This window comes from Acidisoma sp. L85 (assembly GCF_009765865.1).
Classification (GTDB): domain Bacteria; phylum Pseudomonadota; class Alphaproteobacteria; order Acetobacterales; family Acetobacteraceae; genus Acidisoma.
In genome coordinates this window covers 1-51897 of the sequence record NZ_LMUQ01000005.1, presented here as the reverse complement: position 1 = coordinate 51897, position 51897 = coordinate 1, and the positions used below count along the sequence as shown (strand labels likewise).

The 51897-nt window shown below is 66.0% G+C and carries 45 protein-coding genes; 20 read left to right on the top strand and 25 right to left on the bottom strand.

Going from position 1 to position 51897, the window contains the following annotated elements; all coding sequences use genetic code 11:
* Positions 1 to 83: 83 nt before the first annotated feature.
* The gene (gene rpmB, locus GSQ83_RS00545) at positions 84 to 383 is read left to right on the top strand and encodes a 50S ribosomal protein L28 (protein WP_158800778.1); all 300 of its coding nucleotides are present in this window, start codon (positions 84 to 86) and stop codon (positions 381 to 383) included.
* A gap of 352 nt (positions 384 to 735) precedes the next feature.
* On the opposite strand, the gene GSQ83_RS00540 is transcribed toward rpmB, so the two are convergent.
* Together GSQ83_RS00540 and GSQ83_RS00535 are read right to left on the bottom strand one after the other, a co-directional pair.
* Entirely contained in the window at positions 736 to 2214 is a 1479-nt protein-coding gene (locus GSQ83_RS00540) for an NAD-dependent succinate-semialdehyde dehydrogenase (RefSeq protein WP_158800777.1), read from the bottom strand.
* A gap of 114 nt (positions 2215 to 2328) precedes the next feature.
* Positions 2329 to 3363: a LacI family DNA-binding transcriptional regulator gene (locus GSQ83_RS00535; protein WP_158800776.1), complete on the bottom strand. Its 1035-nt coding sequence runs from the start codon at positions 3361 to 3363 to the stop codon at positions 2329 to 2331.
* A 147-nt stretch (positions 3364 to 3510) separates the two neighbouring features.
* Here GSQ83_RS00535 and GSQ83_RS00530 point away from each other — a divergent pair, with 147 nt between their 5' ends.
* Together GSQ83_RS00530 and GSQ83_RS00525 are read left to right on the top strand one after the other, a co-directional pair.
* Entirely contained in the window at positions 3511 to 4584 is a 1074-nt protein-coding gene (locus tag GSQ83_RS00530) for a fatty acid desaturase family protein (protein WP_158800775.1), read from the top strand.
* Positions 4585 to 4620: 36 nt separating this feature from the next.
* Complete coding sequence (locus GSQ83_RS00525; RefSeq protein WP_158800774.1) at positions 4621 to 4941, top strand: MocE family 2Fe-2S type ferredoxin; 321 nt, start codon at positions 4621 to 4623, stop codon at positions 4939 to 4941.
* Between the two features lie 105 nt (positions 4942 to 5046).
* Here GSQ83_RS00525 and GSQ83_RS00520 read toward each other — a convergent pair whose 3' ends face one another.
* The gene (locus GSQ83_RS00520; protein WP_158800773.1) at positions 5047 to 5712 is read right to left on the bottom strand and encodes a hypothetical protein; all 666 of its coding nucleotides are present in this window, start codon (positions 5710 to 5712) and stop codon (positions 5047 to 5049) included.
* Entirely contained in the window at positions 5693 to 7003 is a 1311-nt protein-coding gene (locus GSQ83_RS00515; protein ID WP_158800772.1) for a mannosyltransferase family protein, read from the bottom strand. The genes GSQ83_RS00520 and GSQ83_RS00515 overlap by 20 nt, the downstream gene beginning before the upstream one ends.
* Positions 7004 to 7154: 151 nt before the next feature.
* Here GSQ83_RS00515 and GSQ83_RS00510 point away from each other — a divergent pair, with 151 nt between their 5' ends.
* Positions 7155 to 10256, top strand: coding sequence for a glycosyltransferase (locus GSQ83_RS00510; protein ID WP_158800771.1), 3102 nt, complete (start codon positions 7155 to 7157; stop codon positions 10254 to 10256).
* A 7-nt stretch (positions 10257 to 10263) separates the two neighbouring features.
* Here the strand turns inward: GSQ83_RS00510 and GSQ83_RS00505 are convergent, their stop codons facing one another.
* Entirely contained in the window at positions 10264 to 11688 is a 1425-nt protein-coding gene (locus GSQ83_RS00505) for a DHA2 family efflux MFS transporter permease subunit (RefSeq protein WP_158800770.1), read from the bottom strand.
* A gap of 40 nt (positions 11689 to 11728) precedes the next feature.
* On the opposite strand from GSQ83_RS00505, the gene GSQ83_RS00500 reads away from it, so the two are divergent.
* The 7 genes from GSQ83_RS00500 (at position 11729) to hpf (ending at position 17745) form a co-directional block, all read left to right on the top strand.
* Positions 11729 to 11959, top strand: coding sequence for a hypothetical protein (locus GSQ83_RS00500; protein ID WP_158800769.1), 231 nt, complete (start codon positions 11729 to 11731; stop codon positions 11957 to 11959).
* A gap of 33 nt (positions 11960 to 11992) precedes the next feature.
* Positions 11993 to 12979 (top strand): SIS domain-containing protein, encoded by a 987-nt coding sequence (locus GSQ83_RS00495; protein ID WP_158800768.1) that lies wholly within the window; start codon positions 11993 to 11995, stop codon positions 12977 to 12979.
* Positions 12976 to 13668, top strand: a complete 693-nt coding sequence (lptC, locus tag GSQ83_RS00490; RefSeq protein WP_158800767.1) for an LPS export ABC transporter periplasmic protein LptC — start codon at positions 12976 to 12978, stop codon at positions 13666 to 13668. Before GSQ83_RS00495 ends, lptC begins: the two co-directional genes overlap by 4 nt.
* 53 nt (positions 13669 to 13721) lie before the next feature.
* Positions 13722 to 14726, top strand: a complete 1005-nt coding sequence (locus GSQ83_RS00485) for an LptA/OstA family protein (protein ID WP_158800766.1) — start codon at positions 13722 to 13724, stop codon at positions 14724 to 14726.
* Positions 14727 to 14757: 31 nt separating this feature from the next.
* A complete protein-coding gene (lptB, locus tag GSQ83_RS00480; protein ID WP_158800765.1) occupies positions 14758 to 15522 on the top strand; it encodes an LPS export ABC transporter ATP-binding protein in 765 nt (254 codons plus the stop codon).
* A gap of 44 nt (positions 15523 to 15566) precedes the next feature.
* On the top strand, positions 15567 to 17036 hold the full coding sequence (gene rpoN / locus GSQ83_RS00475; protein WP_158800764.1) for an RNA polymerase factor sigma-54: 1470 nt from the start codon (positions 15567 to 15569) through the stop codon (positions 17034 to 17036).
* A 109-nt stretch (positions 17037 to 17145) separates the two neighbouring features.
* Positions 17146 to 17745, top strand: coding sequence for a ribosome hibernation-promoting factor, HPF/YfiA family (gene hpf, locus GSQ83_RS00470; RefSeq protein WP_158800763.1), 600 nt, complete (start codon positions 17146 to 17148; stop codon positions 17743 to 17745).
* Positions 17746 to 17890: 145 nt separating this feature from the next.
* On the opposite strand, the gene GSQ83_RS00465 is transcribed toward hpf, so the two are convergent.
* From GSQ83_RS00465 to GSQ83_RS00450, 4 genes are read right to left on the bottom strand one after another with little or no spacing between them, the layout of a single operon-like run.
* Positions 17891 to 18985, bottom strand: coding sequence for a sulfate/molybdate ABC transporter ATP-binding protein (locus tag GSQ83_RS00465; protein WP_158800762.1), 1095 nt, complete (start codon positions 18983 to 18985; stop codon positions 17891 to 17893).
* The gene (cysW, locus tag GSQ83_RS00460; protein ID WP_158800761.1) at positions 18985 to 19830 is read right to left on the bottom strand and encodes a sulfate ABC transporter permease subunit CysW; all 846 of its coding nucleotides are present in this window, start codon (positions 19828 to 19830) and stop codon (positions 18985 to 18987) included. Before cysW ends, GSQ83_RS00465 begins: the two co-directional genes overlap by 1 nt.
* A complete protein-coding gene (gene cysT / locus GSQ83_RS00455) occupies positions 19823 to 20740 on the bottom strand; it encodes a sulfate ABC transporter permease subunit CysT (RefSeq protein ID WP_158800760.1) in 918 nt (305 codons plus the stop codon). Before cysT ends, cysW begins: the two co-directional genes overlap by 8 nt.
* The gene (locus GSQ83_RS00450) at positions 20737 to 21774 is read right to left on the bottom strand and encodes a sulfate ABC transporter substrate-binding protein (RefSeq protein ID WP_305782226.1); all 1038 of its coding nucleotides are present in this window, start codon (positions 21772 to 21774) and stop codon (positions 20737 to 20739) included. The genes cysT and GSQ83_RS00450 overlap by 4 nt, the downstream gene beginning before the upstream one ends.
* Positions 21775 to 22062: 288 nt before the next feature.
* Between GSQ83_RS00450 and GSQ83_RS00445 the strand changes: the two genes are divergently transcribed.
* Together GSQ83_RS00445 and GSQ83_RS00440 are read left to right on the top strand one after the other, a co-directional pair.
* Complete coding sequence (locus GSQ83_RS00445; RefSeq protein ID WP_158800759.1) at positions 22063 to 22803, top strand: phosphoadenylyl-sulfate reductase; 741 nt, start codon at positions 22063 to 22065, stop codon at positions 22801 to 22803.
* A 142-nt stretch (positions 22804 to 22945) separates the two neighbouring features.
* Positions 22946 to 23563 carry a hypothetical protein gene (locus tag GSQ83_RS00440; RefSeq protein WP_158800758.1) on the top strand — a complete coding sequence of 206 codons (618 nt, stop codon included), beginning with the start codon at positions 22946 to 22948 and terminating at the stop codon, positions 23561 to 23563.
* A gap of 120 nt (positions 23564 to 23683) precedes the next feature.
* Here the strand turns inward: GSQ83_RS00440 and GSQ83_RS00435 are convergent, their stop codons facing one another.
* From GSQ83_RS00435 to GSQ83_RS00420, 4 genes are all read right to left on the bottom strand, one after another.
* The gene (locus GSQ83_RS00435; RefSeq protein ID WP_158800757.1) at positions 23684 to 24292 is read right to left on the bottom strand and encodes a hypothetical protein; all 609 of its coding nucleotides are present in this window, start codon (positions 24290 to 24292) and stop codon (positions 23684 to 23686) included.
* Positions 24293 to 24556: 264 nt separating this feature from the next.
* Entirely contained in the window at positions 24557 to 25486 is a 930-nt protein-coding gene (locus GSQ83_RS00430; protein ID WP_158800756.1) for an alpha/beta hydrolase fold domain-containing protein, read from the bottom strand.
* Positions 25483 to 26940 (bottom strand): carnitine 3-dehydrogenase, encoded by a 1458-nt coding sequence (locus GSQ83_RS00425; protein ID WP_158800755.1) that lies wholly within the window; start codon positions 26938 to 26940, stop codon positions 25483 to 25485. The genes GSQ83_RS00430 and GSQ83_RS00425 overlap by 4 nt, the downstream gene beginning before the upstream one ends.
* The gene (locus tag GSQ83_RS00420) at positions 26937 to 27848 is read right to left on the bottom strand and encodes a 3-keto-5-aminohexanoate cleavage protein (protein ID WP_158800754.1); all 912 of its coding nucleotides are present in this window, start codon (positions 27846 to 27848) and stop codon (positions 26937 to 26939) included. The genes GSQ83_RS00425 and GSQ83_RS00420 overlap by 4 nt, the downstream gene beginning before the upstream one ends.
* 111 nt (positions 27849 to 27959) lie before the next feature.
* On the opposite strand from GSQ83_RS00420, the gene GSQ83_RS00415 reads away from it, so the two are divergent.
* Positions 27960 to 29009, top strand: a complete 1050-nt coding sequence (locus tag GSQ83_RS00415; protein ID WP_158800753.1) for a GlxA family transcriptional regulator — start codon at positions 27960 to 27962, stop codon at positions 29007 to 29009.
* A gap of 6 nt (positions 29010 to 29015) precedes the next feature.
* A complete protein-coding gene (locus GSQ83_RS00410; protein ID WP_158800752.1) occupies positions 29016 to 30020 on the top strand; it encodes a Gfo/Idh/MocA family protein in 1005 nt (334 codons plus the stop codon).
* A 157-nt stretch (positions 30021 to 30177) separates the two neighbouring features.
* Here GSQ83_RS00410 and GSQ83_RS00405 read toward each other — a convergent pair whose 3' ends face one another.
* The 7 genes from GSQ83_RS00405 to GSQ83_RS00375 all read right to left on the bottom strand — a co-directional run bounded on the left by GSQ83_RS00405 (position 30178) and on the right by GSQ83_RS00375 (position 38264).
* On the bottom strand, positions 30178 to 31947 hold the full coding sequence (locus GSQ83_RS00405; protein WP_158800750.1) for an ABC transporter ATP-binding protein: 1770 nt from the start codon (positions 31945 to 31947) through the stop codon (positions 30178 to 30180).
* Positions 31944 to 32822, bottom strand: a complete 879-nt coding sequence (locus GSQ83_RS00400) for an ABC transporter permease (RefSeq protein ID WP_158800748.1) — start codon at positions 32820 to 32822, stop codon at positions 31944 to 31946. Before GSQ83_RS00400 ends, GSQ83_RS00405 begins: the two co-directional genes overlap by 4 nt.
* The gene (locus GSQ83_RS00395; protein ID WP_158800747.1) at positions 32819 to 33772 is read right to left on the bottom strand and encodes an ABC transporter permease; all 954 of its coding nucleotides are present in this window, start codon (positions 33770 to 33772) and stop codon (positions 32819 to 32821) included. The genes GSQ83_RS00400 and GSQ83_RS00395 overlap by 4 nt, the downstream gene beginning before the upstream one ends.
* Before the next feature lie 36 nt (positions 33773 to 33808).
* Positions 33809 to 35383 (bottom strand): ABC transporter substrate-binding protein, encoded by a 1575-nt coding sequence (locus GSQ83_RS00390; protein WP_158800745.1) that lies wholly within the window; start codon positions 35381 to 35383, stop codon positions 33809 to 33811.
* Between the two features lie 242 nt (positions 35384 to 35625).
* Positions 35626 to 36231 (bottom strand): RdgB/HAM1 family non-canonical purine NTP pyrophosphatase, encoded by a 606-nt coding sequence (gene rdgB, locus GSQ83_RS00385; protein WP_158800743.1) that lies wholly within the window; start codon positions 36229 to 36231, stop codon positions 35626 to 35628.
* The gene (gene rph, locus GSQ83_RS00380) at positions 36231 to 36962 is read right to left on the bottom strand and encodes a ribonuclease PH (protein WP_158800742.1); all 732 of its coding nucleotides are present in this window, start codon (positions 36960 to 36962) and stop codon (positions 36231 to 36233) included. Before rph ends, rdgB begins: the two co-directional genes overlap by 1 nt.
* A 33-nt stretch (positions 36963 to 36995) precedes the next feature.
* A complete protein-coding gene (locus tag GSQ83_RS00375) occupies positions 36996 to 38264 on the bottom strand; it encodes a glycerate kinase (RefSeq protein ID WP_158800741.1) in 1269 nt (422 codons plus the stop codon).
* Positions 38265 to 38369: 105 nt separating this feature from the next.
* Here GSQ83_RS00375 and GSQ83_RS00370 point away from each other — a divergent pair, with 105 nt between their 5' ends.
* A complete protein-coding gene (locus tag GSQ83_RS00370) occupies positions 38370 to 39299 on the top strand; it encodes a 3-hydroxyacyl-CoA dehydrogenase (RefSeq protein WP_158800740.1) in 930 nt (309 codons plus the stop codon).
* A 1392-nt stretch (positions 39300 to 40691) separates the two neighbouring features.
* Here GSQ83_RS00370 and GSQ83_RS00365 read toward each other — a convergent pair.
* Positions 40692 to 40961 (bottom strand): hypothetical protein, encoded by a 270-nt coding sequence (locus GSQ83_RS00365; RefSeq protein WP_158800738.1) that lies wholly within the window; start codon positions 40959 to 40961, stop codon positions 40692 to 40694.
* On the opposite strand from GSQ83_RS00365, the gene GSQ83_RS00360 reads away from it, so the two are divergent.
* A complete protein-coding gene (locus GSQ83_RS00360) occupies positions 40942 to 42099 on the top strand; it encodes a Hint domain-containing protein (protein ID WP_158800737.1) in 1158 nt (385 codons plus the stop codon). The two genes, GSQ83_RS00365 and GSQ83_RS00360, sit on opposite strands and share 20 nt — an antisense overlap.
* 91 nt (positions 42100 to 42190) lie before the next feature.
* On the opposite strand, the gene GSQ83_RS00355 is transcribed toward GSQ83_RS00360, so the two are convergent.
* A complete protein-coding gene (locus tag GSQ83_RS00355) occupies positions 42191 to 42802 on the bottom strand; it encodes a TetR family transcriptional regulator C-terminal domain-containing protein (protein ID WP_216849844.1) in 612 nt (203 codons plus the stop codon).
* Positions 42803 to 42929: 127 nt separating this feature from the next.
* Here GSQ83_RS00355 and GSQ83_RS00345 point away from each other — a divergent pair, with 127 nt between their 5' ends.
* Positions 42930 to 44150: a pyridoxal phosphate-dependent aminotransferase gene (locus GSQ83_RS00345; protein ID WP_158800735.1), complete on the top strand. Its 1221-nt coding sequence runs from the start codon at positions 42930 to 42932 to the stop codon at positions 44148 to 44150.
* A complete protein-coding gene (locus tag GSQ83_RS00340; protein ID WP_158800734.1) occupies positions 44147 to 45766 on the top strand; it encodes a 5-guanidino-2-oxopentanoate decarboxylase in 1620 nt (539 codons plus the stop codon). Before GSQ83_RS00345 ends, GSQ83_RS00340 begins: the two co-directional genes overlap by 4 nt.
* Positions 45767 to 45790: 24 nt before the next feature.
* Here the strand turns inward: GSQ83_RS00340 and GSQ83_RS00335 are convergent, their stop codons facing one another.
* Complete coding sequence (locus tag GSQ83_RS00335) at positions 45791 to 46339, bottom strand: TIGR00645 family protein (protein ID WP_158800733.1); 549 nt, start codon at positions 46337 to 46339, stop codon at positions 45791 to 45793.
* A gap of 217 nt (positions 46340 to 46556) precedes the next feature.
* On the opposite strand from GSQ83_RS00335, the gene GSQ83_RS00330 reads away from it, so the two are divergent.
* Positions 46557 to 48125: a DUF563 domain-containing protein gene (locus GSQ83_RS00330; protein WP_158800732.1), complete on the top strand. Its 1569-nt coding sequence runs from the start codon at positions 46557 to 46559 to the stop codon at positions 48123 to 48125.
* Positions 48126 to 48280: 155 nt separating this feature from the next.
* On the opposite strand, the gene GSQ83_RS00325 is transcribed toward GSQ83_RS00330, so the two are convergent.
* Both GSQ83_RS00325 and GSQ83_RS00320 read right to left on the bottom strand, forming a co-directional pair.
* A complete protein-coding gene (locus GSQ83_RS00325) occupies positions 48281 to 51124 on the bottom strand; it encodes an ATP-dependent DNA helicase (RefSeq protein ID WP_158800730.1) in 2844 nt (947 codons plus the stop codon).
* Between the two features lie 311 nt (positions 51125 to 51435).
* The gene (locus tag GSQ83_RS00320; RefSeq protein WP_158800729.1) at positions 51436 to 51720 is read right to left on the bottom strand and encodes a hypothetical protein; all 285 of its coding nucleotides are present in this window, start codon (positions 51718 to 51720) and stop codon (positions 51436 to 51438) included.
* Positions 51721 to 51897: the final 177 nt, after the last annotated feature.

Genomic DNA, 51897 nt, shown 5'->3' with positions numbered 1-51897 from the left:
TTTGGCGATAAGCCCGCCTCTCCCGGGTGGCGGGCGTGAGATTTAAGCACGCACGCGCCCCGATTGTTGTTTTGAGGTTTCTGATGTCCCGTCGCTGCGAGATCACTGGCAAGACTGTGCAATCTGGCAACAATGTCAGCCATGCGAATAACAAGACGCGTCGCCGGTTCCTGCCAAATCTGCAAGACACCTCGATGATGTCCGATATTCTCGGCGCGCCGATCAGCCTGCGGGTGACCACGAACGGTATCCGCACGATTGAGCACAATGGCGGCATCGACAACTTCCTGCTGACCACGGCCTCGCGCCAGCTGACGCCTGAGGCGAAAATCCTCAAGCGCCGTCTTGAGCGCGCCCAGGCCCGCAAGGCCGCCGCGGCCTAAGGTTTCGCTGCGGGGCGCGGCTCCGCGGATTGGTGGATATGGAAAGGCCCCCGGGAAACCGGTGGGCCTTTTTGGTTTGTGGGTAAGCCGATCCCTCCTCGGAGGAAGGATCAGATTGTGCTGATCTGATACAGAACCGCGACCCAAACATCCGTCATGGCACGCGAAGGCGTGCCATCCACGCCTTGCCTTCGTCCCGCAAGGAAAGGCGTGGATGCCCGGCCTTCGCCGAGCATGACGTGGTGGGATGAGCACGGCTAAACCAAGAAACTCCGCTCCAGAGCCACGCCGGTGGGTGCCTTCCCCACCCCCATCCCCTCCCTTGCGGGGAGGGGAGTCGCCACTGGAGCCCTTAGCCGCCGAGGCCGCCGAGGGTGATGTATTTGATTTCGAGGTAGTCTTCGATGCCGTATTTGCTGCCCTCACGGCCGAGGCCCGAGGACTTCATGCCGCCGAAAGGCGCGACCTCGGTGCTGATGACGCCCTCATTGATGCCGACGATGCCGTATTCCAGTGCCGAGGAGACGCGGAAGATGCGGCCGACGTCCCGCGCGTAGAAATATGCCGCGAGACCGAACTCCGTGTCGTTGGCGAGCCTGATCGCCTCCTCTTCGGTCTTGAAGCGGAACAGCGGCGCCACTGGCCCAAAGGTTTCCTCCGAGAAGATTTTTGCTTCACGTGGAACATTCGCCAGCACCGTGGGCTGGAAGAAAGTGTGGCCCAAGGAATGCGGCTTGCCGCCGGTCACGATGGTCGCGCCATGGCTCACCGCGTCGGCGATATGCTCCTGGACCTTCTCGACGGCGGCCTTGTTGATGAGCGGGCCCTGGGTTGCACCGGCCACCATGCCGTCGGAGACCTGCAGCGCCTCGACCGCCACTTTGAACTTGGCAGCGAAGGCGTCATAGACGCTGTCCTGCACCATGATGCGGTTCGCGCAGACGCAGGTCTGTCCGGTGTTGCGGAACTTGCAGATGATCGCGCCCTTTACCGCCTCATCGAGATCGGCATCGTCGAACACGATGAACGGCGCATTGCCGCCGAGTTCCATGCTGGTCTTCTTGATGGTGGGCGCGCATTGGGCGAGGAGCTGAGCGCCGACTTCCGTGCTGCCGGTGAAGGTGAGCTTGCGCACCAGCGGGTTGGAGGTGAGTTCCGCGCCCATGATGCGGCTCGCACCCGTCAGCACGTTGCAGACGCCGGCGGGCATGCCGGCGCGCTCGGCCAGGACGCCGAGGGCGAGGGCGGAGAAGGGCGTCTCGCTCGCCGGGCGGATGACGCCGGTGCAACCAGCGGCCCAGCCGGGACCGGCCTTGCGGGTGATCATCGCGGCCGGGAAGTTCCAGGGCGTGATGGCGGCGAAAACGCCGATCGGCTCCTTGGTCACCAGGATGCGGCGGCCTGGGCCGGTCTCGGGGATCACGTCGCCATAGATGCGCTTGCCCTCTTCAGCGAACCACTCGATGAAGCTCGCCGCATAGGCGATTTCGCCACGGCTTTCGGTGAGGGGCTTGCCCTGCTCGGCGGTCATGATGGTCGCCAGGTCTTCCTGGTTCTCCATCATAAGGTTGAAGAGCCTGCGCAGGATCGCCGCGCGCTCCTTGGCGAGAAGCTTGCGCCAGGCGGGCTGCACCCGGTTCGCGGCCTCGATCGCGCGGCGCGTCTCATCGGCGCCGCAGACGGGAACGTGACCGATGACGGCGCCCGTCGCCGGATTGGTGACCGCCATGGTCTTGCCGCTGTCGGCCTGGATCCATTTGCCGTCGAGCAGGTTGGCCTGCCGTAGCAGCGTGCTGTCCTTCAGCGGCAGCGTCGTGACCGTATCGAGCATGTGCTCACTCCCGTGCGGTTGTTTTGGGTTAGTGCCAGATTAGCAGACAGGCGTGGGGCTGCCCATTCCGCAGCCGGGGATCCGCATCCTGTTAAGGGGCGGCCGAGGGGTTGTTCAGGGGATATTCTCGGACACGAATATCTCGAAGGGCAAGAGGATCTGGCTCGGCGAGGCAGGCAGTGGCGCGCCAATCGCCGCTACCATGGCCTCGACGCATCGCGCGGCCAAAGGCCCTACGGGCGTGTTGAGCACCAGCGTCGCGATATCGTCGATGAGGGCGGCGCGGGTTTCCGGGGTCATCTCGTTGCAGACGAGGGTCGGGCGCTGTTCCGGCGGGGCGTCGCGCAGCGCCTGGATCACTCCCTCCACCCCGCCGCCACCGACATAGAGGCCGACGAGATCCGGGTGGCGCCGCAGCAGGGTGATGGTCGCTTCCTGGGCAATATGCGGGTCCTCCAGGTTGATCATCGTTTCCAGCAGCGTGAAGGCCGGGGCATGCTCGCGGAAATAGGAGCGGAAGCTGATCTCGGCGAGTTCCTGGCCGAGGTAGCGATGGCTGCCGAGCACGACGCCCACCGAGCCCGGGCGGCGCGCGGTTCGCGCGACGGTCCAGGCGGCGGTTCGCCCCACTTTGCGGCCGTCGAGGCCGATATAGCCGGCGCGGCCCTCAGCGGAGACATCGGAGAGCAGGGTGAAGCAGGGGACGCCGCGTTCGCGCAGCAAGGCCACCGCCTCAGAGACATGTGGATGGTCCAGGGCGACAATGCAGAGTGCATCAACCCCTGGCCCGAGTTCCTTCATCGTGGCGGCAACCGCGCTGGGGGTAAGTTCCTCCATGAAAGCAACGATCGGCCGGCCCCGGATGGCGGAGGCCGCTTCGGTGGCCGAAGTCAGAGCCTGCGCGAGCTGCTGGTAGAAGCTGGTGGCGCGTCGCTGGAGAAGGAAGCCGAGACGGCGCACGGGCAGCTCGCCCTCGACCCGGCGGCGCATGAGGGCGGCGGCGTGGAAGCCGAGGGACTCGGCGGCGCGCAGCACGCGGTTGGCAGTGTCCTCCCGCACCGGATGGCGCTGGTTCAGCACCCGATCCACGGTCGCGACGCTGACACCCGCGGCGCGTGCCAGATCGCTGATCGTCGCTCGCTGCGTCATGCTATCGCCATGCTCATTCTCTCATTCGGCTTGCAGGCGGTCATGATAGAATTTGCTAGGAATTATCGCAAGGCGTTGAGATCCTCGGCCGGGTTAGGCTAAAGCTGCGGCAACGGGTTCATAGAGCCTGATCAGAGGGAGCAGCCGATGTCTGCAGTCGTTCGCGACTATAGTCTTTCCGGGCCTCAGGGACGTGCCGCCGTGGAGGCAGGGCTTGCCTCCGCCGTCTGGTATTCCTCGCCGGTGGCGCGGAAGCAGATGAAGGAACTGATGAAGCGCAAGGATGGCCCGGCCATCCGGGACACGCTGATCTGGTTCGCTTCGCTGGCCGTGTTTGGCGGCCTCGGCATCGCCCTTTGGGGCAGCTGGTGGGCGGTGCCGTTCTTCGCGGTCTATGGCGTCCTGTATTGCTCGGCCTCCGACAGCCGCTGGCACGAATGCGGGCACGGCACGGCGTTCAAGACGCGCTGGATGAATGATGTCATCTATCAGATGGCCTCTTTCATGGTGCTGCGCGAGCCGACCTGCTGGCGCTGGAGCCACGCGCGCCACCACACCGATACGATCATCGTCGGGCGCGACCCGGAGATCGGTGTGCCGAGGCCGCCGAAAATGCTCAGCCTGCTCTCGAATTTTCTTGCCATCAACAGCGGCCTCAACGAGCTGCGCGAGGTGGCGATCCACACCTTTGGCTACCTGACGCCTGAGGAGCGCGGCTATATTCCCGAGATGGAGCAGCCGAAGGTGTTCCGCACGGCGCGGATCTGGGCCGTCATCATTCTCGGCGTGATCGCGCTGTCCTTCGTCCTGCATAGCTGGATGCCGCTGGTGCTGGTGGGTCTGCCGTCCTTCTACGGCGCCTGGCTCTACCTGGTCTTCGGCCTGACGCAGCATGCGGGGCTGGCGGAGGATGTGCTCGACCACCGGCTGAACTGCCGCACGGTCTATATGAATCCGATCTTCCGCTTCATTTATTGGAACATGAACTACCATGTGGAGCACCACATGTTCCCGATGGTTCCCTATCACGCGCTGCCGAGGCTGCATGCCGCGATCAAGGGCGATACGCCGCCGCCGTATCATGGGCTGCTGGAGACTTATCGGGAGATCATCCCGGCGGTGCTCCGCCAGCGTCACGACCCCGAATATCATGTGGTGCGCGTCCTGCCGGCGAATGCTCGTTCGGCTGAGGAACTTACCGCCCAGCCGATTGCTGCTTAAACTCCGACATCAAGACAGACGAGGAAAACGGGTCCAATGGCCGAGAAGAGCTGGGTGGAAGCCTGCAAGACCGATGATGTCGAGGCGGAGGATGTGATCCGCTTCGACCATTCGGGACGCACCTTCGCCGTCTATCGCAGCGAGGACGACGAATATTACGCGACGGACGGGCTTTGCACCCACGAGAAGGTGCATCTCGCGGATGGGCTGGTGATGGGCAACATCATCGAATGCCCGAAACATAACGGCCGCTTCGATTATCGTACCGGTGACGCGAAGGGTGCGCCCGTCTGCGTGAACCTGCGAACCTATCCCGTCCGTGTCGAGGATGGCGCCGTTCTCATCGATATTGGTTGAGTCTGACCGCTTCGCGGCAATAAGCGTTGAATGTCGGCGTTCACCGCACCGTCGAGGTGCGGCGGCGCGAGCAGACATGAACTCGACCCATGTGCTGCGGCGCCGCTATCTGCGGTCGATGCTCCACAGCATCGCGCCGGAATATTGCGGCGTGTCACTCATATTCAGGGCGTGCAGCGCTTCGGGCTGAGGCGCGCGTAGGGTGATGGTGACGAGGCGCGGCCGGTCAGGGCCGGTGGCGGGCAAAGGCAGGGTCAGCACTCTCCTCTGGCCGACGCGCAGAGTGATGGGCAGAGCGGAGACGCCATCCACCTCAGGCTCAATAACCACGGATGAGACGCGGTTGGCGATGCGGGGCGGTGCGTAACCTTCCAGCGTAAGCTCCGCCGCGGTTTGGCCGGGCTGCACGGGAAGAACGATCCGCGCCATCCCGGTGCGAATGAAGACCTGGCCATTGGGCGTGCGGCGGGTGCCGAGCGCCCAGCCTTCCGGTAGCAGGCTGCAGGTCTCGCGATGATCGAGCTGGTCGATGCGCAGGGTGCCGGAGCGTTGCGCGAGATACGGATCGGCACGCGCCGCCGCCTGTTCCTCCGGCGGCAGCCAGCAGCTTTGGCTGCGCGTCATATAGACTGCGCGGTATTGCGGGCTGACCTGCGGCGCCCAGAGTGCCGCCGCCATGACGGCGCCTTCCCCACCCATCAGCGCGAGACCGAGACACAAGGCGCCAGCGGCGAGCGGGCGCTTGGGGGATTTAAGAAAGGATCGGCGCATTCGTGTACCAGCCTAGCATCATGAGAAGCTGAAACGCGCCGAGTGCCACCGTCACTCCCCAGAAGACGCGGGGCAAGAAACTGCCGCGCAGGATGCGGAATAGCGCGAGGATCGTGATCGGGTTGGTCAGCAGGAATCGCGGGAGGGATTGCAGGCCGGCCGTGCTCGCCATCAGGATGCTGGCGCCGATCAGCCAGGCCTCGGCGTAGCGACCCACCAGTGCCTGGCGGAGCGCAAGCACCAGACCGAGGATGCCTACCGCCGCCTCGACCGACAGGCTTTCATGGGCGGGCGAGGCGAAAACCTGCGACCAGTCATGAGCCACCAAACCCTCCCAGAGGAAATCCCAGGGCGGGAGGGAATGCCGATGCCAGGCGGCCTGGACATGCCCGAAGGCGAGGCCGTCACCGACATGCCAATAGAGATAAGCGACGAAGCCGACGAGGCCGAGTGGTGCGATCGCCAGCGGTAGAATGAGGGCGGCGGCGTGGCCGATGGGGTCGCGCCGCAAAGCGCCGCTGTGCCAGGCGCCCCAGAGCATGCGCAGCCGCTCGACGGCGATCACCGGCACCATTAGCAGGCCGGTCGGTCGCGTGGCATCGAGCAGAGCGCAGCCGATCGCGGAGCCTACCGGGCGCTGGCGAATGAGGGCGAAGAGCGAGGCCGTCATCAGCAGCGCGTAGAGCGCCTCGGAATAGGGCATCGAAAAATACAGCGTGCCGGGCCAGAGGGTGAGAAAGCCGAGCCAGGCGAGGAGGGGCGCGAAGCCTTCGGCTTTCGTGCGATCGGTGGCGGTGTGGCGCAGGTAGAGGGCGCCAAGGGTGCCGAAGGCGATGAAGCAGGCGGTCGAGAGCATCACGCCGGCGGCGGTCAGCGCCGCGTCGCTCAGCCGCAGCGCCGCGAAGATGCCGAGCAGCATCGGGTAAAGCGGGAAGAAGGCCCAGTTGGCGGTATTGCCGGCCGTATCGCCGCGTGAGGTGAGGTCGTAGCCGTGCCGCGCGGTGTCCTGGTACCAGTAGCAGTCATATTTGCAGATCGCGTGGGCGAAGCCGCCGTGGCCATCAGCGATCAGCACATAGAGCGCAAGTCGCAGCAGCGAAAACAGGCCGAGCAACACAACCGTCACGAGGATTGGATGAGCTGTGCAAAGCTCTCGGGCGCGAATAGCGAGGGTGTCGGAGATTGGGCGCCGCCGTTGTGGCAGCAAAACCGGTGGCGAGGCGCCACCTGCCAGAGCCTCCGCAGCAGCGACCCCGCCATCCGGCATCGGCTCGATCAGTCGCTGCGACACAGGGGGTAGTCCTTTTTTTGGTCGAAGATATCATTCAAGCGACTGATTAGGGCGGAAGACAGGCGGAATCACGGCTGCACTGGCCGGGCCTCGTCCCGAAAAAGCATTAGGTGCTTAGTTCGCACTTGCACAATAATGTTCCGATCGGGTAATGGACGGCGAGTCGTACAGATATTGCGGTTGGGTGAAGCAACTGAAGGGCAATCTCGACGCTGTGTTCACCGGGGAGGGTTTTGTCCTTCTCACGGGCTGGCTTGCGGAGTCAGGCGGCGTCAGGCCTCCGCCGGCCGCGGTCGTCACTTTATGGGACGGCGCGCAACTGCCGCTTCGCGCTTATCACACGCGGCCGGACCTCACCGAGACGGGTCTTGGCGCCTGCGCGTTCCAGTTGGTCGCACCGGTCGACGGCGAACTCCCGGCGGAAGCGGGGATCACCACCTCGGCCGATGGGCTGGCGCCGCTGGCCTTCTCGCTTGCCACCGTCCGCCATGCGCCCTTCGAACCGCTCGGCACGATCGAGCATGTCGGCCTGGACGGTGTTTGGGGCTGGATCTTCGATCCGGCGCTGCGGATTTCCGGCAAAGCGCCGGTGCTGCGTTTCGACGGCTGGCTTGATGTGCCGCTCAAACTCGACGTGCCCCGCGGCGACTTGCCCTTCGAGGCGGCCCGAACACAGCCCTTCGGCTTCCATCTGCCGCTCCGCGCCTTGCTGACGAGGATCGCCGCGCGCGAACCAAACCTGTTTCTGCTGGACGGGGGCAGTCATCGCTACGAGTTGATCTGCGACGACCGCGCGGTGGTCGCGCTGGATGCCGATCTGGCGCCGGCCGTTTCGGGTCGGGTCGAGAAGATCGACAAGAGCCGGCTGCACGGCTGGGCCGTGGCCCGAGAGTTTCCCGATCTCGCCTTGGACATCGAGATTCTCGCGGATAATACGCCGCTCGCGACGGTGAGCGCGGATCGGGCGCGCATCGATCTGAAGCGAGAGCGGATTTCGCAAACCATCGGCGGTTTTCGTCTGCCGCTTGGTCTTACGCCGTCGGAGGGTGGCCGTACGCAACTAGCTGCCCGGCCGCTCGGCTCGGCCAAGCTGTTGCGTGGCGTGGTCGAGGCCGAACTCGTCCCGCAGGCGTCGCGTGGCGGGCTGGTGCCGCATCTCATTCCGTCCCTTGCCGCGCGGGGCATCGCGGTCATCGTGCCGATCTATAACGCGGCCGAGGATCTGGCGCTGTGTCTGGAGAGCCTGGTGGCCTGGACCACCCTGCCGGCGCGTCTCATCCTGCTCGACGATGCGAGCCCCGATCCGGCGGTGAGGGAAGCGCTGTCGCGCTACGAAGGGCGAGCCGGGGTCGAGATCCATCGCAGCGCGGAGAATCGCGGTTTCACCCGTAGCTGCAACCATGGCATTGCCCTGGCGGGGCGAGACGATGTCGTGCTGCTCAATTCGGATACGGCGGTGGGACCGCGCTGGCTGGAGGGGCTGCGCGCGGCGGCCTACAGCCACCCGAGGCACGGTTCGGCGACGCCGATGTCGACCAACGCGGGCATCTTCTCCTTTCCGCATTCGGGGACCGACAATGCGCTGGCGGGCGGCACGATCGAAACCGCCGCGCGGCTGGCGGCTCAGGGGGCCGGGCCGTTCTATCCGACGGTGCCGACTGGCCATGGTTTCTGCCTCTATCTGCGGCGTGATTGCCTGGACGAGACGGGTGGTTTCGACGAGGCGGCTTTCCCACGTGGTTATGGGGAGGAGAACGACCTTTGCCTGCGTGCGCGGGGGCTCGGCTGGACTCACGTGTTGGATGACCGCACGCTGGTCTTCCACAAGCGTTCCGCGAGTTTCAAGGAGGCTCAGAGCGAGCTAATCCTGCGGGCGCGCGAAACGCTGGATGTGCGCTATCCGGAATACGGCGCGCTGGTGGATGCGATGAAGCGCGATCCGCTCATCGCGGCGGCGCGGTGGCGGATGCAGGCGGGAGCCGCCCGGCTCAAGCGGGAATCGATCCGCCCGCGCGTGCTCTTCGTGGTGTCGACCGAGACGGGCGGCACGCCGCAGACCAATCGTGACCTCATGGCGGCGCTCGCGGATCGCTATGACGCCTGGCTTCTGCGTTGCGATGCGGAGAGGTTGCTGCTCTATCGCGCGGAGGACGGTTTCGCGCGACCTGTCGAGACATTGGAGCTGCCGCAGCCGATCAAGATGGCTGACCACCGCTCCCATGATTACGACGAGCTTGTCGGTGGCATTCTTCTGCGCCGCGCGATCGAGCTTGTGCATATCCGCCACCTGGGCTGGCATAGCATCGACCTGCCGCGCGTCGCGCAGCGTTTCGGCGCGCCGGTGGTGATGTCCTTCCACGACTTCTACACCGTCTGTCCCACCGTCAAACTGCTCGACGAGAACCGCCGCTTCTGCGCCGGGCGCTGCACGGAAGGCGATGGCTATTGCCAGGCGGAGCTTTGGCCGGCGTCCGAGGTGCCGCATCTCAAGCATCGCTTCGTTCATCGCTGGCGCGACAAGATGCGGCTCTCGCTCGCGGCTTGCGACGCCTATGTGACGACGTCCGCATCGGCCGCGGGGATTGTCTCAGATGCGTTTCCGGCTGTCGCGGCCAAGGGATTCGACGTTATCCCGCACGGCCGGTCCTTCGAGGCGATGGCCAATGTCGCGAGCGTCCCCGCCAAGGGCGAGCGGCTGCGGGTGTTGTTGCCGGGCAATCTCTCGCCGGCCAAAGGCTCGCATCTGGTGAACGAGCTTGCGGCGATGGCTGGGGACAGCGTGGAATTCCATATCCTCGGCGATCCCGGGATTGTCAGTGCTTCCGCCAATGTCGTGCTGCATGGTCGCTATCAGCGTGACGAATTCGCCGCCCGCGCGGCCGAGATCCGCCCGCATCTCGGCGCGATCTTCTCGATCTGGGCGGAGACCTGGAGTCACACGCTGACCGAGATGTGGGCCTGTGGTCTGCCGGTGCTCGCGCTCGATATTGGCGCGGTCGCGGAGCGCATTGCTCGGCAGGGTGGCGGCTGGCTAATGCCGGTGGAGAGCACGGCGACGGAGCTTCTCGCCCGGCTGCAGAGTCTGGCGGCGAAGCCGGCGGAGTTCACGCGCGCCCGGAAGGAGGTGCGCCGGTGGCAGGAGGGCGAGGGCGTCACTTACGACACAGCGGCGATGGCGGCGGAGTATGACCGGGTCTATCGGCGCGTTCTGACGGGCCGCCGCGCCTTTGCGGCGGTTTCGGGGGAGCTGTAGAGTCTTCTCAGGCGGCCCGGTGCCCGCTCATTTCGGCACCCGCGGTGGCGGGCAAGCGGGCGCAGAACGGCCCCGAGAGCAGCGACACCGCACTGACCACGAGAAAGGCGATGTGGAAGTCGCCGAGGTCCGGGACATGCCGCCCGGCGAGGCTCGATGTCGCGGAGAGTGCCGCGGCGGCGAGGCAGATTCCCAGCGAGAGCATCAATTGCTGGAAGACGGTGTAGAAGCCGGTGGCGGCGCTCATGCGCTCGGGCCGCAGGTCGGCATAGGCGATGGTGTTGTAGGCGGTGAATTGCAGCGACTGGAAGAAGCCTCCAACCAGAAGCACCGCGTAGATCAGCGGCATCGGTGTGCCAGGCTGGAACGTGGCGCAGGCGGCGATGCAGGCGGTGGCGAGGAGCTGGTTCCAGATCAGCGTATTGCGAAAGCCGAAGCGCCTTAGAATTGGCCCGGCGACGAATTTCATCACCATCGCGCCGGCCGCCGTGGTGAAGGTGATCAGGCCACTTTGCGCGGCGCTGAAGCCGAAGCCGAGCTGCATCATCATCGGCAGCAGGAACGGCACCGCGCCCCAGGTGATGCGCGAGAGGGAGCCGGCTATGGTCGAGACCCGGAAGGTCTGAATCCGCATCAGCCGCAGATCCAGAATCGCGTTGGAGCGGCGACGTGCGTAGAGGATATAGGCTGCGCCGCCGAGGATGCCGCCGAGTAGCAGGAGGATCCCCTCCCGCGTGTCAGAACCGCGCGTCGCCAGCGTGAAGCCGAAGGTGAGGCAGGCGAGGGTGACGCCGGAGAGCAGGAAACCCGGCAGATCGAACCGCAGGCCGCCGCCCTCGCGGATATCGGGGATCAATAGGGTCGACAGGATCGCGCCAAGCACGCCGATCGGGATGTTGATGTAGAAGATCCAGCGCCAGGACAGATAGGTGGTGATGAAGCCGCCGAGCGGCGGGCCGATCACCGGCCCGATCAGCGCCGGGATCAGGAACCAGGCCATCGCCGAGACCATGTCTTTCTTCGGTACCGCGCGCAGCAGGATGAGGCGGCCGACCGGAATCATCATGGCGCCCCCCGCCCCCTGGATGACCCGAGCGGCCACCAGCAGCGACAGGCTCGGCGCCTGGGCGCAGAGGATGGAGCCCAGAGTGAAGAGGATGATGGCGCCGTTGAAGACGCGCCGGGTGCCGAAACGGTCGGCGATGACCCCGCTCGCCGGGATGAAAATGGCCAGGCTGAGCAGATAGGAGGTAAGCGCCACGCTCATGTGCAGCAGCTTGACATCGAAGCTGCGGGCCATTGCCGGCAAGGACGTCGAGATCACCGTCGCGTCCAACTGCTCCATGAACAGCGCGACCGCGACAATGAGGGCGATGACGCGAAAACTGGGTGCGTTCGGGGAGGATTTGGCTACCGGCAAAGTCAGGCCCATGTCCTTAGGATGAGCCGCGCGGCGACCGCCGCAAAGCGCGGTGCTGACCGCGAAGGCTGCGGATTCCGCAACCCTGCGTCATGGGATCGCCTTGGCGGTATCTCGCGAGACGACTGATTACCAATTTGCCATGTCGCTGCCGCTTTTGGATGACTATAACGCCAGCGTGAAATATGCAGTGCGGAAAGTTGATCGCGCGTCCGCCGAGTCGGAAAGCATTTCTTCACCGCTTCATTTTGGCGCTGCCGCTCCGCCGGCCCCGCTTGGCTAGCTCGAGACCCTTCTGGATGAGTCTGAACCTGGCATGACGGCCGTGACCACCCTCGCTTCCGACCACGACCTCGCGGTCGCCCGGAGAGTGCTCGCCACCGAGGCGGACGCCCTCGGAGCGCTGGCGCATGGGCTCGACGGTAGTTTTGGCCGGGCTGTGTCGCTGCTGTTCCGCGCCGAGGGGCGGGTCATCGTCACCGGCATGGGCAAGTCGGGGCATATCGCCCGGAAAATCGCGGCGACCTTTGCCTCCACCGGCACGCCTGCCCATTTCGTCCATCCCGGCGAGGCTTCCCACGGCGATCTCGGCATGATCCTGCCGGGAGATGCGGTGCTGGCACTGTCCAATTCGGGCGAGACCGCCGAACTCGCCGATCTGGTGGCCCATAGCCGGCGCTTCGGGCTCAGCCTGATCGCCATGACGGCGCGCGGCGAAAGCACGCTGGCGCTGGCCGCCGACGTCGTGCTGGTGCTGCCCGAGACGGAAGAGGCTTGCCCAATGGGGTTGGCGCCGACCACCAGCACCACGATGCAGCTGGCACTTGGCGATGCGCTCGCGGTGGCGCTGCTGACACGGCGAGGGTTTACGGCCACCGACTACCGCCAGTTTCACCCCGGCGGCCGTCTGGGCGCGAAGCTCAAGCGGGTCAGCGAACTCATGCGGCACGGCGATGCGCTGCCCTTGGCGCCGCCCGGGATGATCATGGCCGACGCCCTGCTCGTGATGACCGAGAAGGCGGTGGGCTGCCTCGGGGTCGTTGATGACGATGGCGTACTAACGGGCATCATCACGGACGGAGACCTGCGCCGCGCCATGGGGCCTGGACTACTAACGCAGTCGGTGGGACAGGTGATGCGTGCGGCGCCGCGTGTCGTCTCGCCCGATCTTCTGGCGGTCGAGGCTTTGCACCGGATGAACGCGAAGGGGCCGCCGATCACCAGCCTTTTCGTGGTCGATTCAGGGAGCCGCCCGGTTGGGCTGCTCCATATCCATGATCTTTTGCGTGCGGGGGTTGCATGAGCGCCATTCCGGATCGTCTGGGTCTGCTGAGCCGCTCCGACGCGGATACGGCGCTCCAGGCGAATCGCCCGCATTGGCGTGGACGGCGGCTGCCCTCGGCGAACAAGCTGGCGCGTCGCCGCATCCTGGTTGTGTGGCTGAAACGCCTGCTGCCGGTGGGCGCGCTGGCGCTGCTGAGCCTGGTTGTGCTGTGGCCCGAGATCGGCAACCGGCACAATCCCGCTCGGATTTCCTACCATATCGCGCCAGGCACTGAGGCGTCGAGCCAGGGTAGTATGACCAAGGCGCATTACCAGGGCGTGGACGATTCCGGCCGTCCCTTCACTTTGACCGCCGCCCAGGCCGTGCAGAACGATGCGGAGCACGTGACCCTGACGCAGCCGGCCGGGGACATCACGCTGAAGGGCGGGGCCTGGCTTATGGTTCAGTCACGCGCCGGGCTCTATCATACCCACGTGCAGCATCTCGACCTCAGCGACCACGTGACCCTTTATCGCGATGACGGCACCACGCTGCGCACCCATGCCGCCGTCGTGAACCTGAAGAACGACACCGCGAAGGGCCAGGACCCGGTCAGCGCGGAAGGCCCCTTCGGCACGCTCGACGCGAAGGGCTTTACGCTGACGGACCACGGGACCCGTATTTTCTTCACAGGGCCGGCCAAGCTGGTCCTGAACGGGGGGTCATGAACCCGGCTTTCGCTAGCACGCGTAATCCGGCCTCCCTGCGAGCGATAAGACGGATGAGGCGCCAAGGCGGCGCCGTGGCCCTCGGCGTGCTGCTGGCGGCCGCGGCCGGAGGTGGTGTGTCGTCACCTGTCGCCGCGCAGGCGCTGAACCTCTCGAAGGGCGGTCCGATCTCCATCACCTCGCAAGGCGGGATCGAGTGGCGGCAGATGCAGCAAGAGGTGATTGCCGATCAGTCCGCGAAAGCGGTGCGCGGCAATGTGACGATTACCTCGGACCAGCTTATCGCCCATTACCGCAAGAAACCGGCGGCACCCGGCCAGAAGCCGGCTGCGGCGCCGGCCGCGCCCTCGGCTCCGACTGGGTTGCCCGGCGATGGCAGCGAAGGGGGAAACGAGATCTACCTGCTGGAGGCGCGGGGCGCCGTCCATATCTACACGCCGACGGACCAGGCTTTCGGGGACCATGCGGCCTATGACATGGACCAGGCGGTGCTGGTGCTGACCGGCGCGCACCTCAAGCTCGCGACGGCTGACTACGTGATCACTTCGCGCGATTCCCTCGAATACTGGTCGAGCCAGCATATGGCGGTGGCGCGGGGCAACGCGGTGGTCGTCACCAAGGATGGCCGCCGCATCGCGGGCGACGTGCTGGTTGCTTATACCGATGCGACACCGGCGCCGGGCCAGGCGGCCGCCCCGGCGGGCAAGGCGACCGCTCAGAACGCGGCGGATCCCGTCGATCCCTCGGGCAAGCTCAAGCGCGTCGATGCGATCGGCCATGTCGTCGTTCAGACCGCGACCGATATCGTGCAGGGCGATCGCGGCGTTTACGTGCCTTCGATCGGGATCGCTCGTCTGGCGGGCAATGTTCACATCACCCGTGGCCAGAACGAGCTGACGGGCGCCGAGGCGCTGGTCAATATGAAGACCGGCGTGTCCCGTCTGCTCGCGCATCCCGGCGCGCGGGTGGAGGGGCTGATCATGCCCAACCAGGCCGCCCAGGCGACGACAACCGCGCCCGCACCCGAAAAGCGGCCGAAGGTCCATCCCGCGCCTTGACCTCCGCCGCCAAGACGCAACACGAGGGCGCATGAGAGAACCAACCCGCGCGGGCCCCGTAGCGCCCGTCAACCGCAGCGGCCTCGTCGCGCGAGGCCTCGGCAAAAGCTTCAAGCAGCGGCCAGTGGTCAAAGGCGTGTCGCTCACCGTCAAGCGTGGCGAGGCGGTGGGCCTGCTCGGTCCCAATGGCGCCGGCAAGACCACGACCTTCTACATGATCATGGGCCTCGTCCGCCCCGACAGCGGCGAGATCACGCTCGACGGCAACACGATCACAGCGCTGCCGATGTATCGCCGCGCCCGCCTGGGGATCGGCTACCTGCCGCAGGAGGCGAGCGTCTTTCGCGGCCTCAATGTCGAGCAGAACATCAAGGCGGTGATCGAGATCAGCGAGCCGGATGCCGACAAGCAGCAGATCATGCTGGACGGACTTCTCAACGAATTCGGTATCGCGCATTTGCGCCGCACGCCCTCGCTCGCGCTGTCCGGCGGCGAGCGGCGGCGGGTGGAGATCGCCCGGGCCCTGGCGACGCGGCCAGGCTATATCCTGCTCGACGAGCCGCTGGCGGGCATCGACCCCATCGCGGTGGGCGAAATCCGCGATCTGGTTTCCCATCTCAAGCATCGCGGCATCGGGGTGCTGATCACCGATCACAACGTGCGCGAGACCCTCGAAATCATCGATCGGGCCTATATCCTGCATGACGGGCAGGTGCTGATGGAGGGACGCCCCTCCGAAGTCGTGAGCCACGAGGATGTACGTCGAGTCTATCTCGGAGAGCGTTTCAGCCTGTAGTCTGCCGGCTCACCCTCAGGTGCGGAGGTTCTAGCCTGACAGCCATGGCGCTCGGACCAAGGATCGGACCACAGCTATCGCTTCGCCAGTCGCAGACGCTGGTGATGACTCCGCAGCTCCGGCAAGCCATCAAGCTGCTGCAGTATTCCAACCTCGAACTCGCCGACTTCGTGCAGGAGGAACTTGACCGCAATCCGTTGCTGGAGCGGGAAGAAGCGGCCGAGCCCGGCGAAGAGGCACTATCCGAGCGCGTGGCGCCCAATGACGACCTGGTGGCGGCGGTGGGCGCGTTTCAGGCGGACGGCGGGGCTGAGCCGATCGCCGAAGCGGTTGCCGACCGGATCGAGGAAGCGGCGGGTGCCGTTTCGTCGCGCGCGGATTGGACCGAGAGCCGGGTCTCCGATGGGCAATGGGAGGCGAGCGACCGCGCTGAGTCGCCGTGGTCCTTGCGGGAACATCTGGCGCAACAGCTCCGGCTCGGCTTTTCCGACGACACCGATCGGCTGATCGGTGCCCAGCTCATCGGCGCGCTGGATGGCGCCGGCCGCATGACGGTGACGCCGGCCGAGGTGGCCGACGGGCTGGTGGTGCCTCTGGCGCGTGTCGAGGCCGTGCGCGAGCGGATGATGGGATTCGATCCGGTCGGGCTTTTCGCCCTCGACCTGCGGGAATGCCTCCGCGCCCAGCTTATCGACCGCCGGCGCCTCGACCCGGCGATGGCTTGCCTGGTCGATAACCTCGATCTTCTGGCGCGGCGCGATCACGCCCGTCTGGCGACTCTTTGTCACGTCACGCAGGGCGCGCTCGCCGTGATGATCACGGAACTCAAGAGCCTCGATCCCAAGCCGGGCGCACGGGAAGAAGGGACCCCGCTACAGCCCTTGATACCGGACGTGCTTCTGCGCCCCGTCGCCGAGGGCGGATGGTATATTGAGCTTAATCGCGAGACGTTGCCGCGGGTGCTCGTCAATTACGATCTCCATGCTCATGTATTGGGACGTGCGGGACCGGAGGATCGGGCTTTTTTGTCTGAGCGGCTGCAGAATGCGAATTGGCTGGTGAAGTCTCTCCACCAGCGGGCGCAGACGATCCTGAAGGTGACGGCCGAGGTGGTGCGGCGACAGGATGGCTTTTTGCGTCACGGCGCTTCGCATCTGCGGCCATTGACGCTGCGGGAGATCGCCGATGCTATCAGCATGCATGAGAGCACCGTCAGCCGGGTAACGGCCAATAAATCTATCGCCACGCCGCGTGGCGTTTTCGAACTTAAATTCTTGTTTACCAACGCAATTGCCGGAACAGATGGCGAGATTTTCAGCGCTGAAGCGATACGTCATCGCATCCGGGCGCTGATCGGCGCTGAGAGCCAAGCTGATATTCTGTCCGATGATGCGATTGTGGCGATCCTGCGCCAGGAGGGCGTAGACATAGCCCGCCGGACCGTGGCCAAGTATCGTGAGGCGCTGCGCATTCCCGCCTCGCTCCAGCGAAAGCGGGACAAGACAGCCGCCTGAGCCAAGGCATTGACTCCTCGCCGCGAACGCCCAGTGATTCATATTAGGGAAACCGGCTTTGGCGATGATGCCGTGCGTGCAGCGTTGGCCAAGAACATCGGGGGACAGAATGCAGATCACCGTTTCCGGCAAGCAGGTCGATCTTTCAGACGCATTGCGTGAGCGCGTCTCGGGGATGCTGGATACGATCTCGCGAAAGTATTTCGGTTCTGCCTTGGAGGCCCAAGTTACTTTCAGCCGTGCCCGCAGTTTCTTTACCTGTGACATCAATATGCATGCGGGCCGCGGTCTCACTTTACGAGGCGAGGGCGAAGCGGCTGATGCGAATGCCGCGTTTGATGATGCCGCTGAGCATATCGCTAAGCGACTGAGGCGCTATCGGCGGCGCGTGAACGAGCATGCGCGTGACGGCGCGCAGCGGGACACGCCCAGTGAAGCCGAGAATGCACAGCATTACATTCTTCATCAGCAGGAGGAGGAACAGGAGGATGACTCCGAAACTCCGCCCGGCCCAACGGGACATTTCGCGACCGTGGTCGCCGAGAATCCGGCGGTGATTGTGCATTTGACCGTTGGTGAAGCGGTCATGCGGATGGATCTGGCGGATCAGCCGCTCATGATGTTCCGCAATAGCGTGACAGGGCAATTGAACGTCGTTTATCGCCGGCAGGACGGCAATATCGGCTGGATCGATCCCGCCGCGGTTTGACAGGCGCGCATACTCCTACGTCATGCTCGGCGAAAGCCGAGCATCCACGCCTTCCTTGTTTCCCGCAGGCGAGGGGTGGATGGCACGCCTTCGCGTGCCATAACCGATCCTTGAGCCGCGCGGCCTAAACCAAAGATATCACGCATCAAGACACCGCCCAGTGCAGCGGCTCATCCATGGTTCCCCGCCCATCGGCAAAGAGAACGCCGCGGCGGGGTAGTGGCATGGCGGTGCCACCCGGCGTCAGACCTGACCCGGCGATACTGTCCAGCGGCAAGGCGGCGTAGAGGCTTCTGCCCTCGAGCAAAAACTCGACCCGCGCCCAGGGTCCACTCGGGGTGATGTGGCGGATCGTCGCGGGTCCAGACGGGTCCGCTCGCAGCCCAAGGTCATGCGGACGCACGAATAGCGTGGACTCACCATCGGCGACGGCGGCCGCGACGCCATTCTGTGCCGTCTGCGCGCCGCCGGCGGTGGCAAGCGCACCGGCCAGAAGGCGGCAGGGGATGTGGCTGGTCTCGCCGAGGAACTCGAAGACGAAGGGGTTGCGCGGGCGGGTATAGACTTCGTTCGGTGTGCCCACCTGCTCGACGCGTCCTTGCGACATGAGCACGATGCGGTCGGAAAGCTCCAGCGCCTCCTCCTGGTCATGCGTCACCAACACGCCCGTAACGGCAACGCCATGATGCAGCTCCCGGAGCCACTGCCCGAGTTCCTTGCGAACCTTGGCGTCCAGCGCGCCGAAGGGCTCGTCCAGCAATAGCAATCGCGGCTCGATCGCCAGGGCGCGCGCCAGGGCCACGCGTTGCCTCTGGCCACCGGAAAGCTCGGCGGGGTAGCGCTTCTCGAGCCAGCTCAGTTGGACGAGGTCGAGCAGCTCCTTCACGCGCTTGTTGATATCCGCGCGGCTCGGACGTTCGGCGCGGGGGCGGACGCGGAGGCCGAAGGCGATGTTCTCGAACACCGTCATGTGCCGGAACAGCGCGAAATGCTGGAAGACGAAACCGACGCCACGTTCGCGTGGCGGGCGCATCACGTTGTCCTCGCCATTGATCAGAACCTGGCCGCGATCCGGCATCTCCAGACCCGCGACGATCCGCAGCAGCGTGGTTTTGCCGGAGCCGGAGGGACCGAGCACGGCCACGAGTTCGCCGGGCGCGATTTCCAGCGTGACATCGTGCAGGGCCGTATAGTCGCCGAAGCGACGGGACACGCCCTGAATGGCGACATGGGCGGGCATCAGGCGATCCGCGCCTCCCGCTGGGCGCCGAGGAAGCGCCGTTCCAAAATCGTCTTGGCGACCAGCGTCAGCAAGGCGAGGCAGGCGAGGAGGGAGGCGACGGCGAAGGCGGCGACGATGTTGTAGTCGTCATACATCGCCCGGATATGCAGCGGCATGGTGTCGGTCAGCCCCAGGATATTGCCCGACACCACCGAGACGGCGCCGAATTCGCCCATCGCGCGGGCATTGCTGAGCAGAACGCCATAGAGCAGGCCCCAGCGCAGCTTAGGCAGCGTCACGCGCAGGAAGGTCTGCCAGCCCGAAGCGCCAAGCAGGATCGCGGCCTCCTCCTCCTCGGCGCCTTGCTCCTGCATCAACGGAATGAGTTCGCGCGCGACGAAGGGCAGGGTCACGAAGATGGTCGCGATGATCATGCCGGGCAGCGCGAAGATGATGCGGAGGTCATGCGTCTCCAGCCACTGTCCGAACCAGCCTTGCCGTCCGTAGAGCAGCACCAGCATGAGACCGGCCACCACTGGCGAGACCGAGAACGGCAGATCCAGCACCGTGAGGATGAGGCTGCGGCCGGGGAAGGCGAAGCGCGCGAGGCACCAGGAGGCGGCCAGGCCGAAGATCACGTTCACGACCAAGGTCACTGCCGCGACCAGCAGCGTCAGACGGATCGCCGAGAGCGCATTGGGATCGGCGATGCCGGCGAGATAGGCCGGAATGCCGGAGGCGAAGGCCTGCGCGAAGACCGTGACCAAGGGCAACAGCAAGAACAGCGTCATGAAGAGCAGCGCTACCGCGATGAGCGCGATGGTCCAGCCGCCTTGATGAGGCGAGGCCGCGCGGTCACGCATGCCGGGGACTGAGCGTGAGGCGTTGCAGAAGCGTGATGCCGAGCAGCACGCAGAAGGACAGCACGAGCATCAGCGTGCCGATCGCGGCGGCGCCGTTGAAGTCGAATTCCTCGAGCCGGTTCACGATCAGCAGCGGCACGATCTCGGATTGCATGGGCCGATTGCTGGAAATGAAGATGACGGAGCCATATTCGCCGAGCGCGCGGGCGAAAGCCATCGCGAAACCGGAACAAAGCGACGGCAGGATCGCCGGCAGAAGCACGCGGCGGAAGATCTGCAAGGGGTTGGCTCCGAGCGTGGTCGCCGCCTCCTCCTGCTCCGCCTCAAGATCCTGCAGAACGGGCTGCACGCTGCGAACGACGAAGGGCAGGCCGACGAAGGTGAGCGCGACATAGACGCCGGCCACCGTGTAGGCGACATGAATGCCCAGAGGCGCGAGCAGGGCGCCGAGCCAGCCGTTAGGGGCATAGAGGGTGGAAAGGGCGATGCCGGCCACCGCCGTCGGCAGGGCGAAGGGCAGATCGACCATGGCATCGGCCAGGCGCCGTCCGGGAAAGCGCGTGCGGACCAGGACCCAGGCGATGAGCAGGCCGAAGATCGCGGAGGTCACGGCCGCAAGCAGCGAGCAGACGAGACTGACCCGGAAGGCTCCCTGAACGCGCGGCGAGGCGAGCAGTTTCGTGAAGCCGGACCAGCCCAGACTGGTCGCATCGCCCATCATCGCCGCGAGCGGCAGGAGAACGATGATGCTGAGAACGAGCAGGGTTATCCCGAGGCTGAGGCCGAAGCCCGGCAGAATACTATGCCGGGGGAACCAGCCGACGCGGCGCTGCCGGACGGGGAGCACCGCGTCGCGTCGCGGATGCGCCGGAAGGGCCGGGGATGGCGCCTCCCTTCCGGCCTCCGTCATCGGCTCCCGCCATAGACCTGATCGAAGACCCCGCCATCCGCGAAGAAGCGCTGCTGCGCCGTGGTCCAGCCGCCGAAGGTGGCGATGGTGAACATCTTAATGGCCGGGAATTGCGCCGCGAAGCGTTGCGCGACCTCCGTGAGGCGCGGCCGGTAGAAATGGCGGGCGCAGATCTCCTGCGAGGCGGGGGTGTAGAGGTTCTGGAGATAGGCTTCGGCGATCGCCCGGGTGCCGCGCCGGTCGGCTACCTTGTCCACGACGGCGACGGGGGGCTCGGCGAGGATGCTGATGGAGGGCGTCACGATCTCGAAGTTCTTGCCGCCCTGCGCGATGGCGAGATGCGCCTCGTTTTCCCAGGAAATGAGAACGTCTCCGATACCGCGCCGGGTGAAGGTGAGCGTGGCGCCGCGCGAGCCGGCATCGAGCACCGGGACGTTTTGGAGCAGGGCCTTCGCATAGGCATCGGCCTTGGCGGGGCTGCCGCCATATTCCTCGAGCGCCCAGCCATAGGCCGCCAGGAAGCCCCAGCGCGCGCCGCCGGAGGTCTTCGGGCTTGGCATCACGACTTGCACGCCGGAACGGATGAGGTCTGGCCAATCCTTGATGCCACGCGGATTCCCTGCGCGGACCAGGAAGACGATCGTGCTGGTATAGGGCGTGCTGTTATCCGGCAGGCGTTCTTGCCACGCGGTCGAGAGCAGCCCGCTCTTTGCGATGGCGTCGATATCGTAGGCCAGGGCGAGGGTCACGATATCGGCATCTAGCCCGCTGATGACCGCACGCGCCTGGGCGCCGGAACCGCCGTTGGAGACGCGCACCGCCAGGTCATCGCCGGTCTTGCGTTTCCACAGGGTCGCGAAGGCGGAATCGTAATCGGCGTAAAGCTCCCGCGTCGGGTCATAGGATACGTTGAGGAGCGTTTTCCTCACGCCGGCCAGGGCACTGGAGCGCCGGGCCGCGAAGGCGGAGGCGCCGAGCCCGGCGGCTCCGAGACGCACGGCGGCGCGACGGCTGAGGGGATATTTGCCAACCACGAACGCTCTCCTGCTGGCTAATGCCACGGCCCCGGAGGCGCGGCGAGGGCGGCATCTGGGGCGAAGACGGTGCCCGAATCAAGGGCGCCGATGACCGGGGCGGCGCGCTCCGGCCCGAAGCCACTGACGAGTCAGGGCAGAGTTTCCTATCGGACAACGAAAGTGGTTGGAAATTCTCTATGACGTCGGTTATCGAGTTACGAATTTCTTTAGTTCGTAGGTAGTATTGTATTTCGTGGAAAAATGTTCTCCTTAGGAGTTCCTCTCGCTACAGGCTGCTTCCTCCTCATGTCCTCCGCACTCGCAACGCTCCAGACGAACGGCCAAACCTCGGACGATGAGTTGGCGCGTGCCTTGGCCTGTATCGATGAGACGGATGCGACGGCGGTGCTGTGCCTCGCGATGACCCAGCTTTTCGCGGGCTCAATCGCGCTTGTTTCTTCTTTCGGAACCGAATCGGCTGTGCTGCTGGACCTCGCGGCGGAGATCGATCGCGCGACTCCCGTAGTCTTCCTGGACACCGGGAAGCTCTTTCCCGAGACCCTCGCCTATCGGGACGCGCTGATCGACCGACTAGGTTTGACGGATGTTCGGATCGTCACGCCGGCCTCACTGCAGATCGCGACGCATGATGCGAATGGCGCGCTGTGGCGTCAGAACGCGGATCGTTGCTGCACGCTGCGGAAGACCTTGCCGCTGCAGGCGGTGCTCGGCGGCTTCTCTGCCTGGATTACGGGCCGCAAGCGGTTCCAGGCCAAGGGCCGTGGCGCTTTGCAGGTGTTCGAGCGCGAGCCTTCAGGGCGCGTCAAGGTCAACCCGCTGGCGCATTGGACCGAGCAGCGGATCGCCAGGCATTTTGCGTCCCGGGATTTGCCGCGTCATCCGCTGGAAGCCTATGGCTTCGCCTCCATCGGCTGCGCGACCTGCACGTTGCCAGTGGCGCCCGGCGCGGATCGCCGTTCAGGACGCTGGCCCGGCACGGCCAAGACGGAATGCGGCATCCATCAGGCGCTGCCGGCGCAGGGTTGAAATAGCCTTATCGGCGACCGGGCGGATATTCCGTGAGCCGATCGTCCCGCGAGCCGCTAAAGTCGCGCTCGCTCGAGGGCGTGTTAGGATAGGCCGAAGCTTTTGGGTGGGGACGCCCCGCCCTTAAGGAGGAGCCAACGATATGAAGCCGCCCACCGAATATATTCACGGCCATTACGTCATCCGGACGATGATCCAAGGCAAGATGTTCAAGGCGCGCGCCCTGCTGGATGGCCGGGTGATCCGAAAAGCGAATGATCACTTTGTCGAGGTCGAGGGGCGGACGCTTGAGGCGACGGTTGCCGCGATGCAGGCGGCGCTCGATCAGCGCGATGCGGAGCGCGAGGCCGGCCGGCTGCAATCGGTGCCTGAGGAGGAGCGGTATGCCGCGGCGTTCCGCCTGCTCCAGGAGAAAATAACACCGAGGCATTGGCTGATGCTGAACGGCTGGTACGACGCAGACGACCGCATCATGACCATGAAGCAGATCGCGAAGGTCGCGGGCTATTCGTCGTATTCCATGGCGAGCAAGATGATGGGCTCGTTGGGGAAGGAACTCGCCACCGAGTTCAATTACCAGCCTGGGCTGCGGGCGGATGGTTCCGAGATTTGGACAATGGCGCTTGCGACTGGCGTCGATACCACGGAGCAGGAGGATGACAAGCACTGGCGCTGGATGATGCGTCCGGAAGTCGCTGCCTGTGTGCTGAAGCACAAACGGATAAGCCCAGTCGTGGCTTCAGGTAATCCGGTGATTTGAGATTTTTCCAGTAGCGCCCAACAAAAACGGAGCGCTCGTGTTGAGCGCTCCGTCTTGTGCTCTTAACCTCGCGGCAACGCCAGATTTCGATTGGCGCTGCCGGTATCGTCTTGGTTGACGTTACGCGGCTAGGTAAGCCGGACGCTCCTGCGGCGAAACCTGCTCGTTACGGGCGAGGTAAGCCGGGCGCTGCTGGGGCGAAACCTGCTCGTTGCGGGCGAGGTAGGCCGGACGCTGCTGGGGCGAGACCTGCTCGTTGCGAGCAAGGTAGGCCGGACGCTGCTGGGGCGAGACCTGCTCGTTGCGAGCAAGGTAGGCCGGGCGCTGCTGGGGCGAAACCTGCTCGTTGCGGGCGAGGTAGGCCGGACGCTGCTGGGGCGAGACCTGCTCGTTGCGGGCGAGGTAAGCCGGGCGCTGCTGCGGCGAGACCTGCTCGTTGCGGGCGAGGTAAGCCGGGCGCTGCTGCGGCGAGACCTGCTCGTTGCGAGCAAGGTAGGACGGGCGCTGATTGGGTAGCACCGTCTCGTTGCGCGAGAGATATGCCGGGCGCTGCTGGGGCGAGACCTGCTCGTTACGGGCGAGGTATGAGGGGCGCTGGTTCGGCAGAACCGTCTCATTCCGGGCCTGCTGGGCGACGCCCTGGTGCTGGATCGGCTGGGTAGCTGCTACGGCGGCGCCCGTCATGCCAAGGCTGACTGCGGCGACGGCGGCCATCAAAAAGTTTTTCATATCGAGTCTCCGTTTAGTCGATGGCCGGCGTCACGTGGCGCCAGACCAGATGGCCGTGTCTTTTTCGCGATCACCATCCTGTTGATGTGTAACTAGCGCTTGGTGCGCCGCAACATAACGCCTGACGTTTTCATAGAATTCATGCCTCGATCACATCAATAACGGTTTCGTGAGGGGTATTCCGTATTTTGGCTTATTAATCGCATAGCTGTGCCGCAGCCTATGCGTGCATAGCAGTCGCTCCCTCACGGCGCGGTAGATCTCTTATGCGCAGAGCGAGTGCAATGCTGCCGCGATCTCAGAAAAGTTCCGTTTAATTCGCGCGCTGCTGTGACGGCCGCGCAAATGACCGTGGACGAGGCCGATGCCTGGGTCGAGGGTCGCGGCCCCCCCGGCCGCCCTGAGGGCGGCTGCGTAATCAGCCGCGTCCTCCGCCAGCGGATCGATATCGGCGGCGAAGATTGCCGCTGGCGGCAGGCCCGCGAAGTCTTTCGCGGCAAGGGGGGCGAGTTCGGCGTCCTTGGTGTCAGAGGCGTCTTGCCCGGTATAGAGGCGCCGGTAGACCAGGATGTCCGAGGCCCGCAGCATCGGGACGTCGGCGCGCCAAGTTCCCTCGGCGCGGCCGGCTTTCGGATGGAGGCCTGGGTAGATCAGAACCTGGCCGACTGGCAGCGGCAGCCCCTTGCGGCGGAGCCGGAGGCAGAGGGCGGCGGCGAGGTTGCCGCCCGCGCTGTCTCCGGCGACCACGATGCGCTGTGCGGTGGAGTGGAGCGAAAGGTAGGCGGCTTCCGCATCGTCGAGCGCGGCGGGGTAAAGGTGTTCGGGCGCCAGCCGGTAATCTAGGGCGACCAATTCATGCTCCGACGCGGCGGCGAGTTCGGCGCAGACGCCATCATGGCTGTGCAAACCGCCAACCACGAAGCCACCGCCGTGGAAATAGAGCACCAACCGGCCTCTTGGCGCGGATGGCGGACGGTAGCGGCGGATGGGCAGTGTGCGGGCGGGGTCGGTTGCGCTCAGGGTTTCGTCGGTGACGACAAGGCCAGGCGGGCGAGGCCGGTCGAACGCCGCGCACATGCGGTCATAGATCGTGCGGTTTTCGGCGGGCGACGCTTCGTTGGCGCTGGCCGGGTAGAAAGACTCGGACTTGGCGATGAAGGCGCGAACCTCGTCGTCCAGATCGGCGAGGCTCATCGCGGCGCGCCGATCGCGCGGCCAGCCTCCGCGGGCCATTCCAGGACCCGGTCGGCGGACGCGAGAGCTTCCACGCGCGCGGCGACGGCGGAATCCGCGCTGCACGCGCGACGGGCGTTGGTGTCCACGTGCAACAGCATCATCTCGCCAGTCGCGAGTAGCCGGTTGTCGCCGGCGTGGTGCAGCCGGTGGAAGAGGCGCAGGCGCTTCTCGTCGGCGGCGAGAATCTGCGTGGTCACGAAGAAGCCTTCGTCCTGCTTCATCTCGTCGCGATGGATGACGTGGGATTCCACCGTGTAATAGCTGAAACCGCGCGCGAGCATCGCCTCATCCATGCCGATGTCACTCAGCATGATGTCCGTCGCTTCGCTGAAAACTTGCGAATAGCGGCTGTCGTTCATGTGGCCGTTGTAGTCGATCCATTCGGCGGGAACCGTGCCCGCGTGCCAACGGCGTGGCGACGCTGTGGCGGTGCCGGATCGCAGACCGCGCTCGAAGGCCGCGAGCGTCTGACCGGCACCGAAATCTTGCTTGCGCAGCGCTTGCAAGATGCCGATGAGGCAGTCGTCGCGCTTTGCCTCCATCTCGCGAAAGCCTCTGCCGGCGGCTTGTTCGTTGGATTGTTGGTCCAGCGTGTCGAGCAATTCCTCGGTTAGCTCCGGCACGTCCATGAGCTTCGTCCAGGGCAGTTTCAGCGTCGGGCCAAACTGGGCCATGAAATGGCGCATCCCGGCTTCGCCGCCCGCGAGGCGGTAGATCTGGAACGTGCCCATGAAGGCCCAGCGCAGGCCGGCACCGAAGCGGATCGCATCATCCACCTCCGAGACGGTGGCGACGCCGTCATTCACGAGCCACAGCGCCTCGCGCCACAGGGCTTCGAGCAGGCGATCGGCAATGAAGCCGTCGATCTCCTTGCGGACATGCAGCGGATGCATCCCGAGGCTCGCGAAGAAGGTCCGGGCGCGTTCGATGGTTTCCGGCGCGGTCTTCTCGCCACCGCAAAGCTCGACCAGCGGCAGGAGATAAACCGGGTTAAAGGGGTGTGCGACGAGGAAGCGCTCGGGATGCGTCATCTCGGCGGAGATGCGGGTCGGCAGCAGGCCGGAGGTCGAGGAGCAGATGAGCGCGTCCGGCTTTGCGTGACGGTCGATCTCCGCGAGGATCTTCTGCTTGATGCTTTCAACCTCGGGCGCGCTTTCTTGAATCAGATCGGCGGAGGCGACGGCTTCCGCCAGCGTCGGCGCAAAACTCAACCGGCCCCGCGCGGGCAACGGCAGTGGCGTCAGCTTGCGCAGCGCGCGTTCGGCAAGGCCGATCATTTCGCGCAGCCGCCGTTCTGCTTCGGGATGCGGGTCGAAGACGGATACATCGTGGCCGGCGAGCAGGAAGCGCGCCGCCCAGCCGCCGCCGATGACGCCGCCGCCGACAATAGCGCAGTGCTTCACGCCGCTCACGCCGCGCGACCCCGATGATCGCGCTTTTGCAGCTTGAGCTTCGCGCGGACCTCCGCCGGGGTCAGGACGCGGGCGCCCATCGCCTGGATGATGGTGACGGCCCGCTCGACAAGCTGCGCATTCGTCGCGGGCACGCCGCGGTTGAGCCAGATATTGTCCTCGAGTCCGACTCGGATATTGCCGCCGGCGAGCAGCGCCATGGCGGCGAAAGGCAGTTGCATGCGGCCGATCGAGAAGCCGGAGAAGATCGCGCCGGCGGGCAGGTTGTTCACCATTGCCATGACGGTCTGCGGATCATCAGGCGCGCCATAGGGGATGCCCATGCAAAGCTGGATCATCACGGGATCATCGATGAGGCCCTCGCGGATGAGTTGCTTGCACAGCACGAGGTGGCCGGTATCGAAAACCTCGATCTCAGGACGCACGCCGAGCGCCTGCACGCGCTTCGCCATGGCGCGCAGCATGCCGGGCGTATTGGTCATCACGTAGTCCCCCTCGGCGAAGTTCATCGAGCCGCAATCAAGGGTGCAGATCTCCGGGAGCAGCGCGGTGACATGGGCGAGCCGTTCCTCGGCGCCAACCAGATCCGTCGAGCGCATATCGAGCGGCAGCGGCGCATCGACGCCGCCCAGCACCAGGTCGCCGCCCATGCCCGCGGTGAGGTTGATGACGACATCGACATCAGAGGCGCGGATGCGGTCAACCACCTCGGCGTAAAGCGCCACGTCGCGCGAGCCTTTGCCGGTCTTCGGGTCGCGAACGTGGATATGGGCGATGGCGGCACCCGCGCGCGCCGCTTCGATGGAGGCGGCGGCGATCTCGGCGGGGGTTACCGGGACATGCGGGTTCTTCTCGGTCGAGGCACCGACGCCGGTGACGGCGCAGGTGATGAAAGCGTCCCAGATCATGGCGTGCTCCGGCGGTGGATGCGGTGGCGGAAGGGTGGTCGCTCAGCGGGCGGGGTGCTATACGTTTCGCGAAGGTGACGATACGTTCTTGGTCGAGGGAGAGGCCCACCATTGCCTGCCGCGCCCTATTCCGTTTCGCGCCGGACGAGTCTTCCCGGAGCGCCGAGCTGCCTCGATGTTCTGGTGCTGCATCAGTTCTCCATGATGTCGCTGGCCGCTACCATCGAGCCCTTGCGGGCGGCCAATCGCGTCTCGGGCCAGGAACTGTATCGCTGGCGCCTCGTCTCGCTTGGCGGCGACCTGCCGGCGAGCAGCTCCGGCGTAACGGTTGGCGTGGCGGGGGCGTTCGCGCCGGCGGAGGTGCGGGATGGCCTTTTCGTTGTTGCCGCCTTCGATGCACTGGCGATCGGGCGGAGCCTGGCGTCCGATCTGCGCGCCGTCGCGCGGCGCGGGTTGTCTATCGCGGGGATCGAGGCCGGTGCTTGGGTGCTCGGCCGAGCCGGGCTGCTGGATGGCTATCGCGCCACGACGCATTGGGAGGATTTGGAGGAGTTCGCCGCCACCTTCCCCAAGGTCGAGGTCGTCAGCGACCGTTTCGTGATGGATCGCACGCGCTGGACGGCGGGCGGCGCGGCCCCGGCACTGGACATGATGCTCGCGATGATCAGCGCGGAGCATGGACTGCCACTGGCGCTGAATGTCGCGAGCATCTTCATCTATGAGCAGGCGCAGGCTTCCTCGGCGCCACAGCCGATCGTGTCGCTTGGGCGGCTCGCGGCGGCGGATCCGGCGCTGGCCTCGGTGATCGGCGTCATGCAGCGCAATCTGGAGGAGCCGGTGCCGGTGCCGCGATTGGCGGCGGGGGCTGGGTTGCTGACGCGCACGCTGCAGACGCGGTTCCGCGCGCAGCTCGGCATGTCGCCGCACGCCTATTATCTCGATCTGCGGCTAGCGGCGGCCAAGCGCATGTTGCAGCATAGCGGTCACAACGTGGCGGAGGTCGCGAGCGCCTATGGCTTCGGCTCGGCCTCGGCTTTCGCGCGAGCCTTCCGCGCGCGCTTCGGGATGAGCCCGGTGGAGGCGCGGGAGCAGGGCGGCGGGTCCTGGGCCTTGCGGCCCGCGACGGTGCCGCCGGCTTCGCGTGGATCAGATAGGGAATAGGAAACGATGGCCGACACAGTGAATTGGGGCGTGCTGAGCACGGCCAAGATCGGACGCGAGCATGTCATCCCGGCGATGCAGAAAGGAAAGATCAGCCGCATCACGGCCATTGCGTCCCGCGATCAGGCTTCCGCCGATCGCGTGGCGAAGGAGCTTGGCATTCCGCGCGCCTATGGCAGCTACGAGGCGCTGCTGGCCGATCCGGAAATCGATGCGATCTACAATCCGCTGCCCAATCATCTGCATGTGCCCTGGACGCTTCGCGCTTTGGAAGCCGGCAAACATGTGCTGTGCGAGAAGCCCATCGCGCTGAATGCGGAGGAGGCGACGACGCTGATCGGCGCGCGGGACCGTGCGGGCCTGATCGTGGCCGAGGCTTTCATGGTGCGGCATGCGCCGTGGTGGCAGCGGGTTCGGGCGCTGGTGCATGAGGGACGGCTCGGCGAGGTTCGCGCGATCCAGACATTCTTCAGCTACTATCTCGATGATCCACAGAACATCCGCAATCTGCCGGAGATCGGCGGCGGCGGGTTGATGGATATCGGCTGCTACGCCATCTCGACCGCGCGGTTTGTTTTCGGCGCGGAGCCGCTGCGGGTCGCCGGGTTGATCGAGCGCGATCCCGAGATGGGCACCGACCAGCTGACCAGCGCGGTTGTCGCGTTTCCGAAGGGTCACCTGACGTTCACGTGCTCGACGCGGCTCGCGCCGCATCAGCGGGTGACGATTGTTGGCACGAAGGCGCGGCTGGAGGTGCTCATTCCGTTCAACGCGCCGTTCGACGAGGCTTGCCGCATCGTGATCGATGACGGCGCGGCGCTGAACGGATCCGGCGCGGTGGTCGAGAGTTTCGCTCTCGCGAACCAGTATACGCTGCAAGGTGATGCGTTTTCGGCGGCGATATTGGGCCGGGCACCGTTGGAGTTTCCGCTTGAGGATGCGGTGGCGAATATGAGGGTGATCGATGCGGTGTTCCGCGCGGCGGGCAGCGGGGAGTGGGTGGCGGTTTAGGTTCTGGTTCAGCCAAACCCGTTTTCCCGTCATGGCACGCGAAGGCGTGCCATCCACGCCTTAACTTTGGCGAAACGTCCCGGCCACTAAAAGGCGTGGATGGCATGCCTTCGCATGCCACGACGAGTAGGGGGCATCTGCCTCCGCGCCGATCGTCCTAAGCCGCCGCTCCCAATCCCGGCGTATCCGACAGCAGCGCTCGCGTGTAGTCATCGGCCGGGGCGCGGAAGATCGCCTCGGTTTCGCGCAGTTCCACAATGCGGCCCTGGTTCATCACCGCCACGCGATCCGCGAAGCTGCGGACCAGAGTGAGATTGTGGGTCACGAAGAGCATCGCGAGGTTCATCTCGGTCCGCAGTTCCGACAGCAGCGCCATCACCGCCGCCTGCACCGAAACATCGAGCGCGGAAGTCACTTCGTCGCAGATCAGCAGCCGGGGTTCGGCGGCGAGCGCACGGGCGATCGCGACCCGCTGGCGTTCACCGCCGCTGAGCTGGTCCGGATAACGGTCCAGCAGCCGTGCATGCAGCGAAACGCGGTCGAGTTCGCGCACCACGCGGCCGCGCGCCGCCTCCGCGCCGAGATCCGCGAAAAGCCGTAACGGGCGAGCGATGATCTCGCCCACCGTGCGGCGCGGGTTCAGCGAGGCGTAGGGGTTTTGGAAAATGTATTGGATGCGCTGCCGCTGCGCCGCCGGGCGCTGCCGGATGCCAGGCGGCAAGACCGCGCCGCTGAGCGTCATTGTGCCCGAGACCTCGCGATGTAGTCCCGCGATACCGCGCGCCAAAGTGGTCTTGCCGCTGCCCGATTGACCGACCAGCGCGAGGCATTCGCCCGCGCCGATGTCGAAGGCGATGTCGTGCAGCACTTGTGCTTCGCCGTACGCGGCATTGACCGCGCGCAGGCTAAGAACGGGCTCTTTCGGCGCGGCGGGGAGCGTGTGCTGGCGCGCGAGCGGCGCCTCGGGTTCCGGCTGTTCCTGATGCCAGCAGCGCGCCATATGGGTGGCGGAAATCTCGGTCTCGAGCGGGAAGACGTCGCAGAGGTCGGTGGCGAGGTCGCAGCGCGGCTTGAAGAAGCAGCCCTCCGGCCGATGGCCGGGTCCGGGCGCGTGGCCGGGAATGCCGACGAGCTGATGACGCCCCTCCGGGTCCGGCATCGCCTGGAGCAGGCGGCGCGTATAGGGGTGGCGCGGTGCCGCGAAAACCTCTGCCGCCGTGCCGGCCTCGACCAGACGGCCGGCATACATCACCGCCACGCGCTGCGCGAGTTCGGCCACCACCGCGAGATCGTGGCTGACATAAAGCGCGGCGACGCCGTGGCGGGCGCAGAGTTCGCGGACCGTGCGCAGGACATGCGCCTGGGTCGTCACATCCAACCCGGTGGTCGGCTCGTCGAGTACGATCAGCCTGGGACGGCAGGCGAAGGCCATGGCGATGGCGAGGCGCTGCTGCTGGCCGCCCGAAACCTGATGCGGATAGCGGCGGCGAAAGTCCGGCGTGTCGGGCAGCGCCACGTCACGCAGCAACTCCCCCATGCGGTCTTCGCGCGCGGCGGCGTTCAGTTGCGGGAGATGGACGCTCAGCATTTCGTCGAGCTGTTCGCCCAGGCGCATCGCCGGGTTCAGCGCCGTCCCAGGATCCTGCGGGATATAGGCGACCAGGCTGCCGCGTAGGGCGCGGAGTTCGGCGGGCGGCGTGCCGATAATCCCTTGCGGCCCGACCGAAACCTCGCCGCCGGCGATGCGCGCGCCGCGCCGGCAATGGCCAAGAAGGGCGAGGCCGATCGTCGTCTTGCCGGAACCGCTCTCGCCGACCAGGCCGAGCACTTCGCCGGGGGTGATGGTGAAGCTGACCTCATCGACGATGTCATGGCCGCGCGCGGCGACCTCGACCCGCAAGGCGGAGACGCGGACTTCTTCGGTCATGGTGCGCTGCGGCCGATGCCGATGGCGGCGCGGGCGATGCCGTCCGTGATCAGGTTCATGCCGATGGTGAGCACGGCGATGGCGGCGACCGGGAGCACCACGGGCCAGGGCTGGATGACGACTCCGATGCGGTTCTCGTTGATCATCAGCCCCCAATCTGCGGCCGGCGGTTGCAGGCCGAAGCCGAGGAAGCTGACGCCCGCGATCAGCCCGATCGAATAGGTCAGCCGCAAGCCGAACTCGACCAGCAGCGGCGAGGACATGTTCGGCAGGATCTCGACCAGCAGCAGATGCGTGCGGCTTTCGCCCAGCACTTCGGCGGCGCGCACGAAATCACGTTCCACCACCTCGGCGGCGGCGGCACGTGCGACACGGGCGACACGCGGCAGATGGCCGAGTGCGACGGTCAGCACGATCAGCCAAAGCCGCGGGCCGAAACCCGCCACCAGCAGCAGCACGAGGACGATCTGCGGGAAAGCGAGGAGGATATCCATGATCCGCATCAGCAGCTCATCGACCTTGCCGCCCGCATAGGCGGCGACGAGGCCGGTGAGAACGCCGCCGACCAGGCCGATGACGGTGGCGAGCAGGGACAGAACCAGGATGGCGCGCCCGCCGCAGAGGAAACGGCTGAGCACGTCCCGCCCGAGGTAATCGGCACCCAGCGGCGCCGCGTGGCTCGGATGCGAATAGGGGAGGGCGACGAAGGCATTGGGCGGATGCGGCGCGATCCAAGGACCGACGATGGCGATCAGCACGACCAGCGCGACCGTCGCGATGCCGATGCGGGTCCGGGTCAGCCGGCAGGCGTCACGCAGCAACGCGAAACGGCGGCGCGCGGGCGGGGCGGCGGCGATCGTCGCGGTGGCGCTCATCGCAGCGAAGTCCGCAGACGCGGCGTCAGCAGGATGGTCGCGATATCGGCGACGAGGTTGAGCAGCACATAGACCGCGCCGACCAGCAGCGTGAGCGCCTGCACCACCGGCAGGTCTCGGTTGGAGACGGCGTCCACCAATGCCTGGCCGATGCCGGGGTAGTGGAACACCACCTCCACCACCACGATGCCGCCGGCCAGCCAGGCGAGCTGCAGCGCCGTCACCTGGACGAAGGGCACGATGGCATTGGGCAGCGCGTGACGCAGGATGACACGGCCGGGCGGCATGCCTTTCAGCCGCGCCATCTGAATGTATTCGCTCTCCATCACCTCGATCATCGAGGCGCGCATGATGCGGCTCATATAGGGAATGACAGCGAGGTTGAGGGTGAGCACCGGCAGCACCGTCTGCCCGAGCTGTCGCCACAGCGGCACGCTGTCATCCAGCATGGCGACGGCGGGCAGCAGATGCGTGACATTGGTTGCCAGCAGCACGATCAGCGCGATGCCGATGACGAATTCCGGCACCGCCGCCAGAATCAGCGTGATGGCGGACAGCGCATGATCGACCAAGCCGTCCCGCCACACCGCCGAGACGACGCCGATGGCGAGCGATAGCGGGATCGCGAAGATCGCCGAGACCACGACGAGGAAAGCGGAGTTGACGACACGCGGCGCGATCAGTGTCGCGACCGGGCTTTCGGATGCGAGCGATTCACCGAAATTGCCGTGCAGGATGCCGCCGATCCAGGTGGTGTATTGGCTGAGCAGCGGCTGGTTGAGATGCAGCGCGCTGCGCAGCGCGGCAAGCCGCTCGGGTGTCGCGGTCTTGCCGAGGATTGCCTGCGCGGCATCACCCGGCAGCGCCTGCGTTCCCGCGAAGACGAGAATGGAAACGCAGATCAGGGTGACGATGCCGAGGCCGAAGCGGCGCAGCAGAACGCGGATCATCGGCCACGGCGCCGGGACATCAATGCGACGCGCCCGTCACACGAAATACATTTGCGCGAAGCCGTAATTGCCGAGCGGATTGCCGGTGCGCGAGGGCACCAGACCGCCGATCTTGCTGGAATAGCCATCGACCTGATCGCGGAAGCCCCAGATGATATAGCCGCCGGTGTCGTAGTCGATGGCTTGCGCGGCGTGGATGAGCTCCGTGCGCTTGGCGAAATCGACGGTGGTCAGTGCTTCGCTGACCAGCGCCTCGAATTTCGGATCCGACCAATGGGTTTCGTTGAAGCTCGCGGTGGGCGTCTGGCAGGAGGCGACCTGGCTCAGATAGTCGCGGGTGAACCAGAAATCCTGCGCGAAGGTCCATTTCAGATAGTCGTCGCCGTAGAAGACGCCGCTATCGACCTTGCGGACATTCACCGTCACGCCGGCACCCTGGGCCTGCTGGGCGAAAACCTGCGCGGCCTCGACAAGCCCGGCGGCGACGTCGCCGGTTACGAGTTCGACCGCGAGGTCGGCATGACCGGCCGCCTTGAGCAGCGATTTGGCCTGGTCGAGATCCTGATGGCGTTGCGGCAGGCTGTGGTTGAAGGAGGGGTCGAAGGGCGAGAACAAATCATTCGCGACCGAGCCCTGGCCCGACAGCGCCTGGGCGATCATCTGCGGCCGATCGACGATGAGGCGCATGGCCTGGCGCACGCGCACGTCGCTGAAGGGCGCCTGATCGACGCGCATGGTGAAAGGCAGCCAGCCGCCGGTTTTCGCGACCAGCGTCTTGAGCCCCGGCGTCATGCCCAGCGGCACGGTCTGCGCGAAGGGCACGTTGTCGATGACATGCACTTGGCCGCCCATCAGGGCATTGATGCGCGCCGTGTCGTCCGGGAAGTCGATGATGACCAGCTCGGCGACATAGGGCAGTCCGGTGCGCCAATAGCCTGAATAAGCGGGCATGTGTGTGCGGTCGCCCGGCGTGAAGCTGCCGAAGCGGAACGGCCCGGTGCCGACCGGGTTCTTCACGTCGTAGCCGATGGGAATGATGCTGTTGGTATATTGCGCGAGTTCGCGGTCGATGATGGCGTTGGCGCGCTTGAGCTTGATCGAGAAGGAGAGGTCGTCGATCTTCGTCAGGCCATTCGCGTCGATATCCGCGAGACCGGCAGCACCGCCGCCCGGCGTCTTCGGGTCTATGATGCGCTTGATCGAGAAGATGGCGTCATCGGCGGTGAGCGGCTTGCCGTTGTGGAAGGTGACGCCCTTGCGGAGCTTCACGGTCCAGAGGTCGGCCGTCTTGTTCGGGGTGATCTCAGTCGCGAGCAGCATCTGGAAGCTGTAGTCGGGCGCGATGGTCGCCAGCGTCTCATACATCGCGAAGTTGCGGGCGATGTCGGGGTAGGTCACGGCCTGATGCGCGTCGAGCGTGTCCTTGGCGCCGCCGCCGGCGCAGCCGACGAGCAGGGTGCCGCCCTTTTTCGGCGTGGCGGCCCGGGCGCCGGACGGAAGGATGAGGCCGCTGGCGCTTAGGGCGCCGCCGGCGAGGGCCAGCCGGAGAAGGTCACGGCGCGGAAGGTTGCCGAGGTTGTCTCGTTTCGAGGCGCCACGAAGATCCCGCATATCCGTTCTCATCCTCATTTTTTCGCAACCCTGACCAGCGGGACCTTAGGGGCTCGGGTAAACCACTCGCGATACGAAAAGCGAAGCTTTACGTGCTGAATGCGTAAGTCGAGCCAAGCATCGACTCCGGAGCCAAAGCCGCAGCGTGGAGGTTAAGGCCTGGATGCTCGGCCCCTGGGCGAGATACGCATCGCTGATCATGACGTTATTGCCCGCCGGATCGGCCGAAAACTTTCCGATTCTCAAACCCGCCCCAAACATCCCCGCACCAAAGCCGCGAAGGCCCGCGCGCGATGGCTGGTCGCATGCTTGCGGGCCGGGTCCATCTCCCCATAGGTCTGGTGCTCGCCTTCGGGCAGGAACATCGGGTCGTAGCCGAACCCCCGCTTGCCGCGGGGCGGCCAGACCATCACGCCGTCCGCCCGGCCCTCGAAGATCTCGTAATGCCCATCCGGCCAGGCGAGGCACAGCGCCGAGATGAACCAGGCGCCGCGATCCTCCGCCCCCTCAGCCTCGGCATTCACACGCTCCATGGCGACGCGGAAATCCTTCCCAGGTCCCGCCCAGCGCGCCGAATAGATGCCCGGCGCGCCGCCCAGCGCCGCCGCGCAGAAGCCGGAGTCGTCGGAGAGCGACGGCAGCCCGCTCGCCACGGCCGCCGCTTGGGCCTTCAGCCGCGCATTGCCGGCGAAGCTGGTCTCGGTCTCCTCCGGCTCCGGCAGGCCAAGCTCGCCTGCGGAGACCACATGGATGTCCCAAGGCGCCAGCAGCTCGCGGATCTCGACGAGCTTGCCGGGATTGTGGCTGGCCAGAACCAGCCGCGCGCCAGGGTCGAGCGGGCGGGCCATCAGGCCACGGGCTCCGCCGCCTCGATCGCCGCCGTCTGCGCCGCGAACAGCGCGCGCGTGCCGGTGCGGGCGAGGCTCATCAGCGCCAGACAGTCCATATCGGTGAAGGGCGTCTTTTCCGCGGTCGCCTGGATCTCGACGATGCCGCCCGCCGCCGTCAGCACGAAGTTGCTGTCTGCATCGGCATCCGAATCCTCGAGGTAATCCAAATCCAGCACCGCCTCGCCAGCCACCAGCCCGCAGGACACCGCCGCCACCTGCCCGGTCAGCGGCGCCGCCGCGATGACCCGCTTGGCTACCAGGTGCCGGAAGGCCAGCGCCAGCGCGACATAGGCGCCGGTGATGGCGGCGCAGCGCGTTCCGCCATCGGCATTGAGCACGTCGCAGTCGAGCGTGATCGACATCTCGCCCATCGCCTTGCGGTCCACCACCGCCCGCAGCGAACGCCCGATAAGTCGCTGGATTTCCTGCGTGCGGCCGGATTGCTTGCCGCGCGCCGCCTCCCGGTCACCCCGCGTATGGGTGGCGCGGGGCAGCATGCCGTATTCAGCCGTCACCCAGCCCTCGCCGCGCCCGCGCAGGAAGGGTGGCACCCGGCTCTCGACGCTGGCGACACAGAGCACCTCGGTAAAGCCCATGCGAATGAGGGCCGAGCCTTCAGCATGGCGCGCGAAGCCGGTGGTGATGGAGACGGGGCGCAGCGCGTCTGCGGCGCGGCCGGAATGTCGCATGGAGAGTGTCCTTTGTGGAGAAACCGGGCCGCCTCAGGCGATCAAGACGGCGCGGATATCGTTGACATTGGTGAGCGTCGGCCCCGTCACGACGAGGTCGGCGAGCGCGGAGAACAAGGTGTAGCTGTCATGGCCCGCGAGCACCGCATGCGGATCGATCCCGGCGGCCCGAGCGCGCGCCAACGTCTCCGGCGTCACAATCGCGCCTGCCGCCGTCTCAACCCCATCGATGCCATCGGTATCGCCAGCCAGTGCCCAGATCCCCGGCGCGCCATTCAGAGCGAGCGCCAGACCGAGCAGGCATTCGGTATTGCGTCCGCCGCGCCCGGCGGTCTTGGCGCCGATCGTCACTGAGGTCTCGCCGCCCGACAGCAGCACAGCGGGGCGCCGGACCGGCGCGCCATGCCGCGCGACGCTCAGCGCGATACCCGCCAGCACGATGCCCAGCTCGCGGCTTTCGCCTTCCAGCGCATCGCCGAGGATCAGCGGCGAGAGCCCCTGCGCCTCGGCGGCCTTGGCGGCGGCCCGCAGCGCCATCATCGGCGTCGCCACCATCCGCACCTCGACGGGGAAATCGCCGGGCTTGGGCGTCTCCTCCCGCCGCGCGAGGTAATCGAGCACAGCGGCCGGCAGCGGCATCGCAATACGCGCCAGGATCGCCGCAACCTGGGCCGCCGTCGTATCGTCGGGCAGGGTGGGACCGCTCGCGATGATGGCGGGATCGTCACCCGGCACATCGCTGATGGCGAGGGTCAGCACCCGCGCCGGCTGCGCGGCGGCGGCGAGGCGGCCGCCCTTGATGCCCGACAGATGCTTGCGCACCGCATTCATCGCCCCGATCGGCGCCCCGCTCGCCAGCAACGCGCGGTTGACCGCCTGCTTGTCGGCGAGCGTCAGCCCCTCGGCCGGCAAGGCCATCAGCGCCGAACCGCCACCGGAGATGAGGGCGATGACCAGATCCTCGGGCCCAAGCCCGCGCACGCAATCCAGCATGCGCCGCGCCGCGATCTCGCTATTCGCATCGGGCACCGGATGCGAGGATTCCATGACCTCGATCCGCGTCGTCGGCACAGCATGGCCGTAGCGCGTCACGACGAGGCCGGAGAGCGCCACGTCGGGCCAGGCCGCCTCCAGCGCCGCCGCCATCAGGGCCGAGGCCTTGCCCGCGCCGACCACCACGCAGCGACCGCGCGGCGGCGGCGGAAGATGGGCGGCCAGGGTCAGCCGGGGATCGGCGGCGGCCACCGCCGCGTCGAAGATCGCCCTCAGCGCCGCGCGGGCCTGCGTGTCGTTCCATGCCATAGCCGGGGCATCGCCTGTTCCTCGGCGCTTGACAAGCGGCGCCTCGCGGGACTGGCTCTGGCCGAGGATCAGCAAGGCCGGCGGACGGCGAGGGAACGAGACAAAATGAAAATCGCGGTCATCGGCACGGGCCTCATCGGCCGCTCCTGGAGCATGGTCTTCGCCCGCGCGGGTCTCGACGTCTCGATCTGGGATGCGCATCCGCCCGCCGCCGATGCCGCCCTCGACTTCATCGGCCACCGCCTGCCGGAGCTCGCCGAGCTGGGCCTGCTTCATGGCCGCACGCCCGAGGCCGTGCTGGCCGCCATAAAGCCCGCCGCCAGCCTGGCCGACTGCCTCGCCGGCGCCGCCCATGTGCAGGAGAACGGGCCGGAGCGCGTTGCCGACAAGACCACGCTCTTCGCCGAGCTGGATCGCCTGGCCGCGCCCGATACGGTGCTCGCCAGCTCCACCACCGCGATCCGCGCGAGCGCCTTCACCGAGGCGCTCCCCGGCCGTGGCCGCTGCCTGGTCGCCCATCCGGTCAACCCGCCCTATCTCATTCCGCTGGTGGAGCTCAGCCCGGCGCCCTGGACGACACCCGATACGGTGGCGCGGACTAAGACGCTGATGGAGCAGGCGGGCATGGTGCCGGCGGTGCTGAAGCGCGAGATCGACGGCTTCATCCTCAACCGCCTCCAGGCGGCGCTGATCGCCGAGGGCATGTCCCTGGTCGAGACCGGCATCGCCGACCCCTCGGATATCGACAACACGGTGAAGCACGGCCTCGGCCTCCGCTGGTCCTTCATGGGTCCGTTCGAGACCATCGACCTCAACGCCCCCGGCGGTCTGCGCGACTATGTTGACCGCTACGGCCCCGGCTTCAGCGACATGATGGCGCATTCGACAGTGCCAAGCTGGTCCGGCGCCTCGATCGAACGCCTGCACGCGGACCGCCGCGAGGCCGTGCCGGAGGCCGAGCATAAGGCCCGCCAGGAATGGCGCGACCGGCGGCTCATGGCGCTGATGGCGCATAAGGTCACGCAGCCGGATTGAGGCGGGGCGCCCTTCGGCGAGAGAATGCGCCGCTTGTAGGATTTTCGGGCCTACGCTGGTCGAGCGCGCAACTCTTTCTCCCCCTCCTTGCAAAGAAGGGTTTTGGCGTGGGTTCGTGCAAGCGCCGAAGGCTGACTTATCGGCGCATACTGAACCCGTTCTGACCCTCCCTTGTAGGAAGGGGATTGAGCTGCGCGGCCGGGCTACGCGCAGCAAGCCAGTGCCGGCTCGGTCTCAAGCGATCCCTAAACCTTGGCTGCGCCAGCTGTGATCTTTTGAAAATCTCAACAGGATGGGGGTGGGAAACTCCTCTTCCTCCGTGTTTTGCCTTGCACGCTCAGCTTGATCCGAGTTCAGGATGCGCTGCAACGTGGCGGCACTGGGTGCCCAGACAGCAATAGTCCAACAACCAACTTTAAGCGCCCGAGGAAATTCGCTATTTCCGCACACAGGTAATGCCGGCGCGGATCATTGCAATTGAGCACTCGGTCAGCTCAGGTAACGGCGCTTCCCCAGGCCAACTCGCCTGGAACCGGCAGGCTGCTGGCAGTATCAGATGCAGGGCGAGCCAACGTTAAGCGGTCGAAGCATTTAGCTGTTGTCGCGCACAGATAAATGCCGATGCGCATCGCTGCAACTTAATATCAAACCAGATTGGCTGACGGCATTTCCACATGGCCGACCACCCGGTCTTTACGATTTTGATCCGATTTTCGGTGCGTATCCGATCCAGACGTGCAGGGTTTGAGAGAACATGGAATCGGTAGTCGACCTTTATGGCAAACGGAAACATCGAAGACCCTGGCGCCCAATCGGCATCGACTTAGGTCATTGCCTTTCGGAACCAGCATAGACAGTCCGCAGATCGGCTGTCCTGCCGGTTTCCGCACACGCTTCTCCCGACAGAATCACTAGTCTCGCACAAGGAATTGCGAAATGCCCTATACTTACCCCACCGCACCGTTTGCCATATCCACGTCTCAGATCGCGAGCGTCACGACGAATCAAATCTTGAACGCTGGGGAGGAGGACGCAAGTCAGGAACTGCTAGTAGCAACAACGCCAGCGTCATCGCAATGGGCTAGTTTCCCGGACGCTCCCGCATCAAATACCGTCCTTATTCAGGGGACCGTTTCTGCTGGTGCGTCAATTACGATCAGCTACACGGACTTGTCAGGCCAAGAAGTGAATCTGACAGGTACCATACTCGAAACGAGTCCAAATTCTTACCTGGTATCCCTTAATGGGATGGCGGGCGGGCCATTTATACAAATAAGCAACGCGGCGACCGACGCCGCAACTTCCGTCACATACGGGCCGCAGGGTCCGAACGTCGACGGTTACCTGGTGGACGTAACCCCTTTTAATGGCGACTCGGCCTCGGCTCCGCTCTCACCCGCGCTCCAGTCCGGGGCAGTTGTGGCGATAGGCCCAGACAACCTGCTGCCTGACGGAACGCCGGTTTCTGGCGGAACGGTCCTGGCGGGCGCGACGTTGATTGTCGATGCGGGCGCGGTCGCCTCCGCGATACAGAATTACGGCACGATCATTGTCGAAGCCGGCCGATCTGACATCCAGCGTAAACAACGGTGCGATCGTCTTCAGCGGCAGTGGTCCCGAGCAGTTGACGATCGATGGAAACTTGGCGCCGGCCGCTGCCATTTCGGGTTTCACCGATCCGGCCGTGGGCGGGAAGACCATCGACATCACGGGGATCGGCTCGGCCGTAACGAGCAGCAGCATCACCTTCAGTTCGGGCGCCGAGACACTTACCGTGTCTGGCACGCTCGGGACGGTCACGGTGAAGTTGGCGGCCGGTAGTACTCCGGGTCAGCTGGCGCTCACGACCGACGGCCGTGGCGGCATCCTGGTGATCTGCTTCGCCGAAGGCACCCGGATCGCCACGACGAATGGCGACGTCGCTGTCGAGGCACTGCGTGAAGGCGACTGGGTGTTGACAGCCTTGGGAGACGTGGCGCGGGTGAGGTGGATCGGCCATCGCCGCTTCAGCCTTGCATCCCGGCCGGATGTGGCGCCGATCCGCCTCAGCGAGGGGTCGCTCGGAGAAGGTGTGCCCTCGCGCGATCTTCTTGTCAGCCCGGAACATGCCATGGGCCTGGGCGGCAAGCTGGTTCCGGCGCGGTTGCTGGTCAATGGCAGCAGCATCACCCGCGACACCAGCATGGCGGGGATTACCTACTACCATGTCGAACTGCCGCGTCATGACCTGCTGCTGGCGGAAGGGGCGGCAGCGGAAAGCTGGCTCGATACGGGCAACCGGGGGATGTTCGCGAACGCTCCAGGCTCGGTCGATCTGTATGCCGACCTGGAGCCCGATCTCACCTCCGAGGCGTGGCAGACCCAGGCTTGTGCGCCCTTGGTGGAAGGCGGTCTCGACCTCGCGGTCATCCGGGCGCGGCTGGAGGGCCGAGCGATCATCCTCGGTTATGGCGGGGGTGCCGCTCAGACCTTGTGGCTCGAAACCCAAGGTAAGCACTCGATCGCGCTGCCGGCGGGTGGTGGCCTTCTCCGCTTGGCTTCGGTCGCCGCCAGGGCGCCTGGCGACGAGCGGCGATTGGGGGCGGCGATCGCCGAGGTAACAGTCGATGAGGTGGCGCTCGATCTCGAGGATCATCGCCTGGCCCTCGGTGTCCATGCGATCGAGCGGCTGGGTGAAGCCACCTGGCGCTGGACAGATGGGCAGGCGCTGCTCGACTTCGGGCCAAGCGAGGTTGAGCGTGTGGTGACGGTCACGGTGACGGTCATTGCGGCCGAGCAGGATTGGGCCGTCGCGGCATGAAGGTTGGGGAGGAGCCGCGACGCTCCTCCCTTGTCTGAACGGCTGAAGGAAGAACGGGGCGCCCAGCCGATCGGGCGCCGTTTTTCGTTGGTTACCGAAGATGCGCCTCCACCCAATCCTCACAGATCGCGACGCCTTCCTGCGCGGTGAGGCCTTGGGGGTTGAGACACCAGGCGAGCCATAGCCCGTCGAGCAAGGCCGATAGCCCGGCGGCGGCGAGCCGGAGGTCCGGGGTCCGCGCCGGCTGGCGATCTCGTATGAGGTCGGCGAGCAAGTCTCCGAGCGACCGGCGATATTCCTCGTTCGTGCGGGTGTGGACTGTCTTCATCGCTTCGGAGTGGCGGATCATGCTCCAGAAAACGAGCCAAGCACTGAGGTAATCCGGATCCAGCACGGCGGCGGAGAAGGAGACTGTGAAGAAGGCCGTGAGGCGCTGGCGCGGATCGCCGCCGGCCTCCGCGACGCCAGCCAGGATGTCCCGCAGCACACGGGTCGCCAAGTGGTCATAGGCCTCGGCGACGAGATCCTCGAGATGGGCGTAGTGATGATTGATGAGGCCGGTGGAGACGCCGGCGGCGGCGGCGATGCGTCGGATGGAGGCGCCGGCCGCCCCTTGCTCGGCGAGGCATCGCAGGGTGGACGTCACCAGATGTTCGCGCCGCAGCGCCGGCTTTACGCGCCGGTATTTCCGTTCGGGCTCCACAATGTCGTTTGCCAGTTGCCGCTCCGAGGAAAGCCTTCAATTGCTTCTAACAGCACCGGCATGGGAAGCGCGATGCCCCTTGCTGAACGATTGATCAAGAAGGCCCGGATCGTCTACCACAGCGGCCATGGACACAAACCTCGCCGCCGCCACCCGGTCTCGTTTCTCCTCGATGGTTGACCGCGTCGGCGGTCCCGGCGCCGCGGCCTGGGAAATCCACTATGCGGCTGTGCAAGCGCGCCGACGAAACGAGAATGTAATTCTGCTGAGCGTTGGCGATCCGGATTTCGAGACGCCTCCGACGATCGTCGAGGCCGCTGTGGATGCGCTACGGAATGGCGACACGCATTATGCCGATGTCCAGGGCCGGCCCGGCCTGCGGCAGGCGGTGGCCGACCGTCACGAGCGGGCGACCGGGTGCCAGACCTCGGCGGAAAACGTCGTCATCCTGGCCGGGGCGCAGAACGCCTTGTTCGTCACCACCCTTTGCCTCTGCGATGCCGGGGACGAGGTGCTGGTGCCGCAGCCGATGTATGTGACCTATGAGGCGGTGATCCGGGCTTCGGGCGCGGTGCCCGTGCCCGTGCCTGCGGCGCCGGGTGGATTCAGGCTCGATCCGGCGGCGCTGGCCGCCCGTGTCACGCCGCGCAGCCGCGCCATTCTCATCGCCAACCCATCCAACCCGACCGGCACCGTGATGACGGCGGAGGAGTTGGCGGCGCTGGCGGCAGTGGCGCGCGCGCATGACCTCTGGGTCATCGCCGACGAGGTTTACGGCGCGCTGACCTTCGACCGGCCGCACCTTCCTGTCGCCGCATTGCCTGGGATGGCGGAAAGAACCATCACCATCACCAGCCTTTCCAAATCCCATGCCATGACAGGCTGGCGGATCGGCTGGGCCGTCGGGCCGCAAGAATTCGTGACGCATGCGGTCAATCTGTCGCTCTGCACGCTTTACGGGCTGCCGGGCTTCGTGCAGGCGGCGGCCGAGCATGCGCTGTCCCTGGGGGACGCGCCGGTCGCCGAGATGCGAGAAGTCTACAGGGCGCGGCGTGATTTCGTCGCGCGGCGCCTCGCCCATTATCCCGAGCTGCGATGCACGGTGCCCGAGGCCGGCATGTTCATGATGGTGGATGTGAGCGCCACCGGATTGAGCGCCAATGAATTCGCCTGGGCCCTGTTCCGCGCCACCGGTGTTTCCGTGCTGGACGGCGCGGCTTTCGGGATCGAAACGGCCAAATACCTGCGCCTCTCCTTCACCGTTTGCGAGGAGATCCTCGATGATGCGTGCAGCCGCATCGGCGGTTTCCTCGCCACACTCACCCCAGCCATAGCGGGTGCGGCATGAGTGAGGCGGCGGGCCGCACTGTCGGCGAAGCGCTGATCGATCTGCTGCGGGCGCGCGGCGTCGATACCGTCTTCGGCATTCCGGGCGTGCATACGGTGGAGCTGTATCGCGGCCTCGCCTCCAGCACGATCCGCCACATCAGCGCGCGGCACGAGGCGGCGCTCGGCTTCATGGCGGATGGCTATGCGCGCGCCACCGGCCGGCCAGGCGTCTGCTTCGTCATCACCGGGCCGGGCGTCACGAACATCGCGACGCCGATGGCGCAGGCCTATGGCGATTCGATTCCCATGCTGGTGATTTCGAGCGTCAATCCGGCCGGGCGCGATGGTTCTGGAGACGGCTGGCTGCATGAATTGCCGGACCAGCAAGGCGTCGCGCAGCGCGTCGCGGCCTTTTCGCATACGGTGCGGACGGCGGCGGAACTGCCGCAGGTACTCGACCGTGCCTTCGCGGTCTTCGATGGTGCGCGGCCACGACCGGTCCATATCGCTTTGCCGACGACGCTGCTTTCGGCGCCGGCTGGCGACCTGGTGCGAAATCGTGCGCCAGCGACGGTCGCGCTGCCTTTGCCCGATGCCGCGACGCTCGATGCCGCGCGGAACGAGCTTGCCTATGCCCGGCGGCCGCTGCTGCTCGCCGGTGGGGGCGCCCAGCGCGCTGGCCGGGAGATTTTGGCGCTGGCCGAGCGGCTCGACGCGCCGGTGGTACTCACCATCAATGCACGCGGGCTGCTGCCGCATGACCATCCGCTCAACGTGCCGCTGAGCGCCTCGCTTGCCGGTGTGCGCGCTTTGATCGGTGAGGCCGATGTGGTGCTGGCGGTCGGCACGGAACTTGGCCCGACCGATTACGACATGTGGGACGAGGGTGGCTTCGGAATTCCGGGCCGTCTCATTCGCGTCGATATCGACCCTGAACAGGCCATGCGCGGGGTGTCTCCGGACATCACATTGATTGGCGACGCCGGCGGCACGCTCGCGCGGCTGCTCGATGGTTTGGGGCAGGTGAGCGCGGATGGCGCGGCGCGGGCGACGGCCGCGCGGCATGCGGCGCTTGTGGGTATCGAGGCGATCGATCGCTTCGACCTCGACTGCCTCGAAACGGTGCGCGCGGTACTGCCGGATGCGATCGTGGTCGGTGATTCCACACGGCAGGTCTATGCCGGCAATCTCTATTTCGGCGGCTCCGCGCCGCGTGGCTGGTTCAATGCCGCGACGGGGTATGGCGCGCTGGGCTACGGCCTGCCGGCCGCCGTGGGCGCCGCGATCGCAGCACCAGAGCGGCCAGTGGTCTGCCTCTGCGGTGATGGCGGATTGCAATTCTCGCTGGCCGAGCTTGGCACCGCCAAGGAGTCCGGGGCGCGGGTGATCCTGCTGCTGCTGAACAATGGCGGGTACGGTGAGATCAAGGCGGCGATGCGCCGCTCGGGCGTGGCGCCGGTGGGCGTCGATCTGTTCACGCCGGACTTCCAGCAGCTCGTGCGCGCCTACGGCTGGAACGCGACACGCCTCGGTGCGGGTGATTCGCTGGAGGCGGCGTTGCGGTCAGCCGCCGGGCGCGAGGGGCCGAGCCTCATCGAGTTCGGTCTGGATGGCTGCGTGACGGGCGCTAGGTGAAGGGGTGATGCGACAGGCGTCGTTTCAAGGTTGATGCTTGTCGCGTGACGGCGGCGGTTTCGTGCCTGTCGAGATGAGGTTCGCCGTGCCCATCGACAGCCAGTCCATGACCGCCAGCAGCACGCAAGAGGTGACGAAGGTGGCGTGGATGATGACCGCCCAGAGCATCGTCCGCTCGCTCTCTTGATCGATATCGAGGAAGATCTCGAGGAGCTGAATCGCGGTGATGGCGACGATCGAGCCGATGAGCTTGAGCTTGATGTCGCTGAAATCAACATGCTCCATCCAGCTCGGACGCTCTTGTGTATTGGGCCCATAGAGCCGGGCCACGTAGTTCTCATAGCCCGAGAAGATCACCATGATGAGGAGATTCCCGACGAGGGAAAGCTCCACCAGAGAGAGGATTCCGACGATGACCTCGTTGGTGCTCTGCGTCGGCGCGTGCGCGAAGAGATCGTAGAGCTTGCGGAAAAACCGAACCAGCAGCAGCAGGAAGCTGGCGATCAGCCCGATATAGAGCGGCGCCATGAGCCAGCGGCTGGCGAGGATGAAGCGGGCGGGAAAGTGTTTCATCGGGGTCCGGTGCGATGGCCAAACGGTGTTCCTGAACGAGGTGGCGCGCAGGCCTTCACGTGATAGTCACGAATTCAGCGTAACTGCGCTCCGCGGACCACGTTGGAGCAATCATGAGCGAGGACAGCCCCTTAGACAAGCTCATAGGCCTCGGCCGCGTGAAGGATTGGGCGGTTCCGGGGCAGCCAGACGGCGCGTTGGTGGATGTCATGCGGCGATGAACCCCTCGACGGAAGCCGAGGCCGCCACCCGCGTGCTGGTCGAGGAAATTCTGGCCGCCGAGGCGCAGGAAGAGAGGCTGCTGTCGCATATGTCGCGGCTCGCGGCGGATAAGCGGGACGACGCGGTGTGCTGGCTCTTCGAGAGTCTGTTCTGGCGCCTGCGCATTACGAATTACTGGATTCTCTTCCGCGCCGCCGAGGCTTACGAGATCCGCGGCAAGCCCGAACTGGCCTTTCTGCTCTTCGGCTTTGCACAAGCGCTGCATCCCGAGTCTTCAGGATCGCCGGCGGCGTCCCGTGCGCTGTTCATGTCCTTCGCGCAGCGGGGCCGCCCGAACGACATGCTCGATGTTTTCGAGACGCATGCCGCTCACTCCCCGCAAAAGCCGATCGCCGCACTGTATGAGATCCGGCCGTTGCTCAATATGACCGGCCGGTCGGCGGAGCCCTATCTCGGGCCGCCGGGCAATCCGCGTGTGGATGCGGCCAGAACCGATCGCATGGTTTTCCCCGCAAGCACCCGCGCGGCTTGCACGATCGAGATTCTCGGCGGGCCGCCGATACCGGCGCTGCTTCGCCTCGCCGTGAATGCCTCGCGGCCGGCGGTCACGGTCGCCTGTTTGCAGGATGCCGAGGTTTTGACCGATGGCGATGTCTTCATGGTCCGGGACTCCGCCGGTCGGCCGCACTGGGATGTTTCGATCTGCGACTTCCCCGCGTTGTTCGAGCGCCACCTCGCCAGACTGAGCGAGGTTGAGCACGCCGCCTGCGAGGAAGCCGTCATCATCGGCGATCGTTTCTCCCACCCGCCGAACCTGTCGCATTTCATGCTCGACCAGGTGACACGCCTCGCTTGCTATGCGCAGGCCGGGCTGCGGCTCGATGAGGTCACCGTCATCGGTCCCGAGCCAGTCGTGGAGTTTCAGCGCGCCATTCTGGAGCGTTGCGGTGTGCGTCATGTTTTCGGCACGGGCCGGCCTGCGCGACTGCGCGTCGGCCGCTTGTGGGTCGCGAGCACTTGCCGAGAATTGCAGCATCCCGCGCATCTCGGCGCTGGCTGGGCGATCGATTATCTGCGCCGAACTCTGGCGCCGGAAATAACGGCGACTCCAAGTCTGCGGCTTTATATTTCGCGTGGTGATGCGACCTCGCGCCGGGTGACCAATGAGGCCGAGCTTTGCCGGTTGCTGACGGCCCATGGCTTCACGATTTTGCTCGCGAGTCAGATCAGCTTTGCCGAACAAGCTGCCGCCTTCGCCGCGGCCAGCCATGTCATCGGCGCGCATGGTGCTGGGCTTACCAATATCGTGCTGTGCCAGCCGGGCACGCATGTTCTGGAGTTCTTTCATCCGCTGTACGGCACGGATGCCTATGCGTCGCTCGCACCGGAAGGCGGTTTCCGCTACGCCGCTTTGACTGGCAAAGATGGCGCCTCGGACGACCCGGTCTTCAACGATCCTCGGCTGCAGGATCCCCGGCGCAACCTCTTTGGCCTGCGCGACATTACGATCGATGTGGGTTTGGTGGAGGCGTGGCTGGAGAGGACGTTCGCGGCGGCTGGTTAGGGCGGGATGATCTATTTGAATCACGCCCCAGAGCTCCGTCATGGCACGCGGAGGCGTGCCATCCACGCCTTGCCTTCGTCGTGCAAGGAAGGCGTGGATGCTCGGCCTTCGCCGAGCATGACGAGGTGGAATGAGCACGGCTCAAACCAACGACATCACGCCGACAGGAATCCCCGCGTTTCCGCCGCCGCTTCCGCGAGGCCCACGCGTTGCACTGTCACGCCTGGCGGAAAGGCGGCCAGCAATCGGGTCGGCGTACGGCGGTCCAGTAAGACGAACACGCCATGGTCGTCGGCGCGGCGGATGAGACGGCCGAAGGCTTGGCGGAGGCGGAGGCGCGCGACGCGGTCGTCATAGCTTTTGGGCTTGGCGCCCGAGAGATGGATGCGGCGTTCGCGATGCAGGATATCGGGGCGCGGCCAGGGCACGCGCTCGAATACCACGAGGCGCAGCGCGCGGCCCGGCACGTCCACGCCGTCACGCATCGCATCGGTGCCGAGCAGGCAGCTATCCTCCTCGGCGCGGAAGATATCGACGAGCGTCGCATTGTTCATCGCATCGACGTGCTGCGCATAGAGCGGCAGGCCCGCCTGTTCCAGCGCCGGGGCGATGCGGCGGTAGGTGGCGCGGAGCCGTCCGATGGCGGTGAACAAGCCCAAGGCGCCGCCGCCCGAGGCCAGGAACAGGGTGCGGTAAGCGGCCGCCAGCGCCGCCGGGTCGCCGACATCGACATCCGTCACCACGAAAGCCTTGGTTCGCGCGGCATAGTCGAAGGGGCTGGAAAGCGCGGCGCGGATCGCCGGGAGCGGCAGATGTCCGGCACCGACCCGCGCCTCGGCGGCGGTCCAGGCGAGTTCGGGATCCGCCTCCCCGCCGTCGCGCAAAGTGGCCGAGGTCACCAGCAGACCGTGGGCCGGGGCGGCGAGAGTGGTGGCGAAAGGGATGGTAGGGTCGAGCCAATGCCGCAGCAGTGCGGCGTCCCGGTCGCCAGCCTCGCCGCGATCGAGGCGGAGGAATTGGACATGGGTCGGCCGCGTGCCGGGGGCTGCCGGGGGCTCGGCCAATTCCTTGAGCATGATCTGCCAAGCGGTCAGCGGATCGATGGCACGGCGGGAAATGGTGCGGCCGAGACCCTCGATGCGCGCCCGGCTTGCGCTGTCGAGCTTGTCGGCATCCTCGTCGAGCCGCGCGAGCAGGCGATGCATGAGGGTGCCGAGCGGTTCGGCGATACGGGCCAGCGCCCGGCCGAAGCGATCCGCCGCCGCGATGACATCAGGCTCGACGGGGTGCAGATCGCTTTCGGAGGAGAAGCCGGTGCGGGCGTCGTCCTCACTCGCGGCGCCGGGGAGGCGGGCGAGGATCTGGCGGCGGAGGGCACGTAGAAACGCCTCGGCGGGATTGGCGCGGCCGGCTTCCAGGCCGGTCAGTTCGGGCCCATCCGTCTCCAGCCGGCTCGGCCAGGCGGGGGCCGGTAAGGCGCGCGCGGCGGTGAGTGCGGCTTCGAGCGGTGTCAGCAATTCCGGACGGTCGGCCACGAGATCGCCGATGCGGACCGCGAGGCCACGGCCCCGCGCGCGGCTGCCTTCCGTGCCGAGCAGCCAGCGCCGCAGCTCGGCGGTCATCCGTCCCGAGAGTTCGGCCGAGAAGGCGGCGTCGGCGGCATCGAAGAGATGGTGGCCTTCGTCGAAGACGTAGCGTGTGGGGACGGTGGCGTCGTCGAGACCGCCCCAGGCGGCCTGGGTCAGGACCAGCGCGTGATTGGCGACGACTAGGTCGGCTTCGCGGGCGCGGCGGATGCCGTGTTCGACGAAGCAGCGTTTCCAATGGGTGCAGGCGGCGTAGATGCATTCGCCGCGACGGTCGGCGAGGGCCGCGACGGTGGGCGTGCCGAAGATCTCGATGAACCAGCCGGGCAGGTCGCCGCCCAGGATGTCGCCATCCGAGGTCAGGGCCGCCCAGCGCGCGATGAGGCCCAGGGGGATGATGGCGCCCGGGTTGAAGGCGCCGCCGGTCGCATTGGTGACGGCATCCTCAAAGTTCAGCAGGCAAAGGTAGTTCTCCCGCCCCTTGCGCAGGACGACGCGGCGGCGGCGCTCAGCGGGGTCGGGGAAGAGGCGGGCGAGTTCGGTTTCGACCTGGCGTTGCAGATGGCGGGTGAAGGTGCTGATCCAGACCGGCGCGCCATTGCGCTCCGCCCAGAGGCTGGCGGGGGCGACATAGCCGAGGGTCTTGCCGGTGCCTGTTCCGGCCTCGGCGAGCACGAGATGCGGCGCGCCCTCGGTCTCGCGCGGGGCGAAGGCGGCGCTGGCGGCGGAGGCAAAATCCGCCTGGCCCTGGCGCTGCTCCGCCTCCGGTCCGACGAGCTGCGCGAGGCGGGTGCGGGCTTCGTGCGGGGCGACGGCATGGGCGGAAGGCGGCGGCGGGGCGGCTTGCTCCTCCCATTCGGGGAGACGGCGCCAGACCTTCAGGGCCGCAACTTCTGAGCCGCTCGCGCCATGGCCGGCGAGGGCCAGCGTTTCGACGATGAGCGGACCCCAGCCCCAGCCGGCGCGGGCCATGCGGCCGGCGAGGGCGCCGGCATCGGCGTTGCGGGGCAGATGCGCCTCGGTCTGAAGGCGGCGCAGCAGAGCGGCGGCGATTTCAGGGAGAGCGGCGGCGGCGGCTTCGAGCCCGGCGCGGGGCGGTTCCAGGCCGAGCGCCGAAGCCAGGCCGCGCGGCGTCGGCACGGCGGGTTCGGCGGGCGCCACGAAGGCGAAAAGCTCGAGCAGGTCATAGGCCGCGACGGGCGCCAGGCCGAGACGCCGCCAGGTGGAGGGCGCGTGGACGACGAGCGGCGGACCCTCGGCCCGCAGCCGGTCGGCCACCGCCTCGGCGCGGAGGGTGAGCACCTCGCCTTCCGCCGTCGCCAGCGCGGCGCGGCCGGCGCCGGAGACCAGGGCGGTCCAGTCGGGGAGTGCCGCGGAAATATCCGGCGGCGGGTTCACGTGTGGGAGGGGCATCTCAAGGTGAGATGGTCATACTCCTTGGAGACACCAAACTGCTACCGGTGACCCGGCGGCGGTTTGGAGAAATCGACGGGGCCGTAGGTTGGGAGGCCGCGCCAGATTTGTGCAGGGCGAGGTTTATTCAATTTCCTTGGCTGGCCCCAACAGAACGATTCGCCGAAGCTTGGCTCCCCTCGCTGAGATAGACCTATCGCCGCGCGTCGGAGAGCGGAGATCGCATTCCTAGATTCACGCACCGCCCAATCTGGCATTGGAGCATTTACGAGTTCAAGGTGATCCCACGCTTGCGCATCCAATTTATTGGGTCAGGTTGCGGGCGGACCATTGTTGGTCAGCAGCTTCCGAGCGTTAAAGATTGCCCGAATATGACCAGTGTTCAAGTCGCCCAGCTGTGTGGGATTCGGCATTTTCGCGCCGTTGATCTGGACGTAGCTCCCGAGCGGATCCGCGTGACCCGCAACGTAGACCGGCCCGGCCATGATTTGGGGCGTAATGACGGGTCCGATCGGTTGAAACGTCAGCGGCGAGTCTGAGGTTTTTGTATACAGCTCGATGCCAGTGTTATTGGTGACGCCATTGGCAGCAGACATGCGCTTCTCTCCAGGGCCAGTAGGCAAAGCGAAACTCACGTCTCGCGCTTCACCTGATCGGTGGGCAACTCTGCCCAACGGGCTAGGGTCAGGACTCATTCTTTGAGATAGAAGGTGACACTGGCTGCGATGCAGATGGCGGAGAAGAAGGTGTGTGCGCAGCGGTCGTAGCGGGTG

Coding starts and splice junctions, on each gene's coding strand:
- rpmB (WP_158800778.1), top strand. CDS start 84: ATGTCCCGTCGCTGCGAGATCACTGGCAAGACTGTGCAATCTGGCAAC.
- GSQ83_RS00540 (WP_158800777.1), bottom strand. CDS start 2,214: ATGCTCGATACGGTCACGACGCTGCCGCTGAAGGACAGCACGCTGCTA.
- GSQ83_RS00535 (WP_158800776.1), bottom strand. CDS start 3,363: ATGACGCAGCGAGCGACGATCAGCGATCTGGCACGCGCCGCGGGTGTC.
- GSQ83_RS00530 (WP_158800775.1), top strand. CDS start 3,511: ATGTCTGCAGTCGTTCGCGACTATAGTCTTTCCGGGCCTCAGGGACGT.
- GSQ83_RS00525 (WP_158800774.1), top strand. CDS start 4,621: ATGGCCGAGAAGAGCTGGGTGGAAGCCTGCAAGACCGATGATGTCGAG.
- GSQ83_RS00520 (WP_158800773.1), bottom strand. CDS start 5,712: ATGCGCCGATCCTTTCTTAAATCCCCCAAGCGCCCGCTCGCCGCTGGC.
- GSQ83_RS00510 (WP_158800771.1), top strand. CDS start 7,155: ATGGACGGCGAGTCGTACAGATATTGCGGTTGGGTGAAGCAACTGAAG.
- GSQ83_RS00505 (WP_158800770.1), bottom strand. CDS start 11,688: ATGGGCCTGACTTTGCCGGTAGCCAAATCCTCCCCGAACGCACCCAGT.
- GSQ83_RS00495 (WP_158800768.1), top strand. CDS start 11,993: ATGACGGCCGTGACCACCCTCGCTTCCGACCACGACCTCGCGGTCGCC.
- lptC (WP_158800767.1), top strand. CDS start 12,976: ATGAGCGCCATTCCGGATCGTCTGGGTCTGCTGAGCCGCTCCGACGCG.
- GSQ83_RS00485 (WP_158800766.1), top strand. CDS start 13,722: ATGAGGCGCCAAGGCGGCGCCGTGGCCCTCGGCGTGCTGCTGGCGGCC.
- lptB (WP_158800765.1), top strand. CDS start 14,758: ATGAGAGAACCAACCCGCGCGGGCCCCGTAGCGCCCGTCAACCGCAGC.
- rpoN (WP_158800764.1), top strand. CDS start 15,567: ATGGCGCTCGGACCAAGGATCGGACCACAGCTATCGCTTCGCCAGTCG.
- hpf (WP_158800763.1), top strand. CDS start 17,146: ATGCAGATCACCGTTTCCGGCAAGCAGGTCGATCTTTCAGACGCATTG.
- GSQ83_RS00465 (WP_158800762.1), bottom strand. CDS start 18,985: ATGCCCGCCCATGTCGCCATTCAGGGCGTGTCCCGTCGCTTCGGCGAC.
- cysW (WP_158800761.1), bottom strand. CDS start 19,830: ATGCGTGACCGCGCGGCCTCGCCTCATCAAGGCGGCTGGACCATCGCG.
- cysT (WP_158800760.1), bottom strand. CDS start 20,740: ATGACGGAGGCCGGAAGGGAGGCGCCATCCCCGGCCCTTCCGGCGCAT.
- GSQ83_RS00445 (WP_158800759.1), top strand. CDS start 22,063: ATGTCCTCCGCACTCGCAACGCTCCAGACGAACGGCCAAACCTCGGAC.
- GSQ83_RS00440 (WP_158800758.1), top strand. CDS start 22,946: ATGAAGCCGCCCACCGAATATATTCACGGCCATTACGTCATCCGGACG.
- GSQ83_RS00435 (WP_158800757.1), bottom strand. CDS start 24,292: ATGAAAAACTTTTTGATGGCCGCCGTCGCCGCAGTCAGCCTTGGCATG.
- GSQ83_RS00430 (WP_158800756.1), bottom strand. CDS start 25,486: ATGAGCCTCGCCGATCTGGACGACGAGGTTCGCGCCTTCATCGCCAAG.
- GSQ83_RS00420 (WP_158800754.1), bottom strand. CDS start 27,848: ATGATCTGGGACGCTTTCATCACCTGCGCCGTCACCGGCGTCGGTGCC.
- GSQ83_RS00410 (WP_158800752.1), top strand. CDS start 29,016: ATGGCCGACACAGTGAATTGGGGCGTGCTGAGCACGGCCAAGATCGGA.
- GSQ83_RS00405 (WP_158800750.1), bottom strand. CDS start 31,947: ATGACCGAAGAAGTCCGCGTCTCCGCCTTGCGGGTCGAGGTCGCCGCG.
- GSQ83_RS00400 (WP_158800748.1), bottom strand. CDS start 32,822: ATGAGCGCCACCGCGACGATCGCCGCCGCCCCGCCCGCGCGCCGCCGT.
- GSQ83_RS00395 (WP_158800747.1), bottom strand. CDS start 33,772: ATGATCCGCGTTCTGCTGCGCCGCTTCGGCCTCGGCATCGTCACCCTG.
- GSQ83_RS00390 (WP_158800745.1), bottom strand. CDS start 35,383: ATGCGGGATCTTCGTGGCGCCTCGAAACGAGACAACCTCGGCAACCTT.
- rdgB (WP_158800743.1), bottom strand. CDS start 36,231: ATGGCCCGCCCGCTCGACCCTGGCGCGCGGCTGGTTCTGGCCAGCCAC.
- rph (WP_158800742.1), bottom strand. CDS start 36,962: ATGCGACATTCCGGCCGCGCCGCAGACGCGCTGCGCCCCGTCTCCATC.
- GSQ83_RS00375 (WP_158800741.1), bottom strand. CDS start 38,264: ATGGCATGGAACGACACGCAGGCCCGCGCGGCGCTGAGGGCGATCTTC.
- GSQ83_RS00370 (WP_158800740.1), top strand. CDS start 38,370: ATGAAAATCGCGGTCATCGGCACGGGCCTCATCGGCCGCTCCTGGAGC.
- GSQ83_RS00365 (WP_158800738.1), bottom strand. CDS start 40,961: ATGGCAGCGGCCGGCGCCAAGTTTCCATCGATCGTCAACTGCTCGGGA.
- GSQ83_RS00345 (WP_158800735.1), top strand. CDS start 42,930: ATGGACACAAACCTCGCCGCCGCCACCCGGTCTCGTTTCTCCTCGATG.
- GSQ83_RS00340 (WP_158800734.1), top strand. CDS start 44,147: ATGAGTGAGGCGGCGGGCCGCACTGTCGGCGAAGCGCTGATCGATCTG.
- GSQ83_RS00335 (WP_158800733.1), bottom strand. CDS start 46,339: ATGAAACACTTTCCCGCCCGCTTCATCCTCGCCAGCCGCTGGCTCATG.
- GSQ83_RS00330 (WP_158800732.1), top strand. CDS start 46,557: ATGAACCCCTCGACGGAAGCCGAGGCCGCCACCCGCGTGCTGGTCGAG.
- GSQ83_RS00325 (WP_158800730.1), bottom strand. CDS start 51,124: ATGCCCCTCCCACACGTGAACCCGCCGCCGGATATTTCCGCGGCACTC.
- GSQ83_RS00320 (WP_158800729.1), bottom strand. CDS start 51,720: ATGTCTGCTGCCAATGGCGTCACCAATAACACTGGCATCGAGCTGTAT.